Source organism: Nocardia sp. NPDC051321, from assembly GCF_044455225.1.
GTDB lineage: Bacteria > Actinomycetota > Actinomycetes > Mycobacteriales > Mycobacteriaceae > Nocardia.
Genome location: NZ_JBITEM010000016.1, coordinates 113631 through 171107, shown reverse-complemented (window position 1 = coordinate 171107; position 57477 = coordinate 113631). Strand labels below are relative to the sequence as shown.

General features: G+C 67.0%; 50 protein-coding genes and 1 pseudogene (2 of these 51 running past the window's edge). 27 read left to right on the top strand and 24 right to left on the bottom strand.

Annotated elements, in window-relative coordinates; all coding sequences use genetic code 11:
- A protein-coding gene (locus tag ACIA8C_RS34365; protein WP_397142012.1) for a lipase family protein crosses the window boundary here: on the top strand, positions 1-713 show its 3' portion. Its footprint begins 523 nt before the window's first position; only the last 713 of its 1236 coding nucleotides appear in the window; the start codon falls outside the window, past its left edge; it ends in the stop codon at positions 711-713.
- On the opposite strand, the gene ACIA8C_RS34360 is transcribed toward ACIA8C_RS34365, so the two are convergent.
- From ACIA8C_RS34360 to ACIA8C_RS34340, 5 genes are all read right to left on the bottom strand, one after another.
- Positions 644-6820, bottom strand: coding sequence for an amino acid adenylation domain-containing protein (locus ACIA8C_RS34360; protein WP_397142010.1), 6177 nt, complete (start codon positions 6818-6820; stop codon positions 644-646). The two genes, ACIA8C_RS34365 and ACIA8C_RS34360, sit on opposite strands and share 70 nt — an antisense overlap.
- Positions 6821-7095: 275 nt before the next feature.
- Entirely contained in the window at positions 7096-7968 is an 873-nt protein-coding gene (locus ACIA8C_RS34355; protein WP_397142008.1) for a PaaX family transcriptional regulator C-terminal domain-containing protein, read from the bottom strand.
- A complete protein-coding gene (locus ACIA8C_RS34350; protein WP_397142006.1) occupies positions 7965-9200 on the bottom strand; it encodes a kynureninase in 1236 nt (411 codons plus the stop codon). Before ACIA8C_RS34350 ends, ACIA8C_RS34355 begins: the two co-directional genes overlap by 4 nt.
- Positions 9201-9204: 4 nt before the next feature.
- Positions 9205-10059, bottom strand: coding sequence for a tryptophan 2,3-dioxygenase (locus tag ACIA8C_RS34345; protein ID WP_397142004.1), 855 nt, complete (start codon positions 10057-10059; stop codon positions 9205-9207).
- Positions 10060-10255: 196 nt separating this feature from the next.
- Positions 10256-10681 carry a nitroreductase family deazaflavin-dependent oxidoreductase gene (locus ACIA8C_RS34340; RefSeq protein WP_397142002.1) on the bottom strand — a complete coding sequence of 142 codons (426 nt, stop codon included), beginning with the start codon at positions 10679-10681 and terminating at the stop codon, positions 10256-10258.
- A 281-nt stretch (positions 10682-10962) separates the two neighbouring features.
- Here ACIA8C_RS34340 and ACIA8C_RS34335 point away from each other — a divergent pair, with 281 nt between their 5' ends.
- From ACIA8C_RS34335 to ACIA8C_RS34280, 12 genes are all read left to right on the top strand, one after another.
- Positions 10963-12072 carry a TerD family protein gene (locus tag ACIA8C_RS34335; protein WP_397142000.1) on the top strand — a complete coding sequence of 370 codons (1110 nt, stop codon included), beginning with the start codon at positions 10963-10965 and terminating at the stop codon, positions 12070-12072.
- A gap of 109 nt (positions 12073-12181) precedes the next feature.
- Positions 12182-13459, top strand: a complete 1278-nt coding sequence (locus tag ACIA8C_RS34330) for a transcriptional regulator (RefSeq protein WP_397141998.1) — start codon at positions 12182-12184, stop codon at positions 13457-13459.
- An 81-nt stretch (positions 13460-13540) separates the two neighbouring features.
- Positions 13541-15064: an aldehyde dehydrogenase gene (adh, locus tag ACIA8C_RS34325; RefSeq protein WP_397141996.1), complete on the top strand. Its 1524-nt coding sequence runs from the start codon at positions 13541-13543 to the stop codon at positions 15062-15064.
- A gap of 37 nt (positions 15065-15101) precedes the next feature.
- Positions 15102-15641, top strand: coding sequence for a DUF779 domain-containing protein (locus tag ACIA8C_RS34320; RefSeq protein ID WP_397141994.1), 540 nt, complete (start codon positions 15102-15104; stop codon positions 15639-15641).
- Positions 15642-15776: 135 nt separating this feature from the next.
- On the top strand, positions 15777-16400 hold the full coding sequence (locus tag ACIA8C_RS34315) for a TetR family transcriptional regulator (protein ID WP_397141992.1): 624 nt from the start codon (positions 15777-15779) through the stop codon (positions 16398-16400).
- Between the two features lie 22 nt (positions 16401-16422).
- The gene (locus ACIA8C_RS34310) at positions 16423-17088 is read left to right on the top strand and encodes a VC0807 family protein (RefSeq protein ID WP_397141990.1); all 666 of its coding nucleotides are present in this window, start codon (positions 16423-16425) and stop codon (positions 17086-17088) included.
- Between the two features lie 106 nt (positions 17089-17194).
- Positions 17195-18802, top strand: a complete 1608-nt coding sequence (locus tag ACIA8C_RS34305; protein ID WP_397141988.1) for a hypothetical protein — start codon at positions 17195-17197, stop codon at positions 18800-18802.
- Positions 18799-19224: a FixH family protein gene (locus tag ACIA8C_RS34300; RefSeq protein ID WP_397141986.1), complete on the top strand. Its 426-nt coding sequence runs from the start codon at positions 18799-18801 to the stop codon at positions 19222-19224. The genes ACIA8C_RS34305 and ACIA8C_RS34300 overlap by 4 nt, the downstream gene beginning before the upstream one ends.
- A gap of 55 nt (positions 19225-19279) precedes the next feature.
- Positions 19280-20425: a hypothetical protein gene (locus ACIA8C_RS34295; protein WP_397141984.1), complete on the top strand. Its 1146-nt coding sequence runs from the start codon at positions 19280-19282 to the stop codon at positions 20423-20425.
- A complete protein-coding gene (locus ACIA8C_RS34290; RefSeq protein ID WP_397141982.1) occupies positions 20422-20967 on the top strand; it encodes a hypothetical protein in 546 nt (181 codons plus the stop codon). The genes ACIA8C_RS34295 and ACIA8C_RS34290 overlap by 4 nt, the downstream gene beginning before the upstream one ends.
- Positions 20968-20996: 29 nt before the next feature.
- The gene (locus ACIA8C_RS34285; protein ID WP_397141981.1) at positions 20997-21755 is read left to right on the top strand and encodes a type 1 glutamine amidotransferase domain-containing protein; all 759 of its coding nucleotides are present in this window, start codon (positions 20997-20999) and stop codon (positions 21753-21755) included.
- Between the two features lie 79 nt (positions 21756-21834).
- The gene (locus ACIA8C_RS34280; protein WP_397141979.1) at positions 21835-22104 is read left to right on the top strand and encodes a hypothetical protein; all 270 of its coding nucleotides are present in this window, start codon (positions 21835-21837) and stop codon (positions 22102-22104) included.
- A 1-nt stretch (position 22105) separates the two neighbouring features.
- On the opposite strand, the gene ACIA8C_RS34275 is transcribed toward ACIA8C_RS34280, so the two are convergent.
- The gene (locus ACIA8C_RS34275; protein ID WP_397141977.1) at positions 22106-22558 is read right to left on the bottom strand and encodes a MarR family winged helix-turn-helix transcriptional regulator; all 453 of its coding nucleotides are present in this window, start codon (positions 22556-22558) and stop codon (positions 22106-22108) included.
- 62 nt (positions 22559-22620) lie between these two features.
- Between ACIA8C_RS34275 and ACIA8C_RS34270 the strand changes: the two genes are divergently transcribed.
- The gene (locus tag ACIA8C_RS34270) at positions 22621-22989 is read left to right on the top strand and encodes a VOC family protein (protein WP_397141975.1); all 369 of its coding nucleotides are present in this window, start codon (positions 22621-22623) and stop codon (positions 22987-22989) included.
- Positions 22990-23052: 63 nt separating this feature from the next.
- On the opposite strand, the gene ACIA8C_RS34265 is transcribed toward ACIA8C_RS34270, so the two are convergent.
- From ACIA8C_RS34265 to ACIA8C_RS34255, 3 genes are read right to left on the bottom strand one after another with little or no spacing between them, the layout of a single operon-like run.
- Positions 23053-24237 carry a hypothetical protein gene (locus tag ACIA8C_RS34265; RefSeq protein ID WP_397141973.1) on the bottom strand — a complete coding sequence of 395 codons (1185 nt, stop codon included), beginning with the start codon at positions 24235-24237 and terminating at the stop codon, positions 23053-23055.
- On the bottom strand, positions 24227-25474 hold the full coding sequence (locus ACIA8C_RS34260; protein ID WP_397141971.1) for a sensor histidine kinase: 1248 nt from the start codon (positions 25472-25474) through the stop codon (positions 24227-24229). Before ACIA8C_RS34260 ends, ACIA8C_RS34265 begins: the two co-directional genes overlap by 11 nt.
- On the bottom strand, positions 25471-26865 hold the full coding sequence (locus ACIA8C_RS34255) for a cytochrome P450 (RefSeq protein ID WP_397141969.1): 1395 nt from the start codon (positions 26863-26865) through the stop codon (positions 25471-25473). The genes ACIA8C_RS34260 and ACIA8C_RS34255 overlap by 4 nt, the downstream gene beginning before the upstream one ends.
- Before the next feature lie 323 nt (positions 26866-27188).
- On the opposite strand from ACIA8C_RS34255, the pseudogene ACIA8C_RS34250 reads away from it, so the two are divergent.
- Positions 27189-28136, top strand: a pseudogene (locus ACIA8C_RS34250) (glycosyltransferase family 87 protein); the annotation flags it as partial.
- A 249-nt stretch (positions 28137-28385) separates the two neighbouring features.
- Here ACIA8C_RS34250 and ACIA8C_RS34245 read toward each other — a convergent pair.
- A complete protein-coding gene (locus ACIA8C_RS34245; protein WP_397141967.1) occupies positions 28386-29579 on the bottom strand; it encodes a hypothetical protein in 1194 nt (397 codons plus the stop codon).
- Positions 29576-30517, bottom strand: coding sequence for a metal-dependent hydrolase (locus ACIA8C_RS34240; protein ID WP_397141965.1), 942 nt, complete (start codon positions 30515-30517; stop codon positions 29576-29578). The genes ACIA8C_RS34245 and ACIA8C_RS34240 overlap by 4 nt, the downstream gene beginning before the upstream one ends.
- Positions 30518-30675: 158 nt before the next feature.
- On the opposite strand from ACIA8C_RS34240, the gene ACIA8C_RS34235 reads away from it, so the two are divergent.
- A complete protein-coding gene (locus ACIA8C_RS34235; RefSeq protein ID WP_397141963.1) occupies positions 30676-31287 on the top strand; it encodes a TetR/AcrR family transcriptional regulator in 612 nt (203 codons plus the stop codon).
- Positions 31288-31596: 309 nt separating this feature from the next.
- On the opposite strand, the gene ACIA8C_RS34230 is transcribed toward ACIA8C_RS34235, so the two are convergent.
- Entirely contained in the window at positions 31597-31971 is a 375-nt protein-coding gene (locus tag ACIA8C_RS34230; protein ID WP_397141961.1) for a hypothetical protein, read from the bottom strand.
- Between the two features lie 345 nt (positions 31972-32316).
- Here ACIA8C_RS34230 and ACIA8C_RS34225 point away from each other — a divergent pair, with 345 nt between their 5' ends.
- The 10 genes from ACIA8C_RS34225 (at position 32317) to ACIA8C_RS34180 (ending at position 41099) form a co-directional block, all read left to right on the top strand.
- Positions 32317-33549 carry an MFS transporter gene (locus ACIA8C_RS34225; RefSeq protein ID WP_397141959.1) on the top strand — a complete coding sequence of 411 codons (1233 nt, stop codon included), beginning with the start codon at positions 32317-32319 and terminating at the stop codon, positions 33547-33549.
- The gene (locus tag ACIA8C_RS34220; RefSeq protein WP_397141957.1) at positions 33546-34724 is read left to right on the top strand and encodes a 4-hydroxybenzoate 3-monooxygenase; all 1179 of its coding nucleotides are present in this window, start codon (positions 33546-33548) and stop codon (positions 34722-34724) included. The genes ACIA8C_RS34225 and ACIA8C_RS34220 overlap by 4 nt, the downstream gene beginning before the upstream one ends.
- A gap of 25 nt (positions 34725-34749) precedes the next feature.
- Entirely contained in the window at positions 34750-35565 is an 816-nt protein-coding gene (locus ACIA8C_RS34215; RefSeq protein ID WP_397141955.1) for a CoA transferase subunit A, read from the top strand.
- Positions 35562-36308, top strand: coding sequence for a CoA-transferase subunit beta (locus ACIA8C_RS34210; RefSeq protein ID WP_397141953.1), 747 nt, complete (start codon positions 35562-35564; stop codon positions 36306-36308). The genes ACIA8C_RS34215 and ACIA8C_RS34210 overlap by 4 nt, the downstream gene beginning before the upstream one ends.
- Entirely contained in the window at positions 36305-37033 is a 729-nt protein-coding gene (pcaH, locus tag ACIA8C_RS34205; RefSeq protein ID WP_397141951.1) for a protocatechuate 3,4-dioxygenase subunit beta, read from the top strand. The genes ACIA8C_RS34210 and pcaH overlap by 4 nt, the downstream gene beginning before the upstream one ends.
- A complete protein-coding gene (gene pcaG, locus ACIA8C_RS34200; protein WP_397141949.1) occupies positions 37026-37565 on the top strand; it encodes a protocatechuate 3,4-dioxygenase subunit alpha in 540 nt (179 codons plus the stop codon). The genes pcaH and pcaG overlap by 8 nt, the downstream gene beginning before the upstream one ends.
- Complete coding sequence (gene pcaB / locus ACIA8C_RS34195) at positions 37558-38910, top strand: 3-carboxy-cis,cis-muconate cycloisomerase (RefSeq protein WP_397141947.1); 1353 nt, start codon at positions 37558-37560, stop codon at positions 38908-38910. The genes pcaG and pcaB overlap by 8 nt, the downstream gene beginning before the upstream one ends.
- A complete protein-coding gene (pcaD, locus tag ACIA8C_RS34190; protein WP_397141945.1) occupies positions 38907-39683 on the top strand; it encodes a 3-oxoadipate enol-lactonase in 777 nt (258 codons plus the stop codon). Before pcaB ends, pcaD begins: the two co-directional genes overlap by 4 nt.
- Positions 39680-40060 (top strand): 4-carboxymuconolactone decarboxylase, encoded by a 381-nt coding sequence (pcaC, locus tag ACIA8C_RS34185; RefSeq protein WP_397141943.1) that lies wholly within the window; start codon positions 39680-39682, stop codon positions 40058-40060. Before pcaD ends, pcaC begins: the two co-directional genes overlap by 4 nt.
- A gap of 79 nt (positions 40061-40139) precedes the next feature.
- On the top strand, positions 40140-41099 hold the full coding sequence (locus tag ACIA8C_RS34180; RefSeq protein WP_397141941.1) for a helix-turn-helix domain-containing protein: 960 nt from the start codon (positions 40140-40142) through the stop codon (positions 41097-41099).
- Between the two features lie 76 nt (positions 41100-41175).
- On the opposite strand, the gene ACIA8C_RS34175 is transcribed toward ACIA8C_RS34180, so the two are convergent.
- The 6 genes from ACIA8C_RS34175 to ACIA8C_RS34150 form a co-directional block, all read right to left on the bottom strand.
- Complete coding sequence (locus ACIA8C_RS34175; RefSeq protein ID WP_397141939.1) at positions 41176-42480, bottom strand: serine hydrolase domain-containing protein; 1305 nt, start codon at positions 42478-42480, stop codon at positions 41176-41178.
- A 108-nt stretch (positions 42481-42588) separates the two neighbouring features.
- A complete protein-coding gene (locus ACIA8C_RS34170; protein ID WP_397141937.1) occupies positions 42589-44037 on the bottom strand; it encodes an NAD-dependent succinate-semialdehyde dehydrogenase in 1449 nt (482 codons plus the stop codon).
- Complete coding sequence (locus ACIA8C_RS34165; protein ID WP_397141935.1) at positions 44030-45322, bottom strand: aspartate aminotransferase family protein; 1293 nt, start codon at positions 45320-45322, stop codon at positions 44030-44032. The genes ACIA8C_RS34170 and ACIA8C_RS34165 overlap by 8 nt, the downstream gene beginning before the upstream one ends.
- Entirely contained in the window at positions 45319-46554 is a 1236-nt protein-coding gene (locus ACIA8C_RS34160; RefSeq protein WP_397141933.1) for an MFS transporter, read from the bottom strand. The genes ACIA8C_RS34165 and ACIA8C_RS34160 overlap by 4 nt, the downstream gene beginning before the upstream one ends.
- Positions 46551-47813 carry a 5-aminolevulinate synthase gene (gene hemA / locus ACIA8C_RS34155; RefSeq protein WP_397141931.1) on the bottom strand — a complete coding sequence of 421 codons (1263 nt, stop codon included), beginning with the start codon at positions 47811-47813 and terminating at the stop codon, positions 46551-46553. Before hemA ends, ACIA8C_RS34160 begins: the two co-directional genes overlap by 4 nt.
- 36 nt (positions 47814-47849) lie before the next feature.
- Positions 47850-49568, bottom strand: a complete 1719-nt coding sequence (locus ACIA8C_RS34150; protein WP_397141929.1) for an acetolactate synthase catalytic subunit — start codon at positions 49566-49568, stop codon at positions 47850-47852.
- Positions 49569-49698: 130 nt separating this feature from the next.
- On the opposite strand from ACIA8C_RS34150, the gene ACIA8C_RS34145 reads away from it, so the two are divergent.
- The gene (locus ACIA8C_RS34145) at positions 49699-50580 is read left to right on the top strand and encodes a LysR family transcriptional regulator (protein ID WP_397141927.1); all 882 of its coding nucleotides are present in this window, start codon (positions 49699-49701) and stop codon (positions 50578-50580) included.
- Here ACIA8C_RS34145 and ACIA8C_RS34140 read toward each other — a convergent pair.
- The 6 genes in view from ACIA8C_RS34140 to ACIA8C_RS34115 are tightly spaced (at most 46 nt apart) and all read right to left on the bottom strand, a layout consistent with a single transcriptional unit that may run on beyond the window.
- Positions 50577-51419 (bottom strand): hypothetical protein, encoded by an 843-nt coding sequence (locus ACIA8C_RS34140; RefSeq protein ID WP_397141925.1) that lies wholly within the window; start codon positions 51417-51419, stop codon positions 50577-50579. The genes ACIA8C_RS34145 and ACIA8C_RS34140 overlap by 4 nt on opposite strands.
- A gap of 46 nt (positions 51420-51465) precedes the next feature.
- On the bottom strand, positions 51466-52239 hold the full coding sequence (locus ACIA8C_RS34135) for a DUF4239 domain-containing protein (protein WP_397141923.1): 774 nt from the start codon (positions 52237-52239) through the stop codon (positions 51466-51468).
- 13 nt (positions 52240-52252) lie between these two features.
- Positions 52253-53335, bottom strand: a complete 1083-nt coding sequence (locus tag ACIA8C_RS34130) for a polyprenyl synthetase family protein (RefSeq protein ID WP_397141921.1) — start codon at positions 53333-53335, stop codon at positions 52253-52255.
- Positions 53332-54456, bottom strand: a complete 1125-nt coding sequence (ispG, locus tag ACIA8C_RS34125) for a flavodoxin-dependent (E)-4-hydroxy-3-methylbut-2-enyl-diphosphate synthase (RefSeq protein ID WP_397141919.1) — start codon at positions 54454-54456, stop codon at positions 53332-53334. Before ispG ends, ACIA8C_RS34130 begins: the two co-directional genes overlap by 4 nt.
- Positions 54443-55405, bottom strand: a complete 963-nt coding sequence (gene ispH, locus ACIA8C_RS34120; protein WP_397141917.1) for a 4-hydroxy-3-methylbut-2-enyl diphosphate reductase — start codon at positions 55403-55405, stop codon at positions 54443-54445. The genes ispG and ispH overlap by 14 nt, the downstream gene beginning before the upstream one ends.
- Positions 55402-57477 carry the 3' portion of a germacradienol/geosmin synthase gene (locus ACIA8C_RS34115; RefSeq protein ID WP_397141915.1) on the bottom strand. The gene runs 234 nt beyond the window's last position, so the window shows 2076 of its 2310 coding nt (coding positions 235-2310); the start codon falls outside the window, past its right edge; the stop codon is at positions 55402-55404. The genes ispH and ACIA8C_RS34115 overlap by 4 nt, the downstream gene beginning before the upstream one ends.

Genomic DNA, 57477 nt, shown 5'->3' with positions numbered 1-57477 from the left:
GCCGGATGGTGCTCGACGGTGTTCGCGCGGCTCGGCGCGCCGATCTGGGCTTGGCCGATTCGCCCGTCGGGCTGTGGGGATACTCCGGCGGCGGCAGCGCCACCGGCTGGGCGGCCGAACTGCACCGCGGCTACGCGCCCGAACTACCGATCAAGGGCAGCGCCCAGGGCGGTGTGCCCGGCGACAAGCACGCGATGACGATGTTCGCCATGGACGCGGGCCCCGGTATCGCCGGCCAGTCCGATTTCATCGGCTGGATCTGGCTGATCGGATTGTCCAGGGAATACCCGGATCTGCTGCCCCTCGACAAATTCCTCACCGCGGACGGCATGACCATGGTCGGCGACATCGAACACCGCTGCCTCTACACCGCGGCCGCCACCGGCGCATGGCGGCCACTGAAGAACTACCTCAAGGACAAGCAGGCGTTCCTCGACCCCGACATCCAAACCGTCTTGCACCGAGACAGTCTCGGCTACGGCGACACTCCGGACATCCCCGTCGCGATGTGGCACTCCACCACCGACCCGATCATCCCGATCGCCGCCATCGAGCCCGTCGTGCAGCGCTACTGCGCCGCGGGCGCGAATCTCAGGTTCTTCAGAGCCCCTGCGTCAGAACATATTTCGGCCGAGCTGGTTGGTTACGAGCCATCGCTGCTCTGGCTGACCGCCGTCGTCGCCGGTGCCGACCCCGGACCGACCACCTGCTGAGCATCCGCCGCCGGGCGCAGCACCGCGCCGGGAGTGGTGCCGGACGGCAGGAAACCGGCGGTGATGAATTCCCTGACGTAGGCGTCGAGTGCGGCCTCGGTGATCGGCGGGCAGTCGATGCCGGTGCCTGCGAGGGCGATTCGGGTGTGCGTGTCGCTCCAATCGAGATCGGCGAGCCCGAGATAGTTCGTGCTCAGCAGGGCGGCGCGGACAAGGGAATCGTCGCCGATGGCGTTGCGCCGGTGCGATTCTTCAGCGAGGGCGGCGCGCACGGTGTCCAGTGGGGCGACGGTCACGGGGAGGCCGTGGTAGCGCAGGCGCGTGAAGATGTCGCCTACCGTCACCGGGGTCTTGTTGACCAGGTGGTATACGGATTGGTCCCGGGGCCGGGTGGTGAGTTCGACGATGGCGCGGGCCACGTAGGTCACCGGGACGAGGGAGACGGTCGCGTCGCCGACGTCCGGTGCCAGGCCGAGGATCGCGGCGGCGCGGATCATGTTCCAGAACGAATCGTCGGCACTGTTCACGCCGGCATTCGGGTCGCCGCAGATGGTTCCGGGCCGGTAGATGCCGACCGGGATGCCGCGTTCGCCCGCCTGCCGGACCAGTTCCTCGGCGGCCCATTTCGACGTGACGTAGCCGTTCTCGGACAGCTGGTCGGCACGCAGCCGCACGTCCTCGTCGATGACGCCCGGTGCCGACGACGTGGCGACGGTGGTGCCGAGGGTGGAGACGAAATGCACCGGCTTGAGCCTGCGGGTCGTCGCGAGCCGCAGCACGTCTCGGGTGCCCTCCACGTTGGCCGTGCGTAGCCGTGCGTACGGGTCGATGTGATTGACGCGGGCACCGTTGTGCAGGATGACGTCGACATTCTCGGCGAGGCGCTCGTAGTCGGCAGCACCGAGGCCTAGCCGTGGTGCGGCGAGATCGCCTGGGACAGCGACGATTCGAGCCGCGGCGCTGTCGTTCCACAGTTTGTAGCGGTGCAGCGCCCGCCGAATCCGGTCGGCACCCTGCTCGGCGGTGTCGGCGCGAACCAGGCACACGACCTGTGCGTCGGTGCGGTCCAGCAGTTCCCGGAGCAGGTGGGCGCCGAGGAAGCCGGTCGCACCGGTCAGCAGCACTTCCTGTGGTAGCCCGCGGAATACGGGCAGGCAGCGGTGGCCATCGATGTCGCGGTCGAGCACGGCGTCCGCCGCGGGGGCCACCGCTCGGGCCTGTTCCGCCGATCCGGTGAGATGCGCGGCGAGACCACGCACGGTCGGGGTGGTCAGCAACGCCGCCATCGGTACGTCGAGGTCGAGGGTGGCCGAAAGCCGTTGATGCAGTGTGAAAGCCATCAGTGACGAGCCGCCGAGCTCGAAGAAGTCGTCGGTCACCCCGATCGGCGACACGTCGAGTACCTCGGCGAATACTTCGGCGATGGCTATCTCGAGCGCGGACGACGGGGCGATGCCGTTCCGCGAGGCGAACACCGGCTGGGGGAGTGCCGCCCGGTCGAGTTTGCCGCTGGTATTGACCGGCAGCGCGTCGAGAAACAACACCGCCGACGGCACCATGTAGGCGGGCAGCACGCGAGATATGGACTGTCGCAAGGCGTTCGGGTCGGCTGCCGCGCCGGGCGCCGTGACGACATAGCCGACGAGGCGGTCACCGGCATCGGACGGTTTCACCGCGACCGCAGCCTGCGCGACAGCGGGATCGGCGAGCAGCGCGGTTTCGATATCACCGAGTTCGATGCGGTGTCCGCGCACCTTGACCTGGAAGTCGCTGCGCCCCAGGTACTCCAGGGCGCCGCGCGCGTTCCAGCGCACTAGGTCCCCGGTGCGATACATCCGCGCACCGCGGTCGGCGGGATTCGCGACGAAACGTCCAGCGGTCAGCCCGGCGGCGCCGTGGTATCCGCGCGCAAGTTGGACGCCGCCCAAATACAGTTCACCGACCGCGCCCACCGGCACCGGCCGTAGCCGGGCGTCGAGGACGAAAGTCCGCGAATTCCATTCCGGCACACCGATCGGCACCGTGGCCGCCGGATCGTTGGATTCGACGCGGTGCTCGGTGATGCTGACCGCGGCCTCCGTCGGGCCGTACAGGTTGTGCACCTCGGCGGGGCTGATCGCGGCCATGGCCCGCGCCGTCTCCGGCGCGAGTGCTTCGCCGATGACGAAAACGGCGCGCAGCGAGGAGATTTCGGCGGCGGTCGCGTGGCCCGCGAAGGTCGTCAGCATGGTCGGCACGAAATCGGTGAGCGTGACCCGGTGCGTGGCGATCAGTCCGCACAGTGCCGCAGGATCCCGGTGGTCGTCCGGACCGGCGAGCACCATGCGCGCACCCGCCCGCAGCGGCAGGAAGTATCCCCACAGCGACACATCGAAGGTCGCGGGCGTCTTCTGCAGATAGCTGTCGGCGGCCTCGACGCCGTACCGGTGCTGCATCCAAGCGAGCTGGTTGACGATGGCCTCATGGCTGACCACAACACCTTTCGGGCGGCCGGTCGAGCCCGAGGTGTAGATAACGTAGGCGGGATGGTCGCCGCGCAGCGGCAGAAGCCGCTCGTCCTGGAGCACGGGCGTGGCGTCCAGTCGCGTCAGATCGAGGGTGTCGACGGCATGCGCGGCGGTCACCGTGAAATCGTCTGCGCTGGTGGTCAACACACACCGCGGCGCTGCGGAATCCAGCACGTAGCCGATGCGTTCGGCCGGATGGTCCGGATCGATGGGCACCCAGGCGCCGCCCGCTTCGGCGATCGCGCACAACGCGACGACCTGATCGATGGACCGGCGCATAGCCACCGCCACCACCGTCTCCGGGCCGACACCCTGCCCGATCAGCCACCGCGCCAACCGATTACACCTGTCCCGCAACTGCGCATAGGTCAGTGTCGCCACGCCGCAGACCAAGGCCACGGCATCCGGCGCGGCCGCCGCGTTGCGTTGCAGTGCCGCGCCGAGGGTTTCGGGCGCGACCGCGTGCTCGGCTCCGGCCGCCCAGGATTCGATCCGTCGCCGCTCATCGGGGTGCACCATATCGATGTCGCCCACCGCGCCGACCGGATCGGCGGCGACCTGGTGCAGCACGCGGATATAGGCGTCGAGGAACCGCAGCACCGTGGGCTCGTCGAAAAGGTCAGTAGCATAACTGAATCGGATGATGATCTGGCCCGGCGCGCCGTCGGCGCCGTGCTCGTCCACCACCGCGATGTGCAGATCCGTCTTCGCCGTCCGTGTGTCGATGTCCAGCCCGGAGAACGTCAGCCCGGGCAGCTCGAGGCTCGCCTTACCGAAGTTCTGGAACGCGAAACCGACCTGATACAGCGGATGCCGACCGGGTGACCGCACCGGGTTGACCGCGTCGACGACATGCTCGAACGGCACCTCGGAATGGGCGAAGTTCACCAGATCCCGCTCCCGGGTCCGGTCGAGCAGCGCGGCGAAACTCTCGCCGAGGTCGACCCGGGTCCGCGACACCGTCGTATTGACGAACATGCCGACCAGGTCATCGAGGGCGGCCTCGGCACGGTTGGTCATCGGCACACCGATGGCGACATCGGTACAGCCCGACAACCGGGCAAGCAGAACCGCCAAGGCCGACCGCATCACCATGAACAGCGTGGCCTTGTGCTCGCGTGCGACGGCGAGCAACGCGCGGTGCAGCGTGGCGGGCACCGGGCGCTGGGTGGCCGCGCCGCGCAACGACGCGATGCCAGGTCGCGGCCGATCGGTCGGCAGGTCGAGCTCGTCCGGCAGCCCGGCCAGTTCCGTGGTCCAGTACGAAAGCTGCTGGGAAAGAATCGATTCCGGATCTTCGCGCGAGCCGAGCAACTCCTGCTGCCACAGGGCGTAGTCGGCGTACTGGATGTCGAGCGGCCGCCACGCCGGAGCCGTGCCCGCGGACCGTGCGGTATAGGCGGCGGCGATATCGCGCGCCAGCGGCGCCAGCGAGGAACCGTCGGCGCAGATGTGGTGTACCGCGCACACCACTACGTATTCGCCAGGTGTCCGCAGCAGCCGAACCCGCAGCGGCACCTCGGTCGAGACATCGAAACCACGCCACAGGATGGCGCGGATGCGCTCGGCCACCGCGTCGGGAGCGGCCGTCATCATCTCTTCGACGGCGAAATCGGCGACGACACTCGCTGTTTCGATGGCCTGCTGCCACGGACCGTCGGCGTCGGCGGGATACCTCGTGCGCAGAATCTCGTGCCGCGCAACGGTGTCGGTGAATGCCGCGCGCAAGACATCGACATCGAGGTCCCCGGCCATGTTCAAGGCGAAGCCGATATTGTCCACCGACGATTCCGGGTCGAACTGATTGCGCAGCCAGAACCGCAGCTGCGACGGTGACAGCGGCACCCGTTCCGGCCGCGGCCGGGCCAGCAGCGCCGGTCGGCTCTTGTCGAACCGTTGCGCCTGAACAGCTTTCGCCAGCGCGGCGACCGTCGGGTAATCGAACAGCAGCCGAGTCGGGATCTGTGCCTGCCACGTCTCGCTCAGCCGCGCGGCCACCTGGGTGGCGAGCAGCGAATTACCGCCCGAGGCAAAGAAATCGGAGTCCGCGCCAAGCTGCTGCTGACCGAGCACCCGCGCGAACACCTCGGCGATCAATTCCTCGCCGGGGCCGGACAGTGACCGGCAGGCGAGCTGATCGACAGCGCGGACCCGCAAGGCAGCCCGATCGGCCTTTCCGTTGGGAGTCAGGGGAATTCGATCGAGCACGGTGATCGTCGCGGGCAGCATGTACTGCGGCAGCTGCCGGGCCATCGCGTTCGCCAGCTCGGCGGCATCGAGGGTGCCGCCGGGCTCGGGCTGGACGTAAGCCGCCAACGCGGTCTCGCCCGCCGGGGTCTTACGGTCGACGGCGACCGCCGAGCGCACCCCCGGTTGCCGCGCCAGCACCGATTCGATCTCACCGAGCTCAATCCGGAAGCCCCGGACCTTGACCTGATCGTCGGTGCGGCCAAGGTATTCGAGGTCGCCGTCGGTGCCGCGGCGCACGATGTCACCGGTGCGATACATCCGAGTGCCGGGCGCGCCGTGCGGGTCGGCCAGAAAACGCTGCGCGGTAAGGCCGCATCGCGCGTGGTAGCCGCGGGCCAGACCGGGGCCGGAGACGTACAGCTCACCCGCGGTGCCGATGCCGACCGGGCGTAGCCGCTTGTCGAGCACCCGGCAGTGCATGCCCGACAGCGCCGATCCGATCGTCACCGGCCGGCTCGGCGACAACGGCGAACTGATCGCCACCATGATGGTGGTCTCGGTCGGGCCGTAGCCGTTGAAGAATCGGCGACCGGGCACCGCCCAGCGGTGCATCAGTGGCGCAGGGCAGGTTTCGCCGCCGACGATGACCACGCGCAGCAGGTCGAGACCGGTCGGCTCGAGCGAGGCCAGCGCCGACGGCGTCAGAAAGGCATGGCTGATCTCGTGCCGCGCGAGCACGTCGGCCAGCTCGGCACCGCCGTAGACCGTCGGCGGCGCGATCACCATGGTGGCGGCCGAACCGATGGCGAGCAACAGCTCGAGCACCGAGGCGTCGAAGCTCGGCGACGCGAAATGCAGTGTGCGCGCGGCCGGAGTGAGCGTGTATCTGGCGATCTGTTCGGCGCAGAACGCGGCGAGACCGGCGTGGGTCACCGCGACACCCTTGGGCCGGCCCGTCGACCCGGAGGTGTAGATCAAATACGCAGCGTTCGAAATGCGCAGCAGCGCAGGACGATCGAGATAGGAGATGGGCGTCGCCGACTCCGTCGACATCGTTGCGATGAACGCCGGGTCATCGATGGCCAGCCAGCGAACGTCGCCGGGCAGTGTCGGTACGTATTCGCTGTTGGTCAGTCCGATGGCGGCGGCACAGTCCGTGACCTGGAAGTGGATGCGGTTGCCCGGCAGGCCCGGATCGATCGGCACGAACGCGGCGCCCGTCTTCACGACCGCCCATACCGCGAGCACGGAGTCGATCGACCGCGGCAGCGCAACCACGACCATGGTCTCCGGCCCGACCCCCATCGTGAGCAAGGTGCGCGCCAATTGCGACGAGCGCGCATCGAGTTGGCGGTAGGTGATCGAGTTGTCGCCGCAGATCGCGGCGACCCCGTCGGGATTGCGCTCCACCGCCGAGGCGAGTAGCGCGGCGAGCGTGGGTGAGTGCGACGCCGAAGTTCGGCGAGAACGCGCACGACGAGCGGACGAGGGGGTCCGCTGAATACCACTGGTCAAGCTCTGGTCCCGCCATCCGAAGTGATAAAGGGGCGTGATGATACAACGCCGCCGTTGGGTGCACCACCGCTGTGCAGACAGCACTGCGCGCACGTGCTCAGCCCGGTCGCTCGGCGCGGAGGCACACATTACGGCAGTGGGTGCCAAGAGATTTCGAATTCAGCGGAATGTCATTTTACGTTTATCGATGTCTCGCCGACGCTCGACCGCACCCAACGGCGGCTCGGTTCCAGGCAACGTCGTTGCGCGTCGGCGAACAGCCGCAAGCTGTCGAGCCCAGGCCAGTCGGCGGGCAGCATCTCCTCGGGGAGGCCGGGGTCGAGATAGGGGATGATGCGCCACTCGTCGAGCAGCGGCACGAAACGGTCGAATGCCTGTCGGTCGGTTAGTTTTTCGCGGGCGAGGATATCGCGGTGGTGTTCGAGGAACGCGCGGTGCCGATCGGCGAGCGCGGCCAGGTCCCACCATTGCGCCGCGGCCGCGCGCAGGGTGCCGGGAACCGTGAGTGCCGTTGCGCGAAAAGACGTCACGTACTCGTCGAGTTCCAGTGCCGAAACGATCGCCGACGCCTCCGCCGCCAGATATTCCGGGCAGATCCACAGACCCGCGGAGACCGTGCCGCAGCCGATCGAGGACAGCCTGCGCCGCAGCTGATGTCGTGCGGCGCGCTGGGATTCGGGAATACCGAACGAAATCAGCTGCCAGGCATCGCCGTCGGCCATCTGCCGGAAGCCGAAGATGCGCGGATCGCCACGCGAGTACATCGCCTCCGCGGCATCGGTGACGCGGTATCCGCTGCGCCCGCCCCGGGATTCGGCGCGGAGTACACCCTTGCTCTTCAGCCGCGCGACCGCCGTCCGTGTGCTCTGCTCTGGCACGCCGAGCCCGGCCAGCAATCCGCTGAAGTCGGCGATGGCGATCCAGCCGCCCAGGTCGCGGACGTAGGCGCCGAGCACGGTCCGGGCGAGCGAGGTCGCGCTGCCCGGCCGTGAATCGATATCGTCGAGGACGGCCCCCGCGAGATCAGCGCGCGATGAGCTCATCGCGTAGTGAGCTCATCACGAATCGCCGCCACCCCGGCGAGCACCTCGGCATAGGTGGTGCTGAGCGGGCTCAGGCCGATCCGAATCCCTTGCGGCGGACGGAAATCGGGGATGACGCCGCGTTGCCAGAGTCGCGCGGTGATCTCCTTGAACCGGGGGTGGTCGATCGTCACGTGGCCACCACGGCGAGCCGAGTCGGTGGGCGACGATATCGCGACATCGAGCGGCAGCAGCCAGCTCCGCACCAGTTCGAGCGCGAATTCGGTGAGCGCGACCGACTTCGCGCGCACGGCCGCCATGCCTGCCTCCTCGATCAGGTCGAGGGTGTCCTGGATCGGGAGCATGCCGATGATCGCGGGCGTCCCGCTGATCACCCGCCGGATGCCCTGGGCTGGAAGGTATCCCTGTGCCATGTCGAACGGACTTTCGTGCCCCATCCAGCCCCAGATCGGCTGCGTGAAATCGGCGAGGTGTTCGGCGCGCACGTAGCCGAACGCGGGTGCGCCGGGACCGCCGTTGAGATACTTGTAGGTGCAGCCGACCGCGAAATCGACTGCCCAGGAATCGAGTTCGATCTGCACCGCGCCCGCCGAGTGGCACAGGTCGAGCAACAGCATGGCGCCGGCGTCGTGCGTGGCGGCGCAGATGGCCTGCGCGTCGAGAAGGTATCCGGACCGGTAGGCGACGTGGCTCAACACCACCAGCGCGGTGCGTTCGGAGACGGCGTCGGCGACGTCCCGCGCGGTGACGCCGCCGGTGAACTCCGGTTCGATCCAGCGCAGCGTCATGCCGTGCTCGTCGGCGATCGCTTCCAGTAGGTAGCGGTCGGTGGGGAAGTTGTCGCGGTCGAGCACGATCTCGGTGCGCCCCGGCCGCAGCGCGAGGGCGCCGCGGGCGATCTTGTACAGCAGCACCGTGGTCGAGTCGCCGATCGTGGTCTGGCCGGCGGCGGCGCCGAGTATCGCCGCGCCGATCCGGTCGCCGATGGTCAGCGGCAGGTCGAACCACTGTTCGTCCCAGCCACGGATGAGCCGGCCGCCCCAGGTGTCGGTGACGAAGGCGGCGAGACGCTCGGCCGTCGCCCGGGTGGGACGGCCGAGTGAGTTGCCGTCGAGGTAGGCGACGATCTGCGGGTCGTCGCTGCCGAGGAAGCGGCTCGGGTAGTCGCGCAACGGATCGGATTCGTCGAGAGCCTTTGCGCGGGTGGCGAAGTCGAGCGATTCGGTAGTCATGTCGTCAGCGTCCGATCTCCGTGCGTACGGCGAACAGTTCGGGGAAGAAGGTGAGGTCGAGCGCGCGCTGCAGGAAGCCGACCCCGCTGGAGCCGCCGGTGCCGCGCTTCATGCCGATGGTGCGCAGCACCGTGCGCAGATGCCGGAACCGCCACAGCTGGAAGTTCTCCTCGAGGTCGACCAGCTCTTCGAACGTCTCGTAGATCGACCAATGCTCTTGCGGTGCTTCGTAAATGGACTTCACCAGGGGGAGTAGCTCCGGTTCGAAGACGTAGGCCTTGGTCACGTCCCGATCCAGCGTCGAGCGCGGCACGTCGAGTCCGGTGCGCGCGACGTAGTGCCAGAACGCGTCGTAGAGGCTCGGTTCGTGCAGCAGCGTACGCAATTCCTTGTGCGCGACGGGATCGGCTTCGAACACCCGCAGCATCGAGGCGTTCTTGTTGCCGAGAATGAACTCCACGGCACGGTACTGGTACGACTGAAAGCCCGACGAGTTGCCGAGGTCCGCGCGGAACTGGGCGTACTCGGTGGGTGTCAGCGTCGCGAGCACCGACCACTGCTCGGTGAGCGTTTTCTGGATATGTTTCACCCGCGCAATGCCTTTGAGCGCGACGCCGACGTCGTCGGCCTCGAATGCCGCCCGCGCCGCCCGCGTTTCGTGCAGCACAAGTTTGAGCCAGAGCTCGGTGGTCTGGTGCTGGATGATGAACAGCAGCTCGTCGTGATGCTCCGGCTTGCTGACCGGATGCTGCGCGCTGAGCAGGGTGTTCAGGTCGAGATAGCCGCCGTAGCTCAGGCGCGAGCTGAAGTCGGTGACGATGTCGTGTTCGAGTGCGCGGGTGTTGTGCTCGACGGTCATGCCAATTCCCCATCAGTAGGGTGCTACCTTCACCCCACGGTATGACACAAACGTGACGAACGCCAGGCAAGTGTCATAGATGAGCAACTGGCGCACCCCGGCGGGAGTCTGGTCACCGAGATCCGCGGCACCGCGATCCGCCCTGGCGCGTCATCGACCCAGGTCGGCGCGACCATGCCGACCCGGGTGTGCGGGCTCAGCGGGCGGTGAGCGCGAAAATGGGGATGGTCCGGTCGGTCTTGGCCCGGTAATCGGCGTACGCGGCATACATGGCGTCCAGCTCGGCCCATGCGGCGTCCCGCTCGGCGAGGGGGAGCTCGGTGGCCGTGACCGGGATCGTCTTCTTGCCGATCTCGACTTCGGCATCGGGATTGGCGCGCAGGTTCAGCACCCACGCGGGATGGGTCGCCGCACCGCGATGCGACCCGGCGACCAAATAGCGATCGCCGTCCTGCCGGTACAGCAGCGGTGAGGTGCGCCGCTGGCCCGATTTGCGGCCGACCGTATTGAGCAACAGGATCGGCGCCTGCCCCAGCTTGCCGCCGAGCTTCCCGCCACTGACGCGATAGAGGGATGCGTTGAGACCCGCAAAGATTCGTTCGAGCTGACTCTGAATCGACATGGCACCAGCTTATGTCGATCTCGGACGCGCGGCGTTCGGCCGGATTGCGACAGTAACTGCCAACCTTGGCCCGCCCTGGCCGGTTTCATGACTTTGACCGTCGCTGATCCTTCCCGAACACGCGGTAGACGCGGCACTCGGCATTACGGCGCTGAATAGCGGGCAATATCGGCTGGTGACTGCCGCCGGGCGCGAGAATGCTTTTACGAGGCATATTCGCCTACATAATCGACGCCGCGCCGTTCCGGACATTTCGGGAATGTTTTTGTAGGGTGTGGTGAATGACCGTGCGACTGGCTCGGGGGCAAGTAAATGTGCTCGAAGCCGAGCACATCATTGTTTCGGTCCGGCACAACGCCGCCGTCGACCTGTCCGCATTGCTGCTCACCGCCGACGGCATGGTGCGAGTCGACGCGGATCTCGTGTTCTACAACCAGCCACTCGGCGAAGGCGTCCGGCTGATGCCGGGGGAGCCCGGTCGACCAAGTGCCTTGGCAATCGACCTGCGCGCGATTCCCGCCGAGATCGAACATGTCCGAGTCGTCGTCGCACTCGACGACCAGCAGGACAGCCTGAGCGAATACCCCGCCCCTGAGCTGCTGATCGATGACGCGGCCGGAAACCGATTGTGCGAGTACGTCATCGACGATCTGGGACCCGAGTCGACGGTTGTCGCACTGGACGTGGATCGCGGCCCCGACTGGCACCTGCGCCCACTCGGCCACGGCTACCACAGCGGTTTCGCCGCCCTGCTCACCGCACACGGCGTCGCGGTGGGGCGCACCCCGAAACCGCCGGTGCCGCTGCCCGCGCCGGCCGATCCCAGCCTGCTCGGTGCCAGTCAAGAATTGGCACTGCGTAAACCGGGCGGCGCCGAATTGTCGCACGTGAAAATGGCATTGGGGTGGGACCCGGTCCGGGAACCTGGTCGATTCGGGCTCCGCGAAGCCGATATCGATCTCGACGCCTCCGCCTTGGTCTTTTCCGGCCGCGAACTCATGGACGCCGCTTTCTATGGTCAATTATCGTCCAAAGACGGCTCGGTCCGTCACCAAGGCGACAATCTCACCGGCGCGGGCAAAGGCGACAACGAGATGATCGATGTCGACCTCACCCTGCTGTCCGCCGAAGCGTCCACGGTAGTTTTCGTCGTCACCTCCTACGCCGGACATACCTTCGAACGCGTCCGCAACGCATTCTGGCGCCTGGTCGACGCCAACACCGACATCGAACTCGTCGGCGGCAACCTCCGCGTCGGCGGCAGGCACACCGGCATGGTGGTCGCCAAGGTGCAACGCGAGGCGGACGTCTGGAAGTTCCACGCCGTCGGCGCGCCCATCCAAGCCGGCCACCCGGTCGAAGCCGCCGAACAGGTCACCCCTTACCTCTGAGCACTGCGGTCGCTCGGAAAGACCACCGCACGCAGGCTCGGTCGGTAGCGTCAAGGGCGGGTCCGTCGGCGCATTGATCGTGGCGGATTTGCCGAGGAGGATGGAAGGCGTGGCCGGCGGTGCGGATATTCGGGCGAATCCCTGGGTAGCGCTGCGTCCGGGCGAGGATGCCGAGCAGGTGGGCACCGATGTGTCGGCGGCGCACGAATCGTTTGTCGAGTGCGGTGCGGCCCCGGCGTCGGTGCGCCGGGTGGTCGAGGCGTCCTGGGTGCGCAGCCGCGGCAACGGCATCGATCCGGATCGGCAGGTCGGCCGGACTGCCATGACCGGAACGGAATTGGAGCGCTATCGGCGCGCGCATCCGATGGCCTCGGTGCGCCCGGTCGTGCAGACCCTGCTGGTCGAGGATGCCAGAGACAGCGGGCTGCTGATCGCGATGAGCGACGCGCACGGCCGATTGCTATGGGTGGAGGGCGATTCGGCGGCCAAGGATCGGGCCGCGGGCATGAACTTCGTCGACGGCGCGGACTGGAGCGAAGCCGCGGTCGGCACCAACGCGCCGGGAACCGCACTGGCACTTGATCATTGCGTGCAGATCTTCGGTGCCGAGCACTACAGCAGGCTGGTGCATCCGTGGAGCTGTGCGGCCGGGCCGGTGCACGATCCGGCGACCGGCCGGATACTCGGCGCGATCGATATCACCGGCGGCCCGCGCGTCGCGGCACCGGAAGTGCTGTCCCTGATCAGGGCGACCGTCGCCGTCGCGGAGTCCGAACTCCGGGCACATCCGGTTTCCGTTCGCACGGCACCGCGGGTTGAGCTGCTGGGAGCACAGCCCGCGCTGCTGTTCGGCAATGAACGAATCACCTTGTCGCGCAGGCATTCGGAGATACTGCTGCTGCTGATGGAACACCCGGAGGGGCTCGCGACCGAGCACATCGCGGTACTGCTGGACGAACGAGACCTCGACGCGGTCACCGTGCGCGCCGAAATCTCGCGCCTGCGCAGGATTCTCGGCGGCAACGCACTTGGCTCGCGCCCCTATCGGTTAATGACGGAACTGGATTCGGATGTGGGCGAGCTGCGGCGCAGCCTGCGCCGTGGCGACATCGGCGCGGCCGTTGCGCGCTACCGCGGCCAATTGCTGCCTGCCTCACGGGCGCCCGGCGTCGGCCGGGCCCGCGAATCGCTCCGGGCCCGGATGCGGGCCGCCGTCCTGACTTCCAGAGACCCGGCGATCCTCGGCTGGTGGATCTCCTCGGTCGACGGGCGCGAGGACCGCGGCGCGTGGTCGGCCTATCTGGCCTCACTCGACCGTGATTCATCCCTGTATGCCCAAGTAGCGGCGCAGATCGGCATGCTGGATCGCGAACTCGGCGGCCGGTGACCTGTTTCCAACGATGATGCAACGTTGGCGTCATAGTGTCGTGGATCACAGTGCAAACCGCCGTGACCGCTAGGAGTTTCGATGACCGTATACGCCCGTCCCGGTTCGCCGGAGTCCCCGACGAGCTTCCAGCCCCGCTACGACAACTGGATCGGCGGCCAGTGGGTTGCGCCGGTCAAGGGTCAGTACTTCGAGAACCCGACCCCCGTTACCGGTGAAACATTCTGCGAGGTAGCGCGTTCCACCGCCGAGGACATCGAGCTCGCGCTCGACGCCGCGCACGCCGCGGCACCGGCCTGGGGCAAGACCTCGCCCGCCGAGCGCGCGGTGATCCTGAACAAGATCGCGGATCGGATCGAGGAGAACCTCGAGGCCATCGCGATAGCCGAAACGTGGGACAACGGCAAGCCGATCAGGGAGGCGCTGGCCGCCGACATCCCGCTCGCCGTCGACCACTTCCGCTACTTCGCCGGAGCCATTCGCGCGCAAGAGGGTTCGCTGTCGGAGATCGACGACGACACCGTGGCCTACCACTTCCACGAGCCGCTCGGCGTTGTCGGGCAGATCATTCCGTGGAACTTCCCGATCCTGATGGCGACCTGGAAGCTGGCCCCCGCGCTGGCCGCGGGCAACGCCGTGGTGTTGAAGCCCGCCGAGCAGACGCCCGCCTCGATCCTGTTCCTGTGGAGCATCATCGGCGACCTGCTGCCGCCCGGCGTGGTCAATATCGTCAACGGCTTCGGCGTCGAGGCGGGCAAGCCGCTGGCGTCGAGCAACCGGATCGCCAAGATCGCGTTCACCGGTGAGACGACCACCGGCAGGCTGATCATGCAGTACGCGTCGCAGAACCTGATCCCGGTGACCCTGGAACTGGGCGGCAAGAGCCCGAACATCTTCTTCTCCGACGTGCTGAGCGCCGACGACGACTTCCTGGACAAGGCCCTGGAAGGCTTCACCATGTTCGCGCTCAACCAGGGTGAGGTGTGCACCTGCCCGTCGCGTTCGCTCATCCAGGCCGACATCTTCGACCGCTTCCTCGACCTGGCCGCACTGCGGACAAAGGCGGTGCGCCAAGGCGATCCGCTCGACTCCGAGACCATGATCGGCGCGCAGGCGTCCAACGATCAGCTCGAAAAGGTGTTGTCCTACATCGAGATCGGCAAGGGCGAGGGTGCGCAGCTGGTGACCGGCGGCGAGCGCGCGATGCTCGGCGGCGACCTGAACGGCGGCTACTACGTGCAGCCGACCATCTTCACCGGCCGCAACGCGATGCGGATCTTCCAGGAGGAGATTTTCGGCCCAGTGGTCTCGGTGACCTCGTTCACCGACTACGACGACGCCATCTCGATCGCCAACGACACCCTGTACGGCCTCGGCGCAGGCGTGTGGTCGCGCGACGGCGGCAGGGCTTACCGCGCGGGTCGCGATATTCAGGCCGGGCGGGTGTGGACCAACACCTACCACCAGTACCCGGCGCACGCGGCGTTCGGCGGCTACAAGCAGTCCGGCATCGGCAGGGAGAACCACAAGATGATGCTGGACCACTACCAGCAGACCAAGAACCTGCTGGTCAGCTACGCACCGAAGGCCATGGGATTCTTCTGATGCCGAGCAACACGGCGAAGCGGGAACGGGCATCACGATGAGTGCCGCCCCGCCCCGTTTGGTCGCGACCGTGGGGGCGGCGGCACTGTTGCGCCGCCTCCGCGACGCGCACGGTGCGCTGATGATGCACCAGTCCGGCGGCTGCTGCGACGGGTCGTCGCCGATGTGTTATCCGTTGGGGGAGTTCATCGTCGGCGATCGGGACGTCCTGCTCGGCATCCTCGATCTGCGCCTCGCGGTGGGGGAGGTACCGGCGAGCCTGCCGTCCGCCGACCTCGACGCCGTGCCGGTGTGGATCTCCGGATCCCAGTTCCAAGCCTGGAAACACACCCAACTCGTCCTCGATGTGGTGCCGGGGCGCGGCGGTGGTTTCAGCCTGGAAGCTCCCGAAGGATGGCGATTCCTCAGCCGCGCAAGAGCTTTCACCGACGAGGAGAACGAGGTGCTCGCCCTGGCGCCGCCGGTGGTCGGGACCGACTACGCCGAGGGGGTCCGTCCCCCGGTGCCGGACGCTGGTCAGGTGGTGGCGGAGGCAGTGGACGCCTGCCCGGTGCCCGCGCCACCGCCCGCGCGGTAAGTCCGGGAGAACGCCGCCGTAGGCGTTGATTCCGCCAATCGTGGTCCACCGTGAACCGGGGTGACCACGACTCGCCGCGTTGCTTGCGTGAATTAATTCTTGCTCACGTAAGCAAGACGCGCTACTGTTTTGCTCATGCAAGCAAAAGGTGGCTCGGACAAGCAATCGGGGCGTACGTTCACCGAGGCGGCTCGGCGTGCGCAGATCGTGGAAGCCGCGATCGAGGTCATCGCCGAGCACGGCTTGCCGAACGCCTCGTTCGCGAAGATCGCGCAGCAGGCCGGGCTCAGCAGCACGGGCATGATCTCGTACCACTTTCGCGGCAAGAACGATCTGATTCGCGAGGTGGCCGACGAAATCGTGCGCGTGAACACGGAATTCGTGGTGTCCAAGCTTCGGCGCGAGGGCGGCTTCACGGCCACGCTGCGCGCGTACTTCGCCGCCAACCTCGCATTGCCCGATGAGTACCCAACGCACCAGCGGGCGCTCGCCAGCATCGTTGCCAATGCCCGCCCCGACGACCCGCAGACGTGGGGTCTGATCGAGACGGTCACCGAAATCTCCCGCAACCAGGAGGAGTGGCTCCGAGACGGGCAGCGGGCCGGGGAGTTTCGTGCCTTCGACCCCGCGATCATGGGGCTTGCCATTCGGTCCGCCAGAGATGCGGCCGTCGCCCGCGCCGGGGACGATCCGGACTTCGACGCCGCTGCCTGTGCCCGTGAACTGGCCGATCTCTTCGAACGCGCTACCCGTAAATAATTGTGATCACACCGGAGTCGACATGAACGCACCGCAGGCCAGCACCACCGAACGCACGCCGGAGCAGAAACGCGCCGCGCTCCGCCGCCACCTCATCCGCCAGCTGATCATCGAGTTGGTGATCCCGCTCGGCGGCTACTACGCCTTGCGCGCGGCGGGGGTGAACCCATGGCTGGCGCTGATCGCGCCGTCGCTGCTCATCGCGGGAATCGTTGCCTACCACGCGATCCGCGAGCGTCGCGTCGAGGCGTTCGCGCTGTTCACCCTGACGCTCATCGTGGCAGGCACGGTGATGACGCTGGTCACCGGCGATCCGCGGACCATCCTGGTGCGCGACAGCTGGATCTTCGGCGTGCTCGGCCTGTGGATGCTGGGCTCCCTGCTGACTCAGCGTCCGTTCATGCGCACGGCTTCCCGCGCCATTGTCACGGCGAAGATCGGCGAAGAGGGTTATCGCGAATGGGATGCGCGCTGGGACAACGACTCCCGGTTCCGCAGCCACCTACGGATATTGACCGGCGTCTGGGGGACCGCCTTCACGTTGGATGCCGTGGTGCGGGTCGTCCTCGCCTACACCCTGCCGATCGACTCGATACCGCTGGTGAGCACACTGCAATGGCTGGCTGTTCTCGCCGTCGTGATCGTCTTCCACAACTGCTACATCACCAGGCATGGACTGAAGGTCTGAGGGCATTCTCCGGGACTTCCCCCACTGTGGCATCACTCCAGCGGGGGAGGGGAGATCAACTCAGGAGGTGATGAACTCATGGGATCACTTCCTTACGATGGCGGTCGTGCCTGTCTCCCGCGCTGCTCGCTGTCGCGTCCTGCTCGTCGCGGGGCTGTGGATTGTGCTAGCGACGGTCGGCATGGCACCGGCATCGGCGGACTCCGCCGCGGGCGCGGATATTTCGGTCGCGCAGTCGCTGGGCGATCGGGAACTCACGATTGTGCTGCGGCGGGTGACCAGTGTGCCCGGACCGTTGCGCGTGGACGTGGTCACGCACGCGGGTACCGCGGCTGGGCGGCTCACGCTGGCGGTGACGCCGACGGGAGCAGGTTCGGGTCGGCCAGCGCCGGGAGTGCCGACCGCTGAGGCGGTAGTCGAACTCGGTGGCACGCCGGGGATGTACTCGGCCACCGTCGACGTGGATCGGCCAGGCCCGTGGGAACTCTCGATCGGTGACGGCGCGCGGGTGGCGCGGATTCCGTTCGTGGTGCCCGCGCAGGTCACCTCGCCGCCGGAGCGGCTGGTTTACCTCGGTTTCCTGGTTGCCGGTGTGCTGCTGCCGGTTTCGGTGTTGATCGCGATGCGGGCTCGGCACAGCGCGTGGGCATTGATTCCGGCCGGTGGGATGGTGGCCGGGGTTGCCGTGTCGGTGACCGCCGCGCTGCTGTCGGCGTCGCTGCCGCTGCCGCCACAGCCGGGCAGTCAGTTGGACCCGACGGTGGACAACGTCACCGATCCGTATTCGTTGAGCCAGCCGTTGATTTCGGACTTCTCCAGGCCCCCTGTGCTGCTCACTGTCGCGGGTTCGGTGACTGCTGGACGGCCGGGCGATCTGGATCTCGTGCTGATCGATGCCGCTACCGGGACCGCGGTCGATGATCTGCTCGTGCACGACAGTGCACTCATGCATCTGTTGGTGGTCGGCCCGAGCGGGGGACTGTCGCACCTGCATCCGATCCGAATCGCGCCGGGCCGGTTCCAGGTTCATCTGACCGCTCCTGAGCCCGGTCGTTATGCGCTGTCGGCCGAGTTGGCTCGTCGCGGCGGGGGCGTCCAAATGGTTCGTGCGGCAACAGGGTTCACCGTAATGCCGAATGATGCGAACGTCACACCTCAGACATCCAGCGCTCCACTGCATCTCGGTGGGGCCGACAAATCTGCGTCGATGGTTCTCGATGGCAACTCCATTACGGTGCGGACAACCGAAGCGGTGGAGGGAAAACCGACGACCATCACCGCCCAGATCGGCGACACTTCCGATCTGCAACCGTGGCTCGGCATGGTCGGCCACCTGATCATGGCGGGGCCGGTGCCGGACGGAAACGCGGATATCGCCGCGGCCGTGCAGAACTCGCCCGTCTGGGGTCATGCGCACTCGATGGGGCCGACGTCGATGCCGGACATGAACGGCATGCACGACATGTCGGGAATGAGCGGCATGCATGACATGCAGGCGATGGGCGAGGCCGGCTCGGGACGCGGAGTCATGCTCATGCCGCCCGTGAATGGGGAGAGTCCACCCGACGAAACCGTGGCCGCGTTCGGACCCGACGTTCCGTTCACCTTTACCTTCCCGGTCGCGGGCCGGTACCGGCTCTGGATCCAGGTCGAACGCAACTACACAGTGCTCACCGTCCCCGTGGTGCTCGACGTCGCGGCGGCGCGGCGATGAGCGTATTCACCGGTCGGCGTTCGCTTCGTATTGTCGCCGCAGTAAGCGTCGTGGTCGTAGTCGCTGTCCTCGGATGGCTGTGCTGGCCGAGCCCGCACGCGCCGGTTGTACTGAAAACCGGTACGCCCCAACACCTTGTCACCGTCAGCATCGACAGCTTGCGGCTCGGCGATACCGCCGTGGACGTGACGGTCACCGATCGCGCCGGTGCTCCGGTAGATCATGCGGCAGTGCGGGTGCAAGCGATCCAGCCGCTGATGGGCCATGCCGGAGCACCGATCTCGGCCGCCGCCAACGGATCCGGCCGCTTCCATGCCCCGGCGGTGTCGCTGATGATGACCGGCCCCTGGGAACTGCACCTGTCCATCGACGCGCACGACGGCATCGACCAAGTCACCCTGCCGGTGTGGGTCGGCGGCTGAGGCCGGACCGCACGCACCCATCAGCACGAGTACTACAGAGGAGGAACCGCTCGTCATGAATATCTCAGCACCGTCCGGCACGCTCGACGGCAGCGGCGTACACATCGCCGAAGCCGTGTCCGACAACAGCACCGCCGCCCGCGTCGGGGCCTGGGGCGTGCTGCTCGGCACCGCCGTCACGTTGATCGGCCTCAGCTGGGATATCCAGTGGCACAACGACGTCGGCCCGGACACCTTCTTCACGCTGCCGCATCTGTTCCTGTATTCCGGCAGCGCCCTGTCCGGATTCGCCAGCCTCGGCATGGTGCTGATCGCGACCTTCGCCCAGCGCGCCGGGCGGCCGGTGCCCGCGACGGGCGGCACACCCATCCGCGTATTCGGCAGCAACCTCACCGCCCCGCTCGGCTATATGGTCGCCGGGGCGGGCGCCGCGCTGTTCCTGCTCTACGGCCTGCTCGATATGCAGTGGCATTCGATCTACGGCTTCGACGCGGTGCTGAACACCCCGTCGCACGTGGCGCTGTTCCTGTCGATCACGCTCACCATGATCGGCAGCATCATGGTCTTCGCGTCCCATCGCGACCACCGCTGGGGCCAGGTCGGCATCGTGCTGGCCGTCCCGATCCTGATCACCTTCGCCCCGATCCTCGCCGAGGCGTTGAACAACCTCGAGCTGCCCATCAATTCGATGATCCTCGGGACCGTGTTCTTCGGGCCGATGCTGCTCGTGCTCGGCGCCGCCGTGCTGGCCCGCCCGGGTGCCGCCATCGCCATCGCGCTTGCCCTCGGCGTGCTGCAGGCGATCCTGTGGTGGTTCTCGCCGTGGGCCGCGGAGACCTACGCCTCGTCCATCGGGCTGCCGCTGCGGGACGGGCTCGGATCGCGTCCACCGTCGCTGCCGGCCATGATGCCGATGTTCCTGCTCCTCGCCGCCGTCGCGGTGGAGGGCCTGTTCTGGCTGGCGCGCACCCGCGGCTTCGACGCCAACAAGATCGTGCTTGCGGCCGGCCTGGTCACCGGTCTCGTTGTGGGAGTGACCTTTCCGCTGCAGTTGTTGTTCATTCACGCCTTCTCGCACCTCGCCTTCCGTGACGTAGCGATGTCCACCATCGTCGCGATACCGCTCGGCCTGCTCGCCGGTTTCCTCGGCGGCCGCTTCACCCGCATGTTGCCCAAGCCCGCGACGGAGACCGCCCGATGACCACCCTGCGCAAACTCGCCCTCACCGCGCTGGCGATGATCACCCTGTCGCTGGTCGCCATCGCGCCGGCCTCCGCCTACGCTCCCGTCGACATCGTGCACACCGAACGAGTCCAGGTCGGCCCGTACGCCATGACCGTCGGCTTCTCCACCTGGCCTATTCGTGCGATGAAGTCGCTGGACTTCACCTTCATGCCGGAAGGTGGCATCGCCGACAAGACGGGGACCATACGCATCGCGGGGCCCGCCTACCGGTCCTGGAAACGCAACGCGCCCCTGGTTCGCCATCCTCGTAAGCGCGACTCCTGGGGCCTCGACATCCTGGCCATCAATGACCCAGGCAACTACAGCTTCCTTTTCACCCTCGACGGTCCGCTCGGCCACGGCGAAGGCACCCTGGAGGGCATTCACGTCCTCGACCAACCCGGCCCGCCACTGCCCCTGAGCTGGACAATCGCCTCCCTGCCGCTGCTCGGCCTCATCGCCTTCCTCGCCGTCGCCTGGCGCCGCACCCGCCCCGCCCGCCTGCCGCTACCGCTCTGATCCGGCAACTCTGCGGCTACTCTTCATACATGATCCTGTTCCTCCTGCCGGACCACGATTACGACCCCACCGAATCGGCGGTGCCGTGGGCGGCGCTGCGGGACGCCGGGATCCCCGTCCGCTTCGCCACCCCCGAAGGCCGGGTCGCCCTCGCCGACGACCGCCTCGTCGAACGGGGCTTCTCGGTTCTTTCCCCGCTCCTGATGACCCGCTCGGACGCGTTACGCGACTACGACCGGATGCGCGAGGACCCCGACTTCCAATCACCCCTCGCCTATTCCGACGTGGTCGACGCGGAGGTCTCGGGCGTCCTCGTGCCGGGCGGGCACGCCCCCGGCATGAAGTCGATGCTCGAATCGACCACCGCCCAAAATATTTTCGGCCGCGCCCTACTATCCGGAAAACCGGTCGCCGCCGTGTGTCACGGAGTCCTCCTGGCCGCCAGGGCGCAAGATCCGGCGACCGGCCGCTCAGTCCTCTACGACCGCCGAACCACCGCCGTCACAGCCACTTTGGAGCTCTCGGCCTGGAACCTGACCCGCCTCCGCCTCGGCACCTACTACCGAACCTATCCGCAAACCGTGCAAGCGGAAGTCACTGCCGCCCTGCGCGATCCCCGCCAATTCGAACGCGGCCCGCTGATCCCACGCCGCGATACCGCAACTCGCCGAAACCGCGGCTTCACCGTCCGCGACCGCAACTACCTCTCCGCACGATGGCCCGGCGACTGCCACCGCCTCGCCGCCGAATACCGAGACCTGGTCCTCGCCGACCCAGCCCCGCACTGATCGTAAAGTTGGTCTTGTTCCGCGTTGTTGCGTCCCTGCCTCTGTCGAAGATTGGACTTCACAATGCGTTGTCTCCCAAGTGGACCTCGTCAACAAGCGCCTCGGCTACGACGACATCCAGAAGGGGTACCCCGCCAAGGACGGCACCTTCGCGTTGACCTTGACCATCAGCAGCACCTCCGCGATGACTCCCGTGATTTACATCCACACCAGCTGCAATGTGGCGCCTCCGCAGCAATGCCGACTGATCGAACTCTCCGTGCCCGCCAAATACGTCAACAGCGGCAAGCCCTACGACACGGGCATCATCAACCTGGAGACCAGACTGTCCGATGAATCCTCCTGCTGAGCTATGCGCCGTCGGCGCCGTCGCGCAGGGAATGGATCATGCTCCGCAGGATCCGGAACGCGCCTGACTGATCGGTCTCGGTCAGGCCGGACAGCATTCTGACCTCGACGGACCGGACCGCCGCGCTAGCCTTCTCCAGCCTGCGTCGGCCGAGCGGTGTGAGCCGTGCCGGCAGCACCTTTCCGACGGGTGCCTGCTCGGGCCTGGTCACGTGACCCTCGCGTTCCAGGGTTTGCAGCAGCACGTTCATCGACTGGCGGGTCACGAACGCGCCGCGCGCGAGCTCGGAGTTCGACAAGCCCGGTCGTTGCGCGAGCAGCTCGAGGCAGGAGTAGTGCGTCACGGTCATGCCGAGCGGGCGCAGCACTTCCTCCATGGCTAGGCGCAGGGCGCTCGACGCCTCTTTCAGCAGGTAGCCCAGTGAGGTCTGCAGGTCGACACCGTCTTGACTCATGTCAGTATTCTGACATACATTGGTGCATGTCAGAAGGCTGACACGAAAGAAGGAGCATCATCATGCCCGTCACCGGCCCCGACTTCATCTCGCTACAAGCGCGCGACCTCGCCGCTTCGCAGGCGTTTTACGAGCAGTACCTCGGCCTGGTCCGCTCGCCCGCCGGACCTCCGCACGCCGTCGTCTTCGAGACCGAGCCGATCGCGTTCGCCCTCCGCGACGTCGTACCCGGCACCGATCTCGCATCCGTCGCGCAGCCCGGCATCGGCGCCGCGATCTGGCTGCACGCCGTCGACGTCCAAGCCATTCACGACGCCCTCGTCGCCGACGGCCACCCCATCGTCACCGCCCCGATCGACGGCCCCTTCGGCCGAACATTCACCTTCGCCGACCCCGACGGCTACCAGATCACGCTCCACGACCACCCCTGACCTCAACCCCGGGTCCACCACAAATCCGCACTCGGAATAGGGCCTTAAAGTCGCTGCGGGACCCTAGTGTGGGTGCGGATTCTGTTGTCCGCGTGGCAGGTTGGGGGCGCGTACCGTTTTGTGAGCCTTGGGGGCCGAGGATTGCGCGTCCGGGGATCGTACGGGGGGTAGGTCGGTCAGGATGGCGTGTGGTGGGGCGATGTCGTCGGATCGGTTGGTGGCGATTCGGTCGAGGGTGACGGTTACTGTTCCGGTGCAATCGATTTCGGTGCGACGGTTGCCGGTTTCCGCGTTGACCAGGACGGTGGCGAGGTAGCGGCGGCCAGGGGGGAGGACGCGGACGGTGATCTGGCCGTCGCGGACGTTGTTCAGTTCGAGGGTGGCTACGTTTCGTACTCGGGTGGAGAGCAAAGCACTGGCGGATTCCAGGCCGCCGTCGTCGAGGAGCATGACCTCTATGCCGCGCTGGCGGGCGGCGCGGGCCGCGGCGAGGAGTTCGGGAGTGGAGAGGTCGGGGGCGCGGAGTTCGTCGCGGAGTTCGGCTTCGAGGAGGCGGCATTCCTCGCGTTCCTCGAGTTCGAAGGGCACGGCGGCGGCGATGCGTTCGAGCATGGGGCGGGCGCGGCGGTCGAGGCGGTTGAGCTGGCGTTTGCGTTCGGCGTCTTGGCCGTCGATTCTGGCTTGCTTGACGGCGCGGGCGGTCGACTCGACCTCGAGGTGATGCAGCGAGCGCAGGGTCGGGCGCATGATGGCGGCGAAGACGGCGGCGATGGCGACATTGACCAGCGGCACCACCGCCTGCACATACGCGGTGGGTTCGCCGTTCGCGGCGAGCACGACGGCGATCCAGGTCGCGGCGGTTCCCGTCCAGGCCAACGTGTTCCGGCCACGCAGCACGAGCATCGCCAGGGCGCTACCCGCGGTGTACGCGGTCCATACGCTGGTGTGCGCGTGCAGTTCCGCGGTGACCTGTTCGTTGGCGATCAAGGTGGCGAGGGGACCGGCGGCGGCCACGAAGGCGGCGGCCCGCTGGTTGATCGGTTTCCCGGTGTGCAGCACGACGACGACGGTGGCGACCGCGACGAGTACGGCGGCGGCGACCAGCGACCCCGACAGTGGCAGGTCGGCTCGGCGGACGGAGCGGATCACCACGGCGGCGTCGGTGGCGAGCACCACGGCGATGATCGTCACCATGGTGGAGCGGTGTTCGCTGAGCAGTCGGCTCAGGTCGCCGTCGTCAGGTGTCATCGGGTGCGTTCCATTCCAAGGTGATCCGAGTACCCGCGTCGGGACTCGACTCGATGGTGGCGCGCCCGCCCGCCTCCCGCATTCGCTGCACGATGCTCACGGTGACGCCGAGCCGATTGGCCGCGATCAGCATCGGATCGAAGCCGGCACCGTCGTCGGCGATGACGACGGTGATGCCGGTCGCGCGCGCCATGATCGTCAATTGTCTTGCGACACACCGCCCTGGCACGTCGGCATGCCGCACGCTGTTGCGGACGGCCTCGGCGGCGGCCTGAGCCAGCGCGGTGACTGCCACGGCTTCGATGCGCAGGTCGGCCGAGCTGTAGTCGTGCCGAACCTGCACGCGCAGTTCGGCATCGGTGCTGCCGACCACTTCGCGCGCGATCGTCTCGATCGCCTCGAGATCGGTGCACATATCGTTGACGCGGCCGATGGCGGCGAACTGTCCGAGGGCTTGATTCGCTTGCCGCGCAAGCATGCTCGGGCAGCCACCGCGGGAGGTGTCGAGCAGGGTGGCGAGCACCTTGTCGTGGATCACGCCGGCGAATCGCGCCCGCTCGCTGGCCCGCGCCTCGTCCGCCGCGGCGCGCGAGGCCAGGCGATGTGCGCGCGCTCGTTCCTTGTCGAGCAGACGGGCCGCGCGGCGCGCTGTTTCGGTGATATAGACGAAGGTCACCGTGATGCCGATAATGCGGATCGTGGTGAGCCCGAATTCGGTCCAGCCGAGATCGCCGGTGGCCTCCCCGGTGGACGAGGCGGCAAGCACCCCGACACCGACGACGTAGATCGTGGTCGCGGGCGTCCGCCAGGCCAGCGTTGCCGCGACCCCGCCAAGCGGAACCAGCCGATAGATCCATTCGACGTCGTCGGTGACCTGCCCCGGCAGCACCGCGAACCCGGACAGCCCGACGGCCATCGCGAAAACCGTTGCGTGCGTTGCCGCGATGAACCGCACCGTGGGCAGGGCGACCTGCAGTGCGGTGGCGGCAAGCAGCAGCGCGGTGCCGAACACGCCGAACATGGCGAGGGCGGTCCACCAGCCGGGGAAGTGCCGTGACTGCTCGGCGATCTCGGCGGCATCGCCCGCGCCGAAGATCCACACGCCGACGCCGAGCGCGAACAGCAGGATGCGATCGATCTGTTCGGCGGCGGCTCGGCTGATCGACGTCCGCTGGCTGCAACGACCCGACAACGCGGCCACGGTGCGGCCGAACAGCGACGGCGACATCGAGGTCATCGCGGTTCGCTGACCTCGATCCTGGACCGGCCGCGGCTCGACACCTGCCTCGGCAGGTAGATGGCCCTGGCCTCGCGTTTCGGCCGCAGGTTGATCGTCAACTTCATCGCGGCGTCCCGGTCGACCCGCAGCGTGCCACCCGCGAGCAGCAGCGCGGTGAAGATCTGCCCCTCCAGCAGGGCGAGCGCGGAACCGATGCACACATGCTCGCCCGCCCCGAACGGCAAGTAGGACAGTCGTTCCCACGACCGGTCCGCCTCCTGCGCGAAACGATCGGGGTCGAAGGTTTCCGGATCGGGGAACTGCCGAGCCGACCGGTGCATGACATACGGCGCGATGAACACGATCGTGCCCTCGGCGATGGCGTACCCGCCGATTCGCGTCTCGCTCGCGGCCTCGCGCAGGAACGCGGGCGACGGCGGATACAACCGCATCGACTCCTTGAACACCTGCAGGCAGTAGGGGAGTTGGCCCAGATCCTCGGCCGTCGGCGTCGCATCGCCGAGGACTCGGATGGCCTCGGCGGCGGCGCTTTCGGCGATGGCGGGATGGCGCGACAACGCGTACGCCGTCCAGAACATCGCGTCGGCGCTGGTCTCGTGCGCGGCCGCCCACAGGTTGATCACCTCGTCGACCAGCCGGTCCTCGCTCATCGGCGCGCCGTCGCGGTCGCGCTGGGCGAGCATGGCCGAGACGATGTCGTCGTGCCGTCCGGGGTTCCGGCGCCGCGCATCGATCGCCCGGGCGGCCCAGTCCCGAACCAGCGCGAGATCCTGAATGAAGTCGCGGTTGCGTTTCGTCGGAATGTTCAACGGCGCGACGATCGGCCGCGACATCGCCCGCATCTCCCAGTCGAAGATCCGGGTCGCCGCCTCGACCACGTCGCGGTGTGCGTCGAGCGGTTCGTCGATCAGCAGTCCGGCGACGACGTCGTGCATCATCTCCTGCACCCCGGCGAGCAGGTCCACCTCGCCCGCCGCCTGCCATTTCCGCAGATGCGTGTGCATGCGGGTCGCCATCACGTCCACGTATTTCGGCACTCGCCGCGCGGTGAACAGCGGCGCGACCATCGCGCGCTGGGTGCGATGCACCTCGCCCTCGGAGATGATCAATCCCTCGCGCAGTGCGGGCCATAGCGTCCCGGTGACCGCCCGCGCCCGCCGGAATTCGGCGGCGCGCGAGACGAGTACCTCGTTGATCTCCGCAGGCCCGGTCACCAGCACGGCCGGGAACATCCCGATCCGAAACCCGGCGACCGGTCCCTGTTCGTCGGCCAGCCGTCCCATCACGGCCAGCGGATCACGGAACCAGCGCAGCGTTGTGCCCAAGCCGAGCACGCCACTACGTCCGTGGTCCAGTCGCTCGATTTCCCCCGCCCGATCATCGTTCACTGACGATTCCTCCCATGGTTCGTCATCGAAGTCAGAGCGATTCGTCAGCCCCGCCGCCCGGTGATCAGGACGTCTGACGAGCAGTCTGTCTGTGCCGGATCGTATGTGCGCGGCAGCCCGCAGTCATGCCCGCAGAACTGGGGTTAGGGGACCGGATCCGCATTGTTTTCGCAGGTCGGTGCGGTTCGTGAGATGCGTTCCACAGCAGCGTGTTCAGGCCGCGCGACACCCGCGAGTTAAGTGATAGGATGACTGATCTTAGTTTAGCTAAACAGTTGCTGGTCTGCGTGTGTTGCCTCACCTGATGAAGGAAAAACAACTCCATGGCTGTCATGCTGCAAACAGGAGAGCAGCGCGGGACCGGTGCGATCGAGAAGCATCGCGGCTCGCGTGAGTTCGCGGTATTCGGTGCCGCGATCGTGTTCGCCTGCGTCTCCGTCGGCGCCTGGCTGGCATTCATCCGGCCGAATTGGGATATGTACTGGCACCAGGTCGACCTGCAGGTTTATATGTGGGGCGGCTCGATGGCCGCGCTCCATCCCGAGCTGCTCTACGACGGACGCGGCCCGCTGGGTCTGCCCTTTCTCTATCCGGTCTTCGCCGCGTGGATCTGCGCGGAATTGGCCCAGTTCCCGATCAATTACGTCGGGACCGGCATTGTCGTCATGACGGTTGCGTCGCTCGGAATTAGCGTATGGAGCGCCGGAGTGCTGCAGCGGCGACGGCGCGGACTCACCCTGATCGCGATAACCATCGCCGTCAGCGCCGCCGGGCTCTGGCTCGAGCCGGTCCAGCAGACACTGCAATTCGGGCAGCTCAGCGTGATTCTCATGGCGATGGTGCTGGCCGACCTGGCCATCCCCAAGAACCGTTGGTACCGAGGCATTCTCCTCGGCATCGCGACCGGCCTGAAACTCACGCCCGCCGTCTTCGTCGTTTATCTGCTGATCACCCGTCAGTTCAAGGCCGCCGCGACGGCGGCTGCCGCGTTTGCCGCCACCGTCGCGATCGGGTTCTGGTATCGGCCGACGCAGGCGCTGGAGTTCTGGACCACCACCATGACGTCGCAGAATCGAATCGGCTTCGCCTACGTGCAGAATCAATCGATCAATGGGCTGTTCGGTCGCCTGCAATGGTCGACCTGGGCGGACAGCACTTCCTCGCTGGTGTGCGGCGGTCTGCTCGGCCTCGTCGGAATCGCGGCGGCCCGGATCGCCTACCTGCGCGGCGACGAACTGCTCGGCGCGCTGCTCGCGGCGACAGTGATGCTGCTCGCCTCGCCAATCTCCTGGACGCACTACTGGGTGTGGATTGTTCCGGCGCTGATGTGGGTGTTCCACGCGCTGCGCGATCGCTCGCTCGGTGTCCGGATCGCGGTGCCCGCTGTCCTCTATCTGTTCGTGTTCGCGTGGCCGATGCGCATCGATCGGGTCGGCTGGTGGGACCCAGATCTGCCCCTGCTGCCGCAAGGGCTAATCTGGGCGGTGCCGCAGACCAACGGGCGGGAATACCGTTGGACGCTATGGCAATTCCTGCTCGGCGACTCGTACACCTTGCTCGCCGTCGGTGCGCTGATAGCCGCGAGCGCTTGGCTGCTCGGTGCCGCCGTCATCCGACTTACCTTGCCGCACCAGGAAAGTGGCGAGCACGGTCGCGATCGCGATGACGAAGCAGCCGATCGTGTACCAGAGGTTGCCGACGGGGTCGCCGTGGGGCGTGCGCCCAGCCGCGGCGTCGAAGTAGTCGGGTAGGGCGGTGATCCAGAGCAGTGCGAACACGGTGAGGTAGACCAGCGCGTACCACTGCACCAGCCGGTTGCGGTACACCTCGGCCGACCCGGAACGCGGCGCCGACCACTGCCGGTACAACACCACCACCGCGATCACCGAGAGCACGAGAAGCTCTGCCGCGTAGAGGAATCCGCGGACGCTGTCGCTGCCCATGCCGAAGACTGTCGCGGGCAGCGGCAGCACGAACGTGCCGGCCGATGCCAACAGGCCGATCACTACCGTGCGCGATACCAGCTGCGGCCCGGTGAATTTCGTGCCCGCGTCGACGTGCCGACCGACGAAGTACCGCACGCACAGCGCCAGCGACATCGGCCACAGCGCGGCGAAGACGACGACGCTCGGCAGCGGCACCGAATCGAACATCGGCTGGTTGATCGGATTGTGCAGCGACCATTCCCACCAGCGCAGCTGCGGGCCGAGCTGATCGAAGATTTCGTAGAAAGCGTGGTGCACGAAGCCGACACACGCCGCGCCGACCAGTAGCCCGTGCCGCTGGAAGATGCCGAGCATCCGCACGAGTTCGTAGGCCAGCGTCGCCATCAGCGGGTAGATCGCGATGATGTAGAGCGGGAGCCTGCCCCAGAGGAAGTCCACGGTGAACACGTTGTGCGCGAACATCGTGTCGACGTGGTCGGCGATCCCGAACGCCGACGGGAAGTACAGCGGCGGTTCGATCACGAAGAGGTAGGCGGTGGCGCCGAACCACAGCACCAGATTGGTCGGGTCGCCGTGCCTGCGCAGTCGCAGGATCGCATAGATCAGGGCGAGCACCGAGCCGAGCACGATGGTCACCTCGAGTACCGGCAGCGTCCAGTTCTCCAGCGCGGCCGGATTGCGGAACTCGATAAGCCCGCCGGCCTCTCCGCAGGAAAAGCCCAGTCGCGCAGCGAGATCGGCGAACGTGGCGGTGCACAACTCGCTCATCGGCCCGCCGCCATCGGCGCGCTCTTGCTTTGATTCGCCGTGTACCAGCGGGTACAGTCGTAGCCCGCGTCGTAGCGCTCGAACCACCGATCCGCCAGCTCGGGCAGCTTCTCCTGCGTCGGATCGTGCTTGGGCAGCTGGCTGCGAATGACCCCGGCGAGGGCGGTGAGTTGCTCGCGGCGCGAGAGTCCGTCGAACGCGCGCGGCATAGGCCCCTTGGTCAAATACGGCGCGACGGATTGCAGCATCTTCTGTTTGGCGCGATGGGTTGCGAACATCGACAGCGAGTCGACCTGCCGATCGGCGAGCGGGACGTGCAGGTTGAAGCCGGTGCACGCGATCCGGATCACCTTCAGCACGTGCGCGAAGATCGACGGCGCCATGCGCATCCGGTAGAGCTCGTCTCCGACAACGGAATTGAAGATGATCAGCGCGGAACTGCGGTGCTCGACCTCCTCGACGAAATGCCAGATGAACAGCGAGGCGACCCGGTCGTCGCCCGGACGGAACAGCGTCGCCTCGTTGTCGAGCATCAGTTTGAACACCGGCGTGAAGGTGGCCTCCAGGTCGGCGGTGTAGGCGAGGCGGTACTCGCGCGTAGTGGCCTCGGTGAGCAGGTCGAACTCGCCGATCACGGCATCGAGCGTGTTCTGCAGTCCCGGATACTGTTTGATCAGCGCCTTGACGTGCTGGCGGTGCGCGGTGGAGTGGTGTCCTTCCTGCCGCATGAACGCGATGGCTTCCTGGGCGACCTCCGGATCGGTGAGCACCGGCTTGAGCTGCATGATCAGCTTCACGATCATCTTCTCGAAGCCGACCGCCAGAAAAGACACCGCGTTGGACATGCTCGACCACGCGGGGTTTTGCGGGTTCCACAGGAACGGGACGTCGGCGTCGTCGAATCCGAAATCCATCTTTCGGGGCTGCAAATTGGTCACGGTGCGTTACCTCGCGTTGGGGAGAGTCGTCCATGTGCTGTGCGGGAGAAGCACACTCAAGGTCACCATACACATAGGTGACGATGTGTATGATTACTTTCGTGGAGGTCGCTGGCGTCCGTCCTGGACACCGTCGGCGCAGTGGTAACGTCCGGCCGGTGGCGCGCAGACGCGGGTGGGGCGGCAGTCCGCCGAAGGACGACGACGAAGCGCATCGGCGCATCGTCGCCACCGCCGTCGACTTGATCGCGCAGACCGGCAAGGCGATCAGCATCGCCGACGTGGCGGACGCGCTCGGCGTCATCCGCCAGACCGTGTACCGCTACTTTCCCAGCGCCGAGGCCCTGCTGGCGGCGACTGCGATCGCCTCGGTCGACGGGTTTCTCGATCGCTTGACCGCGCACGTCGCGGGCCTCGAGGATCCGGCCGAGGCGATGACCGAGGGCGTGATCTACACCCTCGCCGAGGTGCGCCGCACCCCGCACCTCGGCATCCTACTGTCGAGCTCGTACTCGAACCTCGCCCCGGACAGCCTCACCTCGGCGCAGGCCAAGGCCTTCGGCATGACGATGATCCATCGCTTCGACGTCGAGTGGGACCGGCACGGTTACGACGAAGCGGCCCTTAACGACTTGGTCGAATACGTACTGCGCACGATGCACTCATTTTTCGTCTCCCCCGGCAACCCCCCGCGCACCGAGCCCGAACTACGCACCTACCTGCGTCGCTGGATGGGCTCCGCGATCGCCGCTCAGGGTGGCAAGATCTAGCCCGGCGGGCAGGACGCGCTCTCGTTCAACACCTACGGTCAGCTGCGGGATCGCATGACCGACGCGATGTCCGCGCTCATCGAACAGCACAAGCGTGTGCTGCGGTTGGTCATCGATGCCTTGAACGCCGACCCGTCCGTTGTCTCGGCCGCCTAGGGGTTCGGTGCAGGAAGCTCAACCAAGCTGTATTGCGGCGTAACGGCCCTGAACGAAATGGTGTAGTACGCCAAGAAGAGACGGCTCACCTGGTTGCGAATCATCGCCGATCCGCGACCAGGTGAGACTCGCCGTCACTATGGAGATTGCCGTTCACTTCTGGTAGTACATCGTCCTGGGTTGCCCGTCGAAGCCGGGCGGAGGCGACTGTGGCAGGCTCGCGGGGCGCCGTGCGAGTTTCGTGTATTGCTTCGCAGGCATCAATTCGATATGAACCCGTTCCTCTGAACTCCACGTCATCGCGCCGATATCCTTGAATGCCTGAAAGACCTCGACCAGTTGGTTCGGATTTTCCAGCTCGAGTATTCCGCATGCCTCGTCGACCGAAGACGTCATGACCTCGCCCCCGTGCATACGGATTCTGTACCGCGCGGCGTACAACTGCGCCCGCATAGAGTCTCGTTCGGCTTCACTCGCTTCGGCGATCGCGGAAGCGTACTGCCAAATAGGAATCTCCGAAAATGTCAAGAGAACTCCTCCGATGGTTCCGTGGGTTCCCGCCGATAGTACTGCCCGACTAGATGTGCCGTCTCATGACGTTGGTTCCACGATGTCGATCTCGAAGGCAGGGCGGGGACGGTGATTCCGGTGCCGGTGAGTCGATAGGTGCAGAGTGGGACCCGGCTGATCGGTGGCTTGTGTCCGGTCCCCGCGCGCGGGCGGGTCGTGGTTGCCGAGCAAGCACCTGAACCGCGCCTGGATCTAGGCCATAGATGCCATCTATGTAGATACGCGAAAACATCTATTGGATTTCTGATTTGGGCGCTCGTAGCGTGATGGGCATCACGATTGCTCTCCAGAAACGAACTCCATATGAAGATGTTGTTGTCCTGGCCGGCCGCGCTCTGCTGGCTGACCGTCCTGCTGGAGGGCTACGACCTCGTCGTTCTCGGCGCCGTCATCCCCACGCTCATCGATCAGCGGCACGTCGGATTCACCGCCGCCAGTGCGACTTTCGCCGCGACCATCTCGCTGGTCGGCGTCGCCATCGGCGCGACGGCCTCGGGACCGATCGCCGATCGCTTCGGCCGCCGCCGCATGCTGCTCTGCTCCGTCGCCCTCTTCTCGCTGTGCACCGCCGCCGTGCCGCTGGCCGGATCGGTGAGTGTGTTCGCCGCGTTCCGGCTGATCGCCGGGTTGGGGCTCGGCGCGTGCTTGCCGACCGCCTTGACCCTGATGGCCGAGTTCATGCCGCCCGCGCGCCGGGCCTTCGCGAGCACGATCACCATGACCGGTTATCACACCGGCGCGGTGCTCACCGCGTTGGTGGCGCTGCGCGTCATCCCGCATTGGCAGCCGCTGTTCTATGCCGGTGGGTTGGCCGGGCTCCTGCTGCTGCCGGTGATCTGGGCCAAGCTGCCCGAGTCCGCGGCGTATCTCGCGGCGAAGGACGCGCCGACCCGAGTGCGGCCCGCCGTGTTGCTGCAGCCGGTGTATCTGCGTGCGACGCTGGGGGTTTGGGTCGGGTCGTTCATGGGTCTGCTGCTTGTCTACGGCTTGAACACCTGGTTGCCGAAGCTGATGCGCGACGCCGGATACAACATGTCCACCTCGCTGACCGTGCTGCTGATGTTGAACATCGGCGCGGTCATCGGCCTGCTCACGGCCGGGACGCTCGCCGACCGACGCGGTATCAAGCCGACGGTGCTGATGTGGTTCGGCGCGGCGGCGGTGTTCCTCGCGCTGCTCAGCGTCAAGATCTCGAGCACCGTGCTGCTCAACGCGCTGGTATTGGTCACGGGTGTCTTCGTCTTCTCCGCCCAGGTGCTCATCTACGCCTACGTCACTCAGGCGTACCCCGCTGAAATTCGCGCCACCGCATTGGGGTTCGCGTCGGGCGTCGGGCGGCTAGGCGCGATCTTCGGCCCGACGATCACCGGCTGGCTCATCGTCGTCGGCTCCGCAAACCCTTGGGGTTTCTATCTTTTCGCCGCGGTCGCGGGGATCGGGTTGCTCGCCATGGCCGCTGTACCGCGGACCACCGTCGATGGACTCGCGCCGATACCGCCCACTGCGTCAGACGACCGGGGAGCGCGCGCGGCATGAAAACCACCCGCACGCAGGTAGCGATCGTCGGCGCAGGCCCGGCCGGTCTCCTGCTCTCACATCTGTTGCACCGCGCGGGCATACACAGTGTCGTCATCGACCATCGCGGGTATGAGCAGATCGCGGGCACGATCCGGGCGGGGATTCTGGAGGCGGGTTCGGTTCGGCTGCTGGTGGATTCGGGGGTATCCGGTCGCGTGCTCACCGAGGGGCAGCGGCACGACGGTGTGGTGTTGCGGTTCGACGGGGAGAACCATCGGATCGACTTCCAGGAGTTGGTCGGCGAATCCGTGTGGCTGTACCCGCAAACCGAGGTGTTCATGGACCTGTCGGTGCGGCGCACGGTCGACGGGGGCGACGTGCGCTACGGCATCGCCGATACCGTCGTCGACGTCTCCGGTCGCCGTCCGGCGATGACGTTCGCCGAACCGGACGGCAGCAGGATGCGCGTCGAGGCCGACCTGCTCGTGGGTGCGGACGGCTCCCGTTCGATCTGCCGCCACGCCTTTCCCGACGGCACTCGCGACGAATGGTTCCGCGAATACCCGTTCGCCTGGTTCGGATTCCTGACCGAGGCACCGCCCTCGCACCACGAATTGATCTACACCCGTTCGGATTACGGATTCGCGCTGATCAGTCAGCGCACACCGACGGTGCAGCGGATGTACTTCCAGTGTGATCCCGGGGAGCGCCCGCAGGAGTGGGACGACGACCGGATCTGGACCGAGATGCGAAAACGGGTCAATGGCAACGGCTTCGCGTTGAACGAAGGTCCGATCAGTGCGAAGACGGTGCTGCCGTTCCGCTCCTACGTCACCGCGCCGATGCGGCACGGCAGGCTATTGCTCGCGGGCGACGCCGCGCACACGGTCCCGCCGACCGGCGCGAAGGGCCTGAACCTCGCGCTCGCCGACGTCGCGGTGCTCGCGGAGGTGATCGCCGACTTCTACCGCACCGGCGAAGCCGACGTACTCGACCGATACACCGAGCGAGCCCTGGATCGCGTCTGGCGGGCCCAGCACTTCTCGTATTGGGCGACCACGATGCTGCACGCGGTCGGCGACGCGTCGCCTTTCGATGTGCGGCGGCAGCACGGCGAATTGTCGATGGTCACCGGTTCACGGTATGGCGCAGCGTATTTCGCCGAGGCATACACCGGCTGGCAGCAGAAATAGACCCCTACGAAGGTAAGGAGTGATTGTGGCCCGGATTTCGTCCCTGGCGGACGCGGTGGCTGAGCTGGTGCACGACGGCGACATCGTCGCACTCGAGGGTTTCACGCACCTGATCCCGGTCGCGGCCGGGCAGGAGATCATCCGGCAGCGCAGGCGCGAGCTGACCCTGGTCCGGATGACTCCGGACATCGTGTACGACCAGCTGATCGGTGCCGGGTGCGCGGCCGGACTGGTGTTCTCCTGGGGCGGCAACCCCGGTGTCGGTTCGCTGCACCGGTTCCGGGACGCGGTCGAGCACGCTTGGCCGAGGGAGCTGGCGATCGAAGAGCACAGCCACGCGGGCATGGCCAACCGGTATGTCGCGGGTGCCTCCGGGCTGCCGTTCGCGGTGCTGCGCGGTTACGTCGGCACGGACCTGCCGACGGTGACCGAGACGATCAAGCCGATCACCTGCCCGTTCACCGGTGAGCGGTTGACCGCGGTGCCCGCGCTCAATCCGGACGTGACGGTGATTCACGCGCAGCGGGCGGACCGAGCCGGGAATGTGCAGCTGTGGGGACTGCTCGGGGTGCAGAAGGAGGCCGTGCTCGCCGCGCGGCGCAGCCTGGTCACCGTCGAGGAGGTCGTCGCCGAGCTCACGCCGGTGCCCGGCGCGATCGTCCTACCCGCCTGGGCGGTGACCGTGGTCGCCGAGGTGCCAGGCGGCGCGAATCCTTCGTACGCCCATGGGTATTCCGAACGTGACAACGCCTATTACGCGGCCTGGGACGCGATCAGTCGTGATCGAGCACGCTTCACCAACTGGCTCCAGGAGTACGTGTTCGCAAGGAGCGTGGCATGACCGAGTCGACCTCCGACCAGACGATGACCGTCGCGGCGGCGCGGGCGTTGCACGGCGGCAAGCGGTGCTTCGTCGGCATCGGATTACCCTCCACCGCAGCGAATCTGGCGCGCACCACGCACTCGCCGGACCTGGTGCTGATCTATGAGTCCGGCACGCTGGGGTCCAAGCCGGGCAGGCTGCCCGCCTCGATCGGTGACGGAATTCTCGCGGAGACCGCCGATACCGTGATCAGCGTGCCGGAGGTGTTCAACTACTGGCTGCAGCCGGGACGCATCGATATCGGGTTTCTCGGTGCCGCGCAGTTGGATCGGTTCGGCAATATCAACACCACGGTCATCGGCGACTATCGCCACCCCAAGGTGCGGTTGCCCGGGGCGGGCGGTGCGCCGGAGATCGCCGCGTCCTGCGGTGAGGTGTTCGTCGTCGTCCGTCAGTCTCGCCAATCCTTTGTCGAGCGAGTCGATTTCGTCACCTCGTTCGGACACGGGCGTGGTGGTGGCGAGCGTGCGCGGCTCGGGTTGCGCGGGGCGGGACCGACCCAGGTGATCACCGACCTCGGCATCATGCGGCCGGACGAGAACGGCGAGTTGGTGCTGGCCGCCGTGCATCCGGGGGTGACGGTCGAGCAGGTGCGCGCGGCCACGGGCTGGGAACTGAAGGTCGCCGACGACCTGGCGGTCACTGAGCCGCCGACCGCCGCGGAACTCGCGGCCCTGCATACCTTGCAGGCGGCGTTATGAAGACTCGACCAGACTTGGCAGGCGTGCGCCGCGACCCCGACGACAGTCATCCGCCGCTCGACTTTCCCGATTACGCCTCCACCGTGCTGCGCCATCCGCGCGAATCGCTGATCGTGTTGCCGCAGCGGCTGACCGAACTCACCGGTCCGGTGTTCGGTTCGGATCGGTTGCGCCCCAAGGACAATGATCTGACCGCTCAGCACGCGGGCGAACCGATCGGTCAGCGCGTCATCGTGCACGGACGGTTGCTCGACGGCGACGCCAAGCCGATCCCGCACTCGCTCATCGAGATCTGGCAGGCCAACGCGGGTGGTCGTTATCGACACGACCGCGACCGCTGGAACTCCGCGCTGGACCCCAACTTCGACGGCGCGGGGCGCACCCGCACCGACAGCGCCGGGCGCTATGAATTCACCACCATCAAGCCCGGCGCCTACCCCTGGCGTAACCACCACAACGCGTGGCGGCCGGCGCACATCCACTTCTCGCTGTTCGGGCAGGCGTTTGCGCAGCGGCTGGTGACGCAGATGTACTTCCCGGACGATCCGCTGTTCTTCCAGGACCCGGTCTTCAACTCGGTACCCGAGCACGCCCGCGAATTATTGGTCAGCCGTTTCGATTACGCGCGCAGCGAGCCGGAACGTGCGCTGGCCTTCGAGTTCGACATCGTGCTCCGTGGCCGCGACGCAACGCCTTTCGAACACGAGGAGGACGACGATGACTAGGCTGCGCAGCACCCCGTCCCAGACCGTCGGCCCCTTTCTGCAGATCGGGCTGATACAAGAGGACAGCGCGTTCGCCGTGCCGTTGGCGACGCCGGGCGCGGTGTGGATCACGGGGCGGGTGTTCGACGGCGCGGGCACGGCTATCGACGACGCCATGGTCGAGACCTGGCAGGCCGACCTCGCCGGACTTGCGGACGACGAGATCCATAGCGATCGGCGAGGCTTCGCGCGCAGCGATACCCGGATCGGTCGGTTCGCGGTCTATACCGTCGTCCCGAGTCCGGTGTGTGACGGCGCGGGCGGACAGCAGGCTCCGCACCTCGATATGTCGGTGTTCTCCCGTGGACTGCTGCATCGGGTGGTCACCCGGGTTTACTTTCCGGAGCATGCCGACCAGCACTCGGTCGATCCGGTGCTGGCGACGGTGCCGCCGGAGCGTCGCGGCACACTGATCGCCGTACGCGACGGTGACGGATACGTTTTCGACGTGCACCTGCAAGGCGACGGCGAGACGGTGTTCTTCGATGTCTGACGGTCTGTTCGACGGTGTGCTCGCGGCGGGGCCCGTTGCCGAGCTGGTCGGCGATCGGGCCTGGGTCCAGGCGATGCTCGATTTCGAGGCGGCCCTCGCCTTGGCTTCTGCTGCGGCCGGGGTGCTTCCGGACGAGGCGGCGGCGGCCATCGAACGATGCTGCCGTGCTGAGGAATACGACATCGCGGCGCTGGGCGCGGACGCGGTGGGGATCGGCAATCCAGCTGGTCCGCTCGTCCGCGCATTGACCGCGCGGGTCGTGCCTGCGGCTGCCGGTTATGTTCATCTGGGCGCGACCAGCCAAGACGTCATCGACACCGCCGCGATGCTGGTGACCGCGCGGGCGCTGGCCGCGCTGCGCGCCGATCTGCACGCGTGCGCGACGCGCCTCGCCCAGTTGGCCGAGGAGCACGCGGGCACGGTGATGGCCGGGCGGAGCCTGCTCCAGCAGGCACCACCGGTGACATTCGGGCTCACCGCGGCCGGGTGGCTCGGCGGCATCATCGCGGCGCTGGACCGCGTCGACCTGATGCGCCGCGAACGCTTGGCCGTGCAGTTCGGCGGCGCGGTAGGAACACTGGCCGCTTTGCGCGACAACGGTATTCCCGTGTTGAGCGAGCTGGCCCGTCATCTCGGACTTGCCGAGCCGGTGCTGCCATGGCACACCGAGCGCAGCCGGATCGCCGAGGTCGCCGGGTCGCTCGGACAGACGTGCGGCGCGGTCGCGAAGATCGCCCGAGATATCACCCTGCTCGCGCAGACCGAGATCGCCGAGGTGTCCGAGCAAGGCCCGCCGGGCAGCGGTGGCTCATCGACGATGCCGCACAAGCGGAATCCCGTCGCCGCGGTCCTCGCCGCCGGGTCGGCGGCCCAGGCGCCCGGGCTGGTCGCCACCTTGCTGAGCGCCGCGGCGCACGAACATCAGCGGGCCGCCGGATCATGGCATGCCGAGTGGCGGCCGCTGGTCGAATTGCTGCGCAGCACCGGGTCTGCGGTGCACTGGCTCCGCTTATGCCTGGATCGCCTGCAAGCCGACCCGCAGCGCATGCGCGCCAACCTCGACAGCACCGGCGGTCACTTGCTGGCCGAGCACGTCTCGACCGAGTTGATGTCGGTCTCGCACGGCGCGGTGGGCAGACAAGAAGCAGGCGACCTGGTGGCAGCCTGCTGCCGACAGGCCGACGCGGCAGGAAACGACCTCGCCGCAGTGCTCGCCGCCGATGCCGTGATCGGAAAGTTCCTGGACCGCAAGCGAATCGACGAACTACTGGAGCCGCCCAGCTATCTGGGCTCCGCGAACGAATTCATCCGCCGCGCGCTGCGCGATTGGCAGTCGCGCTCGTGACCGCCGTTGCGGTCGACTACGCCGTGGACGGGCCACCCGATGGTCCACCCGTTGTGCTCAGCGGCTCGCTCGGCAGCGACCTGCGTATGTGGGAGCCGCAGATCGCCGCGCTCACCGGGGCGGGCTATCGGGTCGTGCGCTATGACCATCGCGGACACGGTCGTTCGCCCGTGCCGACCGGGCCGTACTCATTAGCCGATCTCGGCGCCGACGTGCTCGCGCTGCTCGACCGGCTGGACATCCGCCGACCCCATTTCGTCGGTCTGTCCCTCGGCGGCATGGTCGGCATGTGGGTCGCTCAGTACGCGCCGCACCGACTGCACACCCTCACACTGGCCTGCACCTCAGCCGAACTCGGCCCGCCGAGCGGCTGGGCCGACCGCGCCGCCCTCGTCCGAGCCGAGGGAACTCAGGCGATCGCGGTCGCGGCCGTGCAACGCTGGTTCACCCCGCAGTGGCGCGCCGCCCATCCCGAACGGACCCGCGACTACGAGAGCATGGTCGCCGCAACCCCCGCCGAGGGCTACGCATCCTGTTGCGCGGCAATCGAAACGATGGACATTGCCGCCCGCCTATCGACAATCAGCGCACCAACACTGGTCATCTCGGGCGCGGACGACCCGGCGACCCCACCGCCGCACGGACAGCGAATAGCCGACGCTATCCGACCGGCACGGTTCGAAACCATCAGCCCAGCAGCACATCTCGCCAACGCCGAACTACCCGGCACCATCAACGACCTGATCCTCGGCCACCTGAAGGAGAATCCGTGAACGAGCGCGCACAGCAGGGCGCCAAGGTCCGCCGCGAGGTCCTCGGCGACGCCCACGTCGACCGCGCCGAAGCCGGCACCACCGACTTCACCCGCCCCTTTCAGGACTACATCACCGAATCGGTCTGGGGCTCGATCTGGACCCGGCCCGGCCTGGACCGCCGCACCCGAAGCTGCATAACCCTTGCGGTGCTCACCGCCCTCGGTCGGCACGAAGAGATCGCCATGCATGTCCGCGCCGCCATCGGCAACGGCGTCACCCAAGCCGAGATCGCCGAAATCCTGCTGCACACCGGCGTTTACGCCGGAGTGCCCGCCGCGAACGCCGCATTCGCGATCGGCCAGCGGGTGCTCGACGACCTGGCGGACCCAGCCTGACCGCGGTTCGGCGCTAGCGGGGGAGTGCCCCGGGAAAGTTTCGTGGTGGCGGCGTCCCTCGATCAATAGGCTCGGTGATGTGAACCGACGAGTTCTGTTGCTGATCACCGCCGGCGGCGCGGTCGTGTTGGTGCCGTGGATCCTGTTCGTCATCCGGGCCCTCCCGGATGGCTACACCACAGACCAGTGGCGACTTGCCTGGGTTGGCTTCGACGTACTGCTGCTGGCGGGTCTGGGTGCCAGCGCCTGGTTGGGGTTCCGGCGGCGGCGCGCCGCGGTGCCGGTATTGATCGCCACCGCGGCGCTACTCTGCTGCGACGCTTGGTTCGACGTTGTCCTCGACTGGTCGAGCGATGACCGATGGGGCAGCCTGCTGCTGGCCGTCGGCGCGGAGATTCCGCTCGGGCTATTCCTCATACTGCGCGCCCGCCATATACTCGCCGCGGATCAGCCGCCGCGTGTCGTCACCGCGCAGGAACTCCGCGATATCTTCACCAATCCCGTTCGGCAAGAGATCATGCACGCGCTCACCCCGGAACCGACGACAGTGCGGGCACTCGCGGCGCGGCTGGACGCCGATCCGGCCGAGGTCGCCGCCGAACTGCGCACATTGGAGGTCGCGGGCTTCGTCCGCGGCGACGAGGACCAGTGGCGCAAGCGTTCGCTCGATCTGCGCTGGCCGGAACCAGACCAGATCAGCACGGAGGACTCGGCCAACTTCGTGGCGTGGCAGGACCAGAAGTTGGCGCAGGACCTGGAAATACTCGCGAATGTCGCTCGGCACGCCGAGCGCTACGGACCGTGGACGAAGTGTTCCCGCGGCGGACTCCTGCTCACCCCCGAAGAACTCGGCCGATTCTTCGACGAGTACCTGGAACTGCTCATCCGCTACGGCGCACTACGTGACCAGGCCGGCGGCGGGCGACCCGGTCGATTCCGGGAACCCAAGGACCTCGAGCGGATCACCGTCCGGTTCTACACCTTCCCGCAAACCACCGGCGAGCCTCTCACCGCTCCCTCGGCCGAGCACGGATCATGAGAACGACAGGGGGAGAGTTCATACCGGTTCTGGCGACCGTGACCCTTCGTCTGAGCCACGAACAAGGTAGCGGGGGTCACCGCGGCGAACGAGTGTATAAATAAGTCGCCCAACGTAATTCGATCTCCGACGTTGTGTGGGTGACAGTCAGCCGTTCGCCATGGAGGTGGCCTTCGACTGCCCGGAAACAACCGGCAGCCTCGGTCATGAAGCGGGTGTCAGTGTTGTCCGGATCGGCGGCAAGGTGGGCATGCAGGCCATCGTGGCGCCAGGTGAATACGGCTTCCTCGGCATCGCACCACCACCGGCCCAGGATCGCACGGATCTCCTCGGGACACGGCGGTGCCGGTTTCCATGCGGGTACGACCGGCGGGTGCGCGGCGGCCGCTTGGTCGGCGATGTCGGCGGCGAGATCGGCCAAGTTGCTGCCACGCGTGGCGTTGATGCACGCGGCGACCACGGTCCCGGACTCTCGGTGGGTAGTCAGTGCCGCGAGGAAGCCGGGCATGGCCCCAAGGTGGCCTGCGAGTATGTGATCGGCGCGGCGGTCGAGGATCAACCCAAGTCCCCATCCTCTGGACCACGCTCGGGTGTCGACCATGACCTGCATGGTGTGCATCGCGTCGACGACCGATATGGGCACGACATCCGGTTCGGCACCGATGAGGGCATTGCCCCAGCACAACAGATCGGTTGGGGTGGACCACAATTGGCCGGCAACAGCCGTGGCCGCCATGTCCGTGACCGGTTCGCGGTGGAAGGCATCCATGTACGGATCTATCCGATAGCCGACCACCGCATCCGGCGGTGGCGTCCAGGTTGTCCGGCTCATTTCCAGTGGTGTCAGCAATTTCTCGTCGATCAGATCGGCACAGCGACGGCCGGTGACGTGTTCGATGATCGCGCCGATCGCGGCGTAGCCCAGGTTGGAGTACTGCCATCGTTGCCCAGGTTCGGCCACCATCTCCACCCGGGTAAAAGCCTCGCGGAGTTCGGGTTCGGACGGTCCCCGCATCGACTCCCACATGTCGACGGGGACCTCACGTTGAACGCCGCCGCAGTGGGCCAGCAGCATGCGCAGAGGTATCTGTCCGAACGAGGTGGCGGGAAGATACTGCCCGACCAGAGCGTCCAGGTCGAGGCGCTGCTGATCGACGAGCAGAAGGGCTAGGGCCGCGGTGAAGGTCTTGGTGATCGAGCCTATTCGATACACACTGTCTGAGCTGGCGGGAACACGGTTCTCGAAGTCGGCGAAACCTGTTGAGACTGCGGCGAGGACAACGTCGTCCTGTGCGGCGGCTACCGTCAGGCTGGGCAGCCGATCAGCACTGCACAGTCGGGTGACTCGATCGGTGAGTGTCTTTTCGAAATCAGCGTCCATGTCCAGCATCCCACACCGCGCGCCGACGATCATCGGCCTGAATGGCTCAGATCCGTTGGCAATGGGTCAGTTTCAGTGATACCGGGCGCCTCGGCAGCCGAGTGCTGCTCATGGCAGGGCGATGTATTTGGTTTCGAGGTATTCCTCGATGCCTTCGGTGCCTGCTTCGCGGCCGAGGCCGGATTCCTTGATGCCGCCGAACGGGGCGGCGACGTCGGAGATGACGCCTCGGTTGATGCCGACCATGCCGGATTCGATGGCCTCGGCGACGCGCAGGGCGCGGTCGAGGTCGGTGGTGTAAATGTAGGCGGCTAGGCCGAATTCGGTGTTGTTGGCGGCGATGATCCCCTCCGTCTCGCCGTCGAAGCCGGTGATCGCGGCCACCGGGCCGAAAACTTCCTCGCGCAGGATGCGGGCGTCGGCGGGGACGTCCGCCAAGACAGTCGGCTCGTAGAAATAGCCCTCGCCCGCGACGCTCGCGCCGCCGGTGCTGACGCTCGCGCCCTTTTCTGTTGCGTCCCTGACTAATTCGGCGACCGTGCGGCGCTGTTTCGCGCTGATCAGCGGCCCTATCTGCACCCCGTCGAGGTGGCCGGGACCGATCTTCAGTGCGCGCATCCGGTCGGTCAGCCTGGTGGTGAATTCCGCGCGGACGGCGTTGTCGACGTGGAAGCGATTGGCCGCGGTGCAGGCCTCGCCGGTGTTGCGCATCTTGGCGGCCATGGCGCCGTCGACCGCGGCATCGAGGTCGGCGTCGGCGAAGACGACGAACGGGGCGTTGCCGCCGAGTTCCATCGAGGCGCGCAGCACGCGGGTAGCCGATTGCGCGAGCAGGGTTTTGCCGACGGCGGTCGAACCGGTGAAGGTGACTTTGCGCAGCCGATCGTCGGTGAACATCGGGTCGGTGAGCTGTGCGGCGTCGGAGGTCGGCAGGATCGACAGCACGCCGGGCGGCAGTCCCGCGTCGGCGAAGACTTGGCCGAGCAGCAGCATGGTCAGCGGCGTCTCGGCGGCGGGTTTGACCACCATGGTGCAACCGGCCGCCAGGGCGGGGGCGATCTTGCGGGTGCCCATGGCGAGCGGGAAGTTCCATGGCGTGATGGCCAGCGTCGGCCCAACGGGCTGTTTGGTGACGAGGATGCGGCCGGTGCCCGACGGTGCGTGCGTGTAGCGGCCGTGCACGCGGACCGCCTCCTCGGCGAACCAGCGCAGGAACTCCGCGCCGTAGGTGACCTCGCCGTAGCTCTCGGCCAGCGGCTTGCCCATCTCGAGAGTCATCAGTAACGCGAAGTCGTCGCGTCGCGCGATCACCAGTTCCCAAGTGCGGCGGAGGATTTCCGCGCGTTCGCGGGACGCTGTCGCGGCCCAGGCGGCTTGCGCCCCGGCGGCGGCGTCGAGCGCGCGGGCGCCATCGTCGGCCGATGCGTCGGCGACCTCGATCAGGACGTCGCCCGTCGCGGGGTTGTCCACGGGGAAGGCTCGTTGCGCGGGCACCTGCTTGCCGCCGATCCACAGATCCGTGGGCAGGGTGGCGAGCAGCTCGGCCGCCTCACGCATGGTCGGCTCCGATTTCGGAGACTGCGGCCAGGGTTCGGTCGAGCCGTTCGGCGAGCTCATCGATGAGCTCCGGTGTGCTGTTCAGCGGCGGTGCCACGAGCACCGAATTGGTCGCCTTGTTGATACCCGCCGGGCATAACACGAGTCCATTCTCCTTCGCAGCGGCGATGATTCGCTTGTTGGTGTCCGCGGCCTGGTCGGCGTTGATGTGCAATGCCCGCATCAAGCCGATACCCGACTGATCCGACAGCAGCGCCGGATAGCGGTTGCACAGCGTCGTCAGCGCTTCCGCGAGCAGCCCGCCTGTCGTGGCCGCATTGCTCAGCAGCCCTTCGTCTTCGAGGACGCTGAGTACCGCATTCGCGGCGGCGCAGGCGAGCGGATTCGCGGACATGGTGTGCCCCAGCGCAATCGGGCCGAGCGGCTCCGCAATCGCGGCGGTGATGGTCTCGGCGACGAAAGTTACCGCGAGGCTGGTATAGCCACCCGTGACACCCTTGCCCGATGTCAGGATGTCGGGTGCGATGCTGGAATGGTCGCAGGCCCACCACTTTCCGGTGCGCCCGAAGCCGGACATGACCTCGTCGGCGATGAGAACGATCCCGTTGTTCCTCGTCTCCCGGCGCAACCAGTGCATCGTGTCGATATCGATCGGCGCGGCACCGGAGGACGCACCGCCGAGCGGCTCGATGACGATCGCCGCCACCTTGGACGGACCGACGCCGAGTAGCGCCTGCCCCCACTCTTCGTGGGTGGCGCGCCGCCGACCGGGCTTGGGCCGCACCAGCACTCGATTCCCGCTCGGCTGACCGAGCAGCGGTTCCACCGACGGATCCCGCTTGCTGGGGCTGCCGGTGATGGACAACGCCCCGGCCGTCATCCCGTGGTAGCTGGGCTCTTCGGACAGAATGACGGTGCGCTGGGCCTTGCCGCGCCGGTGCTGGTAGGCGAAAGCCAGTCGCAATGCGCATTCGTTGGCCTCGGACCCGGAGTTGCTGTATTCGATCGCCGCTGTCTTGGCGGGTGCGATCGCCAGCAGTCGTTCGGTGAGCCGCGCCGCCGGATCGTTTCGGAATTGTGTGCGATGCACGAAAGTCAGCTGTCCGAGCTGAGCTTCGATGGCCTGCAAGACCTTCGGATGCGCGTGTCCGACGTTCACATTGAGCACGCCGGAAGACCCGTCGAGATAGTCGTTTCCGTCGGCGTCGTAGATGTAGGGGCCCTTGGCCCACGCGGCGACCGGAAGGGCGGTGCGGCTTGGCGCCGTGGCCGGAGCGGGAATCATGCTGGCTGACGGTCCTTTCGAAGGAGGACGAGCAGCGCGGCCGCGACCAGGGCCGCCGCGATGCCGAGGACGCCGGTCAGGCCGGCGAAGGCCGCGCCGCCGACGGTGAGCGTGCCGAGCAGCGTGGTGCCGATCGCGATGCCCGCGTTCATCATCGAGTTGTTCCAGGCGACGACGGACGCGCGCTGGGTGGGATCGGCCGACGACAGGTAGGCCTGCTGACTGGAGTAGAACGCTCCGCCGAAGACACACCACAGGGTCAGCGCCACCAGCGCGAGGACCATGTTCTGCGTGCTCAAAGCCACTGCGGCACAGGGCGCGAACGCCGCCGCGGCGACGACCGAGACCCATACGCCGCTCACCTTGCGCCGGTGCAGATGGTCGAGGATGGTGCCGGTGCTCAGCGAGCCGATCAGCGAGCCCGCGCCGACGAGCAGCCCGACGAGACCAAGGGAGTTGAGGCTGAACCCGAATCGCTGCGCGAAGATCACCCCGACGAAGGTGTAGGCGCCGAGACGGCCCGCCTGCAGGAACAGTGTCGCGATGAGGCCCAAGCTGATTCGTGGTTGCGCCCACGGTGCCAGCAGCGCTTTGAAGCCACGTGACGTGCTGGTGGCCGGTATGTGATCGAGTCGCAGATACAGGACCGCCGACGTCGCGATCATCAGCACGCCGACGGCGAGGAACGGCCATCGCCAACTGGTCAGCGAGGCGAGGCCCGCGCCGAGCGGCACGCCGAGCACCTGGCCGAGCGAATAGACGCTGGCGCCGAGCGAGATCACCCGTCCGCGCTTGTGCTGCGGTGTGCGTTCGGCGAGATAGGCCCAGATCGCGGGTGCCGCGATCGCCGCGCCGAGGCCGGTGATGCCGCGGCCCACCACCAGCATCGCCAGCGAGCTCGAGGCCGCGCAGCCCAGGTTCCCGAGCATGAAGACGAGCGAGCCGAGCAGGATCGACCACCGTCGCGGATACCGGTCGGCGAGGATGCCGAACGGCGGCCCGGCGACCGCGTAGACGAGCACGTAGGCGGTGACGATGGTGGCCGAGGCGGCCACCGACGCGTGCAGCGACTGGGCGATACCCGGCAGCATCGGTGCCACCAAGTACATTTCGGCGCCCATGAGGAAGAACGCGGCGTAGAGAAGTATGTGCTGAGCCCACGGCGTTGGGGGCTCAGCCTCCGCCACCGGATGCAGGCTCCGGGGTGGCTTGGGCCGCGTCTCGATACTCATACCGAAACCTTCTCCAGCGCTTCGTGACTGGCGATCGGAAGGACCGGACGGCGCGGCAGGTTCAGGCGTGACCAGACCGTGTCGATGATCTCGGCGAATCGGTGCACGGCCGCGGGACTGTGCACCGGCGACGGATTGATCCGGAGGCGCTCGGTGCCCCGCGCGACGGACGGGAAATTGATCGGCTGGGCGTATTGGCGGTATTCCTCGAGCAGGATGTCGGCCAGTTCTTTGCATTTGTACGGGTCACCTACGAGAACGGGAACAATGTGACTTTCGGTGGACACCAACGGGATTCCGGCGTCGGTGAGCAGGTCCTGGAGTAGCCGCGCCCGGTGGTGCAGCAGGATGCGCTCGTTGTCCGATTCGCGCAGGTGCCGCACGCTGGCCAGCGCGGCGGCCGCGAGTGCCGGCGGCATCGCGAGGGTGAAGATGAACGCGGGCGCGAAACTGCGCACGGCGTCGAGGATCGGCGCGGGTCCGGTCAGGTAGCCGCCGAGGGTGCCGTAACCCTTGGCGAAGGTGCCCATCAGCAAGTCGACCTGATCCGCGCACCCCAGGTGCGCGGCCATGCCGGACCCTTCCGGGCCGTACATGCCGACCGAGTGCGCCTCGTCGACGTAGACGAGTGCGCCGTGTTTCTTTGCCACGGCGCACAATTCGGGCATCGGCGCGACATCGCCGTCCATCGAGTAGATCGATTCGAAGGCAACGATTTTCGGCCGGTCGGGATCGGTGGCCGCGAGCAGCTCGTCGAGATGGGCCGGATCGTTGTGCCGGAAGATGCGCCGCTCGGCGCGCGAGGCGCGCATGCCGAGGATCATCGACGCGTGGTTCTGTTCGTCGGAGAAGAAGATGGCGCCGGGCAATTCCTTGCCGAGCACGCCGAGCACCGCGTCGTTCACCGCGTAACCGGTGATGAACGTCAGGCCCGCTTCCTTCCGATGTAGTTGCGCCACTTCGCGTTCGAGCAGGATATGGGTGTGGTTGTTGCCGGAGATGTTGCGTGACCCGCCCGCCGCGACACCCGAGCGATTCACCGACCGGTGCATCGCCTCCACGACGGTGGGGAACTGGCCCATGCCGAGGTGATCGTTGCTGCACCACACCGTGATCTCGCGCAGCCCCTCCCGGTGGTGATGTATCGCGTGCGGGAATCTGCCTGCCAGGCGCTCGATTTCGACGAATGTCCGGTACTGGCCCGAAGCGCGGATGTCGTCGATTCGTCTTTCGAAGAAGGCCGTGTAGTCGAAGGTCATGGGAGTCTCCGTTTTCTCGAAGGGTGAGCTGTTCGGTCAGTTCAACTTCTGGTCGGCGAGATGATCGGTGAGCGCGCGGTTGGTATCCCAACCGGTGATGGGTGGGTAGGCATCGGAGTCGGTGACGACGTCGAGCACGGTGGTGGCCGGGTCGACGATCGCCTTCGAAAGGGCTTCGCGCAGTTCCATATCGGTGTGGATGGTGTGCCCGTTGGCGCCGCACGCGGTCGCGATCTGCGCGTGATCCACGTGACCGAGTTCGACGGCCGAGGTCGGCCTGCCGAACTGGACGATTTCGGCGTGCTTCTGGTAGCCGAGGATGGCGTTGTTCAGCACGATCACCACGACATCCAGGTTTTCCCGCACGGCGGTTTCGATCTCCGCCCAGCAGTGCGCGAAGCCGCCGTCACCGACGAGACAGATGACCGGCGCGTTAGGTCGCGCCGCCTTCGCCCCGAGCGCCAGCGGGAGCCCCCAGCCGAGCCCGGCCATGCCGCGCGGCAGCAGGAAGCGCTGGCGGTTGGTGGTGGCGCGGATGTAGTTGGCCACCCAGATCGAGGAATAGCTGGCGTCCGCGACGACGATCGCGTCATCGGGCAGCAGGGTGCTGATCTCGTCGGCGACCCGTTCGGGGCGCAGCGGCTGCCGCGTCGAGGTGCGCACGGCGGCCGTTGTCGTCTCGAATTCGGCACGGGATCGGGCGATCTGTGTGGTGATCGCGGCCCGGTCGGCACCGCGGGCGCCCAGGTCGAGTTCGCGCAGCGCGGCCGCGAGGTCGTCTATGCCGGTCCGGACGTCGCCGACCAGTCGAAGCGACGGGTAGTTGCGGCCGATCTCGCTGGGATCGATGTCGAGGTGGATGAAGGTGGCGTCGCGGGGGAACAGGCTCCAGCCGTCGGTGCCGTTCTCGTTGGTGCGGGAACCGGCGAGCAGGACGGTGTCCACCCCGGCGATCCACTCCCGCATACCGTGCGAAACCCCGTGCGGGCCCATGTAATTGCCGATGACCCCGACGCTCAGGTCGGCGGTGTCGGGCACCACGCCCTTGCCCATCGGCGTGGTCGCGACCGGCAGCGAGGCGAGGTCGCTCAATCGGGCCAGCGCGGCACCCGCGTCGGCGGAGACCGCGCCGCCACCGGCGACGACGAGCGGCCGTTTGGCGTTGGCGAGCAGTTGCGCCGCGGTGCGGACGGCGGTCTCGGGCGGGCGGATTCGATCGAGCGGAAACACGGTCGGACCGAGGTGCTCGGGCGGGGGCGGCGCGGCGAGTTCGAGGACATCCTTCGGCAGCATCAAGACCGCGGGGCCCGGCCGTCCGCTGGTCGCCGCCCGGAATGCCGCGTCGATATAGTCGTGCACCCGGTCCGGATCGTCGAGGCGGTCGAACCATTTCGTGCATCCGGAGAACAGACTCTGGTGATCGATCTCCTGAAACGCGTTTTTGTTGCGAATCGGGCTCGGTACGTCCTGAATAAGGGCGACCACCGGAATCGACACCTTCGCCGCCTCGGTGAGCGGCGGCACGAGCAGCGTCGCCGCTGGACCGTTTTGCGCCACCACTACCGAACAGCGTCCGGAAACCCTGGCAAAGCCGTCGGCCATGGTGCCGCCCGCGTTTTCGGTGCGGTAAACGATCTGGCGGATGCCGAGATCCTCGGCCGCCAATACCAGCAGCGACGGCAGGCTCTGGCCGAAGAATTCGGTTATTCGCCTGGCTCGAAGATTCTCGGCTATGGCGGCGGCGACTGTCGGCATCGGAACACCTTCTCGCGGTAGCGGACGTGGACTGGATCGGTAGCTACAGTCTCGGCCCGCGGAGAACCCCAGGTCCAATACGTATTTACTTCCCGTTGATAAGGAACTCTTATCTGGCTAGGCTGACCGCGTGGACGACCTGCGTCGCGTTCGTTACTTCCTAGCGGTAGCCGAGCACCGGCACTTCGGTCGCGCGGCCGAAGCGCTGCACATCACCCAGCCCGCGTTGTCTCAGCAGGTCAAGGCGCTGGAGAAGGAGCTGGGCGTCGAGTTGCTCGCGCGCACCGGCCGCGGCTTCGTCATGACACCGGCGGGTCTGGCGTTGCAGGCGGGTGCCCAGCAACTGCTGTCGGCCGCCGCCGACCTGGAACGCACCGTCCGCGCCAGGGCCTCGGGCACGGCCGGGGAGTTGAAGGTCGCCTTCACTCGATCGGGCTCCGACAGCGATATTTCACAGCGTCTCAGGTCCTTCCGTAAGGAATTTCCGGACATCGATGTGTCGACGATCACGGGGTGGACGTCGTGGAATCTGGACCTGCTGGAATCGGGTGAGGTAGACGTCGCTTTCGTGCGCGGAAATATCGCCCATCCGCGGGTGCAAACGCACCTGATCGGGCTGCAGGAAGCCGCGGTGGTGGTCTCCAAAGGGCATCCGCTGGCCGAAAAGGACAGCGTCGAAATCGGCGACATTGTCGACGAGCCGATCGTGCTCTGGTCACGCCAGACCGGACCGGACTTTTACGACGAATTGGTCAGCCATATCTGGGGCGACGGGGCACCGAACCTGGTTGCCGAGGAATCCGACGCCGAACAGGTACTCGACCTGGTATCCAGCGGTACCGGAATCAGCGTGCTCGACCGGAAGCGCGCGACCCGCATCGCGCACGAGAATATCGTCGTCATTCCGTTCGGCACCAACGCACCGCAAATCGCCATCCAGATCGCCTGGATGCGCGGCTCGGAAGCCCCCGCGCTCGCGCATTTCCTGGAATGGTGGCGACGCTGTAGTTAGCTCGCGTGCTTGCTGCGCCTGACGACGGTTACGCCGCGCACCGTGGTGAGGATCGCGACGACCATGATGGTCAGCAGCTGCATGATGTTCCAGGCGACGCGGTCGGGTGTCGGTTCGGCTTCCGCCAGATACATTGGCGGCGGCCGTCTTTCGACGACCGGCAGGTTCGGCATCGGTGGTGTCGGCTCGGGTGCGGGCGGCGGCGGGGCCTCGACCGGGGGCGGCGCGACGACCGGCAAAGCGGGGGCAGGCGGGAAGAGCAAGAGCGGCGCACCGGGAAAGGGCGGCAAGTCGCGCGGCCACAGCAGACACGCCAGCCCGCTGCCGGTCGCTGCGCTGCCGACCACGACGCTGCCGAGTGCGGAGCCGCTGGAGCCGAGGATGCCGTGCGAGCTGCCGGTGACCAGGCCGAGCAGAATCAGCGCGCCGCCGACGGCCACGCTGCCGGTGCATGCGTTTCGGACGTCGTCGGAGTCGAGATCGGGGATTTCGGCAGAGCCGCCGGGCAGGGGCTGCGCGGCAACGGGCTCTTCGGCCGGGGGTGGTGCGGGGTCGCGGGCCTGCCCGGTGGCGGCGCCGAGACCGAGACCGGTGCCCGCACTGCCGGTCCCGAGCTGACCGTGCCCCGCCGGTGCACTCGGTGCGAGGCCGAGTTCTGCCCCGACGGACGCGCTTCCGGTATCAACAGACCCCGGAGACGCACTGCCACTGATGATTTCGCCGATCGTCGGCCAGTCCGGCGGTAACAGTTCAGCGGCCGCGACCGTGGTCTGCCCGGCCAGCAGCGCCGCGGCCAGCGGCAGTGCCGACGCGATGGCGAGTCCTCTGGTGTGTGCCATGTGCGCACATCCCTATCCGTAAGTGGTGTTCAGGCAACGATTTCCGCTAGGTGATGTGCTGGAACCGGGACAGCGCCGAGGTGAAGGCATCCTTCGACACGATGTTCCCGCCGGAGAACGGCCGATCGAGGCCGTAGATCGCGACGATCGCCGCGCCGACCACGATGCCGAGCAGCGCGGTCATCACAATGCTGCGCTTGGAGACCACGACACCGGAGAGCACGGCGGTGCACAACAGCAGAATCGTGGTGAACCACAAAGCGGTGTACAGGAATCCGGGCATGCCGAGGTCCGCGTCCATCGAGCGGTCGTGGCGCGCCTGCGCGACCGCTTCGAGGGCGGCGACGGCGCTGGCTCGAACGTCGGTGACGTTGGAATCCTGCGACTGGATGGCCATCACGTTGTCGCGCAACGTATCCAGGGTGTCCTGGGTGGACTGGCTCATCCGGCCTTCCTTGTCCATCGTCGGCCACTCCACGTTCACGACCTGCTCGGTGTAGTCGTGCACCAGCTTCTGCACCTGCTGGTGTTCGGGATCGGGCAAGGAGTGCGCGGCCCAGTAGACGTCGACGAGCGCCTTGGACTCGGCGATCGTGTGATTGTGCGCGTTGTCGTACTGCTGCCAGCAGATCACCACCACGAAGGCGGCCACGGCCATGAAAAGCGTGTTGATCAAGTCGATGACCAGGGTGCCCGAGGCCTCTTCGTCGGTCTCGCGCCACGAGGCGGGCCGCAGCCGGTCCCCGACGACGAACACGATGACGGCCACGACGGCGACGGCGACGGGCACGAGCAACTGTTGAACGAGCTCACTATCCATGACGCGGCCTTTCCTAGGTGTTCCTCGAGACGACTACATCGGCGACATGGCGCAGGGCCTGGCCGACCGCGGCGGGGAACGGCGCGTCGTCGAGGGCGCGGTTGGCCTGCGCCCATCGGGTGCGAATCATCGCCTCCACGCGGGGACGTGCGGTGGCGGTGAGGATTTCGCGGCAGGTGTCGGCCTGCCCGCTGTCCAATTCCGGATTGCCGAGCAGGGTGAGCAGCTGTGCGGCTTGCGCCGGCTTCGCGTGTTCGAGGGCGAGCGCGACCAGCGCGGTGTGCTTGCCCTCGCGCAGATCCTCCAGGTCGGACTTGCCGGTGCGCGCCGGATCGCCGTAGACGCCGAGCAGATCGTCCTGCAACTGGAACGCCTCGCCGATCGGCCTGGCGTAGGCGATGAGCGCCTCGCGGACCCCGGGGCGGGCACCGGCCAGCACGGCACCGAGTTCGAGCGGACGCTCGCAGGTGTAGGCCACCGTCTTGTATCTGATGATCTGCATCGCCCGGTCCAGGTCGCGCGACGGTCGTGCGGTGGTGATCAGGTCCAGGTACTGGCCGTACATGACGTCCGCGCGCATGCCGTCGAGCACCGTGAGCGCCTCGGTCAGTTGCGTGGCGGTCAGCCGCGCGGTGTGCAGCAATTCGGCCGACCAGACCATCGCCAGGTCGCCGAGGACGATGGCGGCGTGCGCCCCGAATCGGCCGGGGTCGCGGCGATCCCGATGCCGGGCCGCCAGCGCGCGGTGCACGGTGGGGTGATCGCGGCGGGTGTCGCTGTTGTCGATGATGTCGTCGTGGATCAGCACGGCCGCGTGGAACAGCTCGACCGAGGCCGCGGCGCGCACGATCGGTTGCGGCACGGGCATCCGCCCGCCCGCGGCGTGCCAGCCGAGCACACACAGCAGCGGGCGAATCCGCTTGCCGCCTGCGAAAAGAAAGTCCCGCGCGATGTCGGTGAGCTCGTCGGGCAGCGCCGGTTCGGTGGCGGCGGCCTTGTCGCGCAGGAACTGGTCGAGCTCGCCGTCCACCCTGGTCCGGATCGCGGCCAGATCCACCGGCGCGGGCGCGGCGGGTTCGGCGTGCGCGGTGGTCATGAGATTCCTTCCGCCGGTGCGTCTTCGAGGTGGCCGGTGAGGGCGACGGCCTCGGCCACCAGCGTTTCCACGATGAGGTGTTCGGGCACGGTGCGAATCACCTTGCCCCGGACGAAGATCTGCCCCTTGCCGTTGCCCGAGGAGACACCGAGGTCGGCCTCGCGGGCCTCGCCGGGACCGTTGACGACACAGCCCATCACCGCGACCCGCAGCGGATACGGGAATCCCTCGAACGCCGCCTCCACCTGACCGGCCAGCCGATGGATATCGACTTGCAGCCGGCCGCAGCCGGGACAGGAGACGATCTCGAGCTTGCGCGGGCGCAGGCCGAGTGACTGCAGAATGTGACAGCCCGCCTTGACCTGGTCGACCGGCGGCGCCGAGATGGAGACGCGAATGGTGTCGCCGATGCCCTCGCCGAGCAGGATGGCGAAGGCCACCGCAGATTTGACGGTGCCCTGGAACATCGGCCCCGCCTCGGTGACGCCGAGGTGCAGCGGGTAGTCGCAGCGTTGGGCGAGTAGACGATTGGCCGCGATCATGGTGCGCGGGTCGTGATGCTTGACCGCGATCTTGAGGTCGGTGAAGCCGTGCTCTTCGAACAGCGCGGCCTCCCAGAGCGCCGATTCGACGAGGGCGGCGGCGGTGGCCGAGCCGTGCTTGGCGAGCACCCGTGGATCGAGCGAACCCGCGTTGACCCCGACCCGGATCGGAATGCCCGCTGCCGCCGCCGCTTTCGCGATGTCGCCGACGCGATCGTCGAACTGCTTGATGTTGCCCGGGTTCACCCGCACCGCCGCGCAACCCGCGTCGATCGCGGCGAAAACGTAGCGCGGCTGGAAATGGATGTCGGCGATCACCGGAAGCGGGGATCGGGCCACGATCGCCGGCAACGCGGCCGCGTCCTCGGTGGTCGGCACCGCGACCCGGATGATGTCGCAGCCCGCCGCGGTCACCGCGGCGATCTGCTGCAGCGTGCCGTCGACATCGGCGGTGCGGGTAGTCGTCATGGTCTGTACGGAGATCGGCGCGCCGCCGCCCACCGGGACCCCGCCGATGTTCAGCCTGCGGGTGCGGTGGCGCGGGAGTGCGGTCGGCAGGCCGAGATCACTGGTGGTCATGGAGGTGCCTAACGTCGGGCGGCAGGGCGAACGCGATGTCCTCGACGGTCATGACGTGTTCGCGAACCGTGACCGGACCCCGGGCCCGCAGCGCCTCGACGACCGCGTCCACCAGCGCCGCCGGAGCGGAGGCGCCCGCGGACAGGCCGATGGTGGTCGCGGACGCCAGCCACCCGGGCGAGATCGCCGACGCGTCCTCGATGAGGTAGGCCGGAATACCCTGGCGCCGAGCGACTTCCACCAGTCGCCGGGAGTTGGAGGAATTCTCCGAGCCGATGACGAGCATGACGTCGCTCTGCCGCGCCACCGCCTCGACGGCCTGCTGCCGGTTGGTGCTGGCATAGCAGATATCGGCGCTGCTCGGCCCGTGCAGTAGCGGAAAGCGTTGGCGCAGTGCCTGAATGGTCTCCTCGGCCTCGTCGACCGACAGGGTGGTCTGGGTCAGATAGGCGACCCGGTTTTCGTCGGGGACCTGGAGCGTTGCGGCCTCGGCCGGACTGTCGATCACCAGGGTCACCTCGGGTGCCTCGCCCGCGGTGCCTTCGACTTCCTCGTGCTCGGCGTGCCCCACGAGCACGATGGTGTCGCCGCGTGCCGCGAAACGCCGTGCCTCGGCATGCACTTTGGTGACCAGCGGGCAGGTGGCGTCGATCACCGTCAGCCCGCGCTCTTCGGCCTGTTGGTGCACGGCGGGGGAGACGCCGTGCGCGGAGAAGACGACCGTCGCGCCCGCCGGAACCTCGTCGAGCTCCTCCACGAATACCGCGCCACGCGCGGCCAGATCGGCGACCACGTGGGTGTTGTGCACGATCTGCTTGCGCACGTAGACCGGCTCCTGACGATCCGGCGCGGCCAGTAACCGTTCCACGGTGTCGATCGCCCGCTCGACGCCGGCGCAGAACGAGCGAGGGGCGGCGAGTAATACCGTTACCGCGGGATCGGTTGTCATGGCGACACCGATTGCGGGGCAGAAATATTCGCCTTCAGCGAGCGACACAGTCCGTCGATGCGGACCGCTCCGGTGCCGAGGCCGCTCGGCCGGGCGAACGACGGCGTGGGGCCTGCCTCGATCGGCGGCTCGGTGACCAGATCCTCGGGCACGCTTCGATAGCGTTCCTCGAGTTGTGCCTCCTTGTAGCGGCCACACGATATGTGCCAGTTGACGATTCCGGCCATCCAGTCCTGTAGTTCGGTGGCGCGCCGGTCGAGCGAATCGCGCACGTCCTGACCGAGCTCGTATTCCTCGTAAAGGGCGGGCAATTCGCGGCCGACGATGCGTTCGAACTGTTGCATCCGGGCGGTCAGCAGGTCGTTGACAATGGCGACGCCGTCCTCCGGACCGCAGTCGAAGAAGTTCTGCATGACGCGGACCGCGTTGTGGAAGTCCCCTTCGTACTGTGTCTCTTTCTGATACGAGAAGAGGTCGTTCACCATCGTGGCGTAGTCGCTCGCGGTGTGCTCCAAGTCCAAGATCGTCTGGGTTCGATAGACGTCCGGCGGCACCAGATGTCCGTGCGAGAATCGCGACAACGCCATGGTGAGATCCGAACCGAAAGTGCGGCGGCGCATTTCGACATAGTCGACCGGGTCGGGGATGCGATTGGCGATGTCGTTGGCCACCTCCCATTCGCAGCTGCCCAGGAAAGCCACTACGGCGCGATGGAATTCGCGCTTCTGTTCGTCGTCGAGGACGGCGGTGGTCCGATGCCAGAGGTCGGCGAGGGCGCGCTCCATCGCGTTGGTCGCGGGCGGGACCACCTCGGACTCCAGCGGCATGAACGCCGAGAAGCGTTTACCCTGCAGCTTGGCCGCGACGATGTCCTTGTGCAGTCCGAATACCTGGGGGTAGTAGTCGTCGACGTAGGTGCCCCAGGCCAGCCAATTGGCCGAGAGATCCAATTCGGCGAGGGTGGCGTCGGGATCCAAACCCGCTGAGCACAGCGCCAAGTCGAACTCGACGAGATCAACCGGCCGCCACAGCGGGCGGCCGCCCAGTTCCGGTACCGGGCCGTGGAAGCCCATCTCCTTGGCCCAGGCGAGGAGGTTCTCGCGGGCGGCATCGACGAACGGACTCAATTGAAGCTGGTAGGGCAGATAGAGATCCGGCAACGCGGTCGGCCCGACCTCCTCGAAGCGCGGCCGCAGGAAACTCTTCAGCCTGCTCGGTCCGAGCGCCGCGTTGGGGGCGAACAGGTACACCGCGGAACTGCCGAGGCCGACGGGTTTGAACAAGCGTGGCAACGGATCGCTCGCGGTCGCGCCGCCCTTGTTCATGTATCTGCTGGAGCGCATGTGCCATTCGTGACCGCCGGATTGCCAGTCCTGCAATCCTTTTGCGTAGGCGACCACCGCGGCCTGATCCTGCGGGCTTGCCGCGTATTCGGCGAACAGCATCGGCAGCTCGGTGAGTGCGGTGTGCTCGAACTGCTGCAGGCGTGAGGTGAGCAGGTCGTTGACGACGTCGGCGGCGTGCTGGGTGTCGTAGCCGAAGAACTGTTCCACCACCAGGATTCCGTTGGCGTTCTCACCCTCCTGACGCACCTCGCGCTCGTAAGAAAAGATGTCGTTGCGCAGGTGCACCGCGTCGGCGAAGGTGTCGCGCAGCACCTCCAGCGGCCTGGTCGCGGCGAGGTCGGCCGGTATCACGGCGCCGGCGGCGTGTTCGACCAGGTTGGCCGACCACGGTGCGCCGCCGACCTTGCGCCGCATCTCGATGTACTCGATCGGATTCGCGATCCGGCCCTGGGTGATATTGGCCAGCTCCCACCGCGACTCCTCCAGCAGCGCGGTGGTTGTCGCGACGAAGCGCTGCCGCCAGTCCATCGGCATCGACGGCACGGTCCGGACCCACAGATCGGCGAGACCGCGCTCGACCGGATTCGTCGGCTCCGGCATCGGCCCGCCGGCCAGCGGCATGAAATCGCGCAGCCGCTCCAGATATATTCGCGCGCCCTCGGTGTCCCTGGTTCGCTTGAACAATTCGAGGAAGTGATCATCGAAATAGAACACCCAAACATACCA

What these genes read in the sequence shown, in the direction of transcription:
- ACIA8C_RS34140 (WP_397141925.1), bottom strand. Translation starts at nt 51,419, where the DNA reads ATGGCACACACCAGAGGACTCGCCATCGCGTCGGCACTGCCGCTGGCC.
- ACIA8C_RS34225 (WP_397141959.1), top strand. Translation starts at nt 32,317, where the DNA reads ATGAAGATGTTGTTGTCCTGGCCGGCCGCGCTCTGCTGGCTGACCGTC.
- ACIA8C_RS34345 (WP_397142004.1), bottom strand. Translation starts at nt 10,059, where the DNA reads ATGACCGTCGAGCACAACACCCGCGCACTCGAACACGACATCGTCACC.
- pcaG (WP_397141949.1), top strand. Translation starts at nt 37,026, where the DNA reads ATGACTAGGCTGCGCAGCACCCCGTCCCAGACCGTCGGCCCCTTTCTG.
- ispH (WP_397141917.1), bottom strand. Translation starts at nt 55,405, where the DNA reads ATGACAACCGATCCCGCGGTAACGGTATTACTCGCCGCCCCTCGCTCG.
- ACIA8C_RS34290 (WP_397141982.1), top strand. Translation starts at nt 20,422, where the DNA reads ATGACCACCCTGCGCAAACTCGCCCTCACCGCGCTGGCGATGATCACC.
- pcaH (WP_397141951.1), top strand. Translation starts at nt 36,305, where the DNA reads ATGAAGACTCGACCAGACTTGGCAGGCGTGCGCCGCGACCCCGACGAC.
- ACIA8C_RS34130 (WP_397141921.1), bottom strand. Translation starts at nt 53,335, where the DNA reads ATGACCACCGCGCACGCCGAACCCGCCGCGCCCGCGCCGGTGGATCTG.
- pcaB (WP_397141947.1), top strand. Translation starts at nt 37,558, where the DNA reads ATGTCTGACGGTCTGTTCGACGGTGTGCTCGCGGCGGGGCCCGTTGCC.
- ACIA8C_RS34265 (WP_397141973.1), bottom strand. Translation starts at nt 24,237, where the DNA reads ATGACACCTGACGACGGCGACCTGAGCCGACTGCTCAGCGAACACCGC.
- ACIA8C_RS34320 (WP_397141994.1), top strand. Translation starts at nt 15,102, where the DNA reads ATGAGTGCCGCCCCGCCCCGTTTGGTCGCGACCGTGGGGGCGGCGGCA.
- ACIA8C_RS34335 (WP_397142000.1), top strand. Translation starts at nt 10,963, where the DNA reads ATGACCGTGCGACTGGCTCGGGGGCAAGTAAATGTGCTCGAAGCCGAG.
- ACIA8C_RS34340 (WP_397142002.1), bottom strand. Translation starts at nt 10,681, where the DNA reads ATGTCGATTCAGAGTCAGCTCGAACGAATCTTTGCGGGTCTCAACGCA.
- ACIA8C_RS34135 (WP_397141923.1), bottom strand. Translation starts at nt 52,239, where the DNA reads ATGGATAGTGAGCTCGTTCAACAGTTGCTCGTGCCCGTCGCCGTCGCC.
- ACIA8C_RS34275 (WP_397141977.1), bottom strand. Translation starts at nt 22,558, where the DNA reads ATGAGTCAAGACGGTGTCGACCTGCAGACCTCACTGGGCTACCTGCTG.
- ACIA8C_RS34245 (WP_397141967.1), bottom strand. Translation starts at nt 29,579, where the DNA reads ATGAGCGAGTTGTGCACCGCCACGTTCGCCGATCTCGCTGCGCGACTG.
- ACIA8C_RS34295 (WP_397141984.1), top strand. Translation starts at nt 19,280, where the DNA reads ATGAATATCTCAGCACCGTCCGGCACGCTCGACGGCAGCGGCGTACAC.
- ACIA8C_RS34310 (WP_397141990.1), top strand. Translation starts at nt 16,423, where the DNA reads ATGAACGCACCGCAGGCCAGCACCACCGAACGCACGCCGGAGCAGAAA.
- ACIA8C_RS34165 (WP_397141935.1), bottom strand. Translation starts at nt 45,322, where the DNA reads ATGATTCCCGCTCCGGCCACGGCGCCAAGCCGCACCGCCCTTCCGGTC.
- ACIA8C_RS34350 (WP_397142006.1), bottom strand. Translation starts at nt 9,200, where the DNA reads ATGACTACCGAATCGCTCGACTTCGCCACCCGCGCAAAGGCTCTCGAC.
- ACIA8C_RS34315 (WP_397141992.1), top strand. Translation starts at nt 15,777, where the DNA reads ATGCAAGCAAAAGGTGGCTCGGACAAGCAATCGGGGCGTACGTTCACC.
- ACIA8C_RS34170 (WP_397141937.1), bottom strand. Translation starts at nt 44,037, where the DNA reads ATGCGTGAGGCGGCCGAGCTGCTCGCCACCCTGCCCACGGATCTGTGG.
- ACIA8C_RS34260 (WP_397141971.1), bottom strand. Translation starts at nt 25,474, where the DNA reads ATGACCTCGATGTCGCCGTCGCTGTTCGGCCGCACCGTGGCCGCGTTG.
- ACIA8C_RS34285 (WP_397141981.1), top strand. Translation starts at nt 20,997, where the DNA reads ATGATCCTGTTCCTCCTGCCGGACCACGATTACGACCCCACCGAATCG.
- ACIA8C_RS34175 (WP_397141939.1), bottom strand. Translation starts at nt 42,480, where the DNA reads ATGGACGCTGATTTCGAAAAGACACTCACCGATCGAGTCACCCGACTG.
- hemA (WP_397141931.1), bottom strand. Translation starts at nt 47,813, where the DNA reads ATGACCTTCGACTACACGGCCTTCTTCGAAAGACGAATCGACGACATC.
- ACIA8C_RS34355 (WP_397142008.1), bottom strand. Translation starts at nt 7,968, where the DNA reads ATGAGCTCATCGCGCGCTGATCTCGCGGGGGCCGTCCTCGACGATATC.
- ACIA8C_RS34220 (WP_397141957.1), top strand. Translation starts at nt 33,546, where the DNA reads ATGAAAACCACCCGCACGCAGGTAGCGATCGTCGGCGCAGGCCCGGCC.
- ispG (WP_397141919.1), bottom strand. Translation starts at nt 54,456, where the DNA reads ATGACCACCAGTGATCTCGGCCTGCCGACCGCACTCCCGCGCCACCGC.
- ACIA8C_RS34270 (WP_397141975.1), top strand. Translation starts at nt 22,621, where the DNA reads ATGCCCGTCACCGGCCCCGACTTCATCTCGCTACAAGCGCGCGACCTC.
- ACIA8C_RS34160 (WP_397141933.1), bottom strand. Translation starts at nt 46,554, where the DNA reads ATGAGTATCGAGACGCGGCCCAAGCCACCCCGGAGCCTGCATCCGGTG.
- ACIA8C_RS34210 (WP_397141953.1), top strand. Translation starts at nt 35,562, where the DNA reads ATGACCGAGTCGACCTCCGACCAGACGATGACCGTCGCGGCGGCGCGG.
- adh (WP_397141996.1), top strand. Translation starts at nt 13,541, where the DNA reads ATGACCGTATACGCCCGTCCCGGTTCGCCGGAGTCCCCGACGAGCTTC.
- ACIA8C_RS34150 (WP_397141929.1), bottom strand. Translation starts at nt 49,568, where the DNA reads ATGCCGACAGTCGCCGCCGCCATAGCCGAGAATCTTCGAGCCAGGCGA.
- ACIA8C_RS34300 (WP_397141986.1), top strand. Translation starts at nt 18,799, where the DNA reads ATGAGCGTATTCACCGGTCGGCGTTCGCTTCGTATTGTCGCCGCAGTA.